This is a genomic window from Nonomuraea mesophila (genome assembly GCF_004352805.1).
GTDB lineage: Bacteria > Actinomycetota > Actinomycetes > Streptosporangiales > Streptosporangiaceae > Nonomuraea > Nonomuraea longispora.
In genome coordinates, this window is the sequence record NZ_SMLD01000056.1 from 1 (window position 1) to 51,275 (window position 51,275).

The following is a 51,275-nucleotide window of genomic DNA, read 5'->3' on the forward strand; positions in this document are numbered from 1 at the left end:
AGGAGATGCAGTCGTTGTGCCTCAACGTCGAGGTGCTTTCCAGCGACGGCATGTCCATCGAGATGCGTGACACCGACGAGGACGTCTTCCGCGCCGCGGAGGAGCTCGGTATCGACCTGTCCCGGCGTGAGCCGAGCAGCGTGGAAGAAGTCTGAGGGGGAGATCGCACAAAATGCTGGACGTCAACTTCTTCGACGAGCTCCGGATCGGGCTGGCGACGGCCGACGACATTCGTCAGTGGTCGCACGGCGAGGTCAAGAAGCCGGAGACCATCAACTACCGCACCCTCAAGCCGGAAAAGGACGGGCTCTTCTGCGAGAAGATCTTCGGTCCGACCCGCGACTGGGAGTGCTACTGCGGCAAGTACAAGCGCGTCCGGTTCAAGGGCATCATCTGTGAGCGCTGCGGCGTCGAGGTGACGCGCGCCAAGGTGCGTCGTGAGCGGATGGGCCACATCGAGCTGGCCGCGCCCGTCACGCACATCTGGTACTTCAAGGGTGTTCCCTCGCGCCTCGGCTACCTGCTCGACCTGGCCCCGAAGGACCTGGAGAAGGTCATCTACTTCGCGGCCTACATGATCACGCATGTCGACACCGAGATGCGTGAGCGTGACCTGCCCTCGCTGGAGGCGAAGATCTCCGTCGAGCGGCAGCACATCGAGCAGCGCCGTGACGCCGACGTCGAGACCAGGCAGAAGAAGCTCGAGAGCGACCTGGCCGAGCTTGAGGCCGCCGGCGCCAAGGGCGACCAGCGCCGCAAGGTCCGTGAGGGCGCCGAGCGCGAGATGCGTCAGCTGCGTGACCGCGCCCAGCGCGAGATCGACCGGCTCGACGAGGTCTGGAGCCGCTTCAAGAACCTCAAGGTCCAGGACCTCGAGGGCGACGAGCTGCTCTACCGCGAGATGCGCGACCGTTTCGGCCGCTACTTCAAGGGCGGCATGGGCGCGCAGGCGATCCAGGAGCGCCTGGTCAGCTTCGACCTCGACGCCGAGGCCGAGAACCTGCGCGAGACCATCCGCAGCGGCAAGGGCCAGAAGAAGGCCCGCGCGCTCAAGCGGCTCAAGGTCGTGTCGGCGTTCCTCAACACGACCAACTCGCCGCGCGGCATGGTGCTCGACTGCATCCCGGTCATCCCGCCGGACCTGCGCCCGATGGTGCAGCTCGACGGTGGCCGGTTCGCGACCTCCGACCTCAACGACCTCTACCGCCGGGTCATCAACCGCAACAACCGGCTCAAGCGTCTGCTCGACCTCGGCGCGCCCGAGATCATCGTGAACAACGAGAAGCGGATGCTGCAGGAGGCCGTCGACGCGCTGTTCGACAACGGCCGTCGCGGTCGCCCGGTCACCGGGCCCGGCAACCGTCCGCTGAAGTCCCTGAGCGACATGCTCAAGGGTAAGCAGGGCCGGTTCCGCCAGAACCTGCTGGGCAAGCGTGTCGACTACTCCGGCCGTTCGGTCATCGTCGTCGGCCCGCAGCTCAAGCTGCACCAGTGCGGCCTGCCCAAGCAGATGGCGCTGGAGCTGTTCAAGCCGTTCGTGATGAAGCGGCTGGTCGACCTCAACCACGCCCAGAACATCAAGTCGGCCAAGCGGATGGTCGAGCGCGCACGCCCCGTGGTGTGGGACGTCCTCGAAGAGGTCATCACGGAGCACCCGGTGCTGCTCAACCGTGCTCCGACGCTCCACCGCCTGGGCATCCAGGCGTTCGAGCCGCAGCTGGTCGAGGGCAAGGCCATCCAGATCCACCCGCTCGTCTGCACCGCGTTCAACGCGGACTTCGACGGCGACCAGATGGCCGTGCACCTGCCGCTGTCGGCTGAGGCCCAGGCCGAGGCACGCATCCTGATGCTCTCGACCAACAACATCCTCAAGCCGGCCGACGGCAAGCCCGTGACGATGCCCACCCAGGACATGGTCATCGGCCTCTACTGGCTGACCACTCAGAAGGACGGCGCGCTGGGCGAGGGCCGCGTGTTCGGCTCGATCGCCGAGGCGCAGATGGCCTTCGACCGCCGCGAGCTGGAGATCCAGGCGAAGATCCAGATCCGGCTGAAGGACTTCCTGCCGCCGCGTGACTGGGTCGCGCCGGAGGGCTGGGAGCAGGGCGACCCGATCCGGCTGGAGACGACGTTCGGGCGGTGCCTGTTCAACCAGACGCTGCCCGACAGCTACCCGTTCGTCGACTTCCAGGTCGGCAAGAAGCAGCTGTCCACGATCGTGAACGAGCTGGCGGAGACCTACCCCAAGATCGAGGTGGCCAACGCGCTCGACGCGCTCAAGGACGCCGGCTTCCGCTGGGCGACCCGCTCCGGCGTCACGATCTCGATCGAGGACGTCGTCGCACCGCCCAACAAGACCGACATCATGGAGAGCTACGAGCGCCGGGCCGACAAGGTTCAGCGCGAGTACGAACGCGGTCTGATCACCGACGAGGAGCGCCGTCAGGAGCTCATCGAGATCTGGACGCACGCGACGGCCGACGTCGAGACCGACATGGTCAGCGCCTTCCCGGCGACCAACCCGGTCTGGATGATGGTCAACTCCGGCGCCCGCGGTAACAAGATGCAGGTCCGGCAGATCGCCGGCATCCGCGGCCTGGTGTCCAACACCAAGGGTGAGACGATCCCGCGGCCGATCAAGGCCTCGTTCCGCGAGGGCCTGTCGGTGCTGGAATACTTCATCTCCACCCACGGCCAGCGGAAGGGTCTCGCCGACACCGCCCTGCGTACCGCCGACTCGGGCTACCTGACCCGTCGTCTGGTGGACGTCGCGCAGGACGTCATCGTGCGCGAGATCGACTGCGGCACCGACCGCGCCGTCCCGCTGCACGTCGGCGAGCGCGACGCGGCCGGCAACCTCGTCAAGGCCGAGAACGCCGAGTCCAACGTGCACGGCCGCATCCTGGCCGAGGACGTCGAGGTCGACGGCAAGGTCATCGTGCCCGCGGGTGTCGACATCAACGACAACCACGTCACGGCCCTGGTCGAGGCGGGCGTCGAGACGGTCCGCACCCGCAGCGCACTCGTCTGCGAGGCCAAGATCGGTGTCTGCGCGACGTGCTACGGCCGTTCGCTGGCCACCGGCAAGCTCGTGGACGTCGGCGAGGCGGTCGGCATCATCGCCGCCCAGTCGATCGGTGAGCCCGGCACGCAGCTGACGATGCGGACGTTCCACACCGGTGGTGTGGCCGGCGCCGACATCACCCACGGTCTGCCCCGTGTCACGGAGCTGTTCGAGGCGCGCATCCCCAAGGGTGTCGCCCCGATCTCCGAGGCCGAGGGCCGGGCTCGCATCGACGAGACCGACAAGACCAGGAAGGTCGTGATCACCCCCGACGACGGCTCGGAGGAGATCGCCTACCCGGTGTCGATGCGGTCGCGCCTGCTCGTGCAGGACGGCCAGCGCATCACGGTCGGCCAGCAGTTGGTCGCCGGTGCGGTCAACCCCAACGAGGTGCTGCGCATCCTCGGCCCGCGGGCCGTGCAGCTGCACCTGGTGGCGGAGGTCCAGCAGGTCTACCGCTCGCAGGGTGTGTCCATCCACGACAAGCACATCGAGATCATCGTGCGGCAGATGCTCAAGCGCGTGAACGTGCTGGAGTCCGGCGACACCGACCTGCTGCCCGGCGAGCTTGTCGAGCGTCCGCGCTTCGAGCAGATGAACCGCGAGACGGTGGCGGAGAGCGGCTCCCCGGCCGCCGGCCGTCCGGTGCTCATGGGCATCACGAAGGCGTCGCTCGCCACCGAGTCGTGGCTGTCGGCGGCCTCCTTCCAGGAGACCACCAGGGTCCTGACGGACGCGGCGATCCACGCCAAGTCCGACTCGCTCCTGGGCCTGAAGGAGAACGTCATCATCGGTAAGCTCATCCCGGCCGGAACGGGCATGCCGCAATACCGCAACATCCGGGTCGAGCCGACCGAAGAGGCCAAGGCGGCCATGTACACCGTCGGCGGCTACGACGGTTCGGCGGCCGACTACACGTTCGGCACCGGCAGCGGCGAGGCCGTCCCGCTGGAGGAGTACGACTTCGGCCAGTACAACCGGTGATCTCCTGACCATCGGCACGTGAACGCGCCCGGGTCTCCCGTTGAGGAGACCCGGGCGCTTCGCATTCCCACCCCGAACACCACCCCGTCCCCCGGTCGACTTGCGGCGGCGGTGCGGGGTGTCCGCCTCGTTCGCGTGCGCGCCGGGCGTTCCGGCGCGTTCACCGGCGCTCGGCGACCTTGGGGTCTCGGTCTCCAGGACCGGGCGCGGCTTGGGTGTGTGGTTGGCCGTCGGGGCGCGGTGATGGGTGGGGGAACGCGTGCGGGATGACGGTGCCCGTCCGGCCACGGAGAGGGTGCACAGGGCGCCGTTGCGGTGCTGTGCCATGTGCGGGGTCAGAGGCGTCTCCCTGGAGGTCCTCAGCGCTGTACGGCGGTTGGGGTGACGTGGGCGGAGCCGTACAAGATGGAGGTTGTGACCTGTGAGAGAGCATGTGCGGGGTCAGAGGCGTTTCCCTGGAGGTCCTCAGCGCTGTACGGCGGTTGGGGTGACGTGGGCGGAGCCGTACAAGATGGAGGTTGTGACCTGCGAGAGAGCATGTGCGGGGTCAGAGGCGTCTCCCTGGAGGTCCTCAGCGCTGTACGGCGGTTGGGGTGACGTGGGCGGAGCCGTACAAGATGGAGGTTCTGACCTGTGAGAGAGCCCGCACTGACGGAAGGAACACGGCCGTCCGGGGGACGAGAGGGTCTGAGGGCCTATATCATGGTGCAGGAGCTGTAGATGGGCTGGATGAAATAGGCCCCGGCGATCCGGAGTGGCAAGGCCTGTGCGTCTTGTCGCGCCGTTTTGACGTGTCGCGTGGGTCTGGGTAGTCTTGAACATCGTGCCCGTCTCTATGCGGGCTCTCGACCGTGCGCTCAATTGCGGGCGCGGGACGGCTTCCTGGCTCGCAATCCCCGCGGACGTGTCTGTGCGAATAGCGCGACACGCCCGAGCGCGGGGGCACCGGGACAGCGTAAGACAGCAGGTCATGACACCGGCAGTACCTGCACATGCACCACAACTGACGTAACACCGGCCAAGGCACGAAACGGAGTGGCAGTGCCCACTATTCAGCAGTTGGTCCGCAAGGGCCGGCAGGACAAGGTCTCCAAGACCAAGACTCCTGCCCTCAAGGGGAGCCCTCAGCGGCGCGGCGTGTGCCAGCGCGTCTACACCACGACCCCGAAGAAGCCCAACTCGGCACTGCGCAAGGTGGCCCGCGTTCGGCTCACGAACGGCATCGAGGTCACGGCCTACATCCCCGGTGTGGGTCACAACCTGCAGGAGCACTCCATCGTGCTCGTGCGTGGCGGTCGTGTGAAGGACCTGCCTGGTGTTCGCTACAAGATCATCCGCGGTTCGCTGGACACCCAGGGTGTCCGCAACCGCAAGCAGGCCCGTAGCCGCTACGGCGCGAAGAAGGAGAAGAGCTAATGCCTCGTAAGGGTTCTCCTGGCCGTCGTCAGCTCATGGCTGACCCGGTTTACAGCTCGCCGCTGGTGACCGCCCTGATCAACAAGGTGCTCCTCGACGGCAAGCGCTCCATCGCGCAGTCCATCGTCTACGGCGCCCTCGAGGGCTGCAGGGAGAAGACGGGCAACGACCCGGTCGTCACCCTGAAGCGCGCGCTCGACAACGTCAAGCCCACCCTCGAGGTTCGCAGCCGTCGCGTCGGTGGCGCGACCTACCAGGTGCCGGTCGAGGTGCGCGCGGCGCGCAGCACCACCCTGGCCCTGCGCTGGCTGGTGCAGTACTCACGCGCCCGCCGCGAGAAGACCATGACCGAGCGCCTCATGAACGAGCTCCTCGACGCCAGCAACGGCCTCGGGGCGAGCGTCAAGAAGCGCGAGGACACGCACAAGATGGCCGAGTCCAACAAGGCCTTCGCTCACTACCGCTGGTAGACAGCGCGGCGCGCTGGTTGCCGGCCTGGAGCCGTCACCACGGTGGCGACTCGCCGAAGGACAACCGTAGGCCCTTGCAACTGAGGGGCGGGGAAGCTCTCTTCCCCGCGGGAAAACGACCGTAGGCCCTTGCAGTTGTAGGGGGCGTGCGGGGGGCCCGTCCCCCCGCAGGAGAGGACGCGAGAGAAGTGGCCACCACGACCGCTCTTGACCTGGCCAAGGTCCGAAACATCGGGATCATGGCCCATATCGACGCGGGCAAGACCACCACGACTGAGCGCATCCTGTTCTACACCGGCATCAACTACAAGCTCGGTGAAGTCCACGAGGGCGCAGCCACGATGGACTGGATGGAGCAGGAGCAGGAGCGCGGCATCACGATCACGTCCGCCGCGACGACCTGTGAGTGGCTCAGTCACACCATCAACATCATTGACACCCCTGGGCACGTCGACTTCACCATCGAGGTGGAGCGTTCGCTGCGTGTCCTCGACGGCGCCGTCGCCGTGTTCGACGGTGTCGCCGGTGTCGAGCCGCAGTCGGAGACGGTGTGGCGACAGGCGGACCGCTACAACGTCCCGCGCATCTGTTTCGTGAACAAGATGGACCGTGTCGGCGCGGAGTTCCACCGCTGCGTCGAGATGATGGTCAGCCGTCTGGGCGCCACCCCGGCCGTCGTTCAGCTCCCCTGGGGCGTCGAGGCCGACTTCAGGGGTGTCATCGACCTCGTCATGATGAAGGGGCTGGTCTGGAGCGCCGAGGCCGCCAAGGGCGAGATGTACGAAACCGTCGACATCCCGGCCGACCACGCCGAGGCCGCTCGCGAGTGGCGTGACAAGCTCATCGAGACCGTCGCCGAGAACGACGACGAGCTGATGGAGCTCTTCCTCGAGGGCACCGAGCCCACCGAGGAGCAGCTGGTCGCGGCCCTGCGCCGCGCGACGCTGTCGAGCGCCATCAACCCGGTCCTGTGTGGCACCGCGTTCAAGAACAAGGGCGTGCAGCCCTTGCTCGACGCGATCGTGTCCTACCTGCCGGCGCCGACCGACATCCCGGCCTTCAAAGGCCACGCGGTCGGCAACGAGGACAAGGTCGTCGAGCGTCACGCCGACCCGTCCGAGCCCTTCTCGGCGCTGGCCTTCAAGATCGCCAGCGACCCGCACCTGGGCAAGATCACCTACCTCCGCATCTACTCGGGCACGCTCGAGGCCGGTTCACAGGTCGTCAACTCTGTGAAGGGCAAGAAGGAGCGGATCGGCAAGATCTACCAGATGCACGCCAACAAGCGCGAGGAGCGCCCGTCGGCGATCGCCGGCCAGATCGTCGCGGTCATGGGTCTGAAGGACACCACGACCGGCGACACCCTGTCCGACCCGGCGAACCAGGTCGTGCTCGAGTCGATGACGTTCCCGGCTCCGGTCATCAACGTCGCCATCGAGCCCAAGACCAAGGGCGACCAGGAGAAGCTGTCCACCGCCATCCAGCGGCTGGCCGAGGAGGACCCGTCCTTCCAGGTCCGCCGTGACGAGGAGACCGGTCAGACGGTCATCTGGGGCATGGGCGAGCTGCACCTGGAGGTCTTCGTCGACCGCATGCGGCGCGAGTTCAAGGTCGAGGCCAACGTGGGCCGCCCGCAGGTGGCCTACCGCGAGACCATCCGCCGCAAGATCGAGAAGGTCGACTACACCCACAAGAAGCAGACCGGTGGTTCCGGTCAGTTCGCGCGGGTGATCATCAACGTCGAGCCGCTGGGCGAAGGCAACGACGGCTACGAGTTCGAGAACAAGGTCACCGGTGGCCGCGTCCCGAGGGAATACATCCCGTCGGTCGACGCCGGCGCCCAGGAGGCCGCCGAGTTCGGCGTGCTGGCCGGTTACCCGATGGTCGGCGTGAAGGTTACGCTGACCGACGGCGCCGCCCACGACGTCGACTCCTCGGAAATGGCCTTCAAGATCGCCGGCTCGATGGCCTTCAAGGAGGCCGCGCGCAAGGCGGACGCCGTGCTTCTCGAGCCGATGATGGCCGTCGAGGTCACCACGCCCGAGGAGTACATGGGTGATGTCATCGGAGACCTCAACGGTCGCCGCGGGCAGATCCAGGCGATGGACGAGCGGGCCGGTGCCCGAGTCGTCGAGGCGCTCGTGCCGCTGTCTGAGATGTTCGGCTACGTGGGTGACCTGCGTAGCAAGACGCAGGGGCGCGCGAGCTACAGCATGCAGTTCGACTCCTACGCGGAGGTGCCCCCGGGCATCGCCAAGGAGATCGTCGCGAAGGCCCGGGGCGAATAACCCCAGGTCCCGAGGTGGCCGAGGCGGCGGAGATCGTCGCCCCGCCGCCGAGGGGCCCGGGGCGAACAGATCCTGGGCCGGTCCCTCCGGGGGCTGATCCAGGACCTGCGTCCAGGTCCCTGGCAGGGTGGTGAGAGCCACCCCGCCGCCAAGGGGTTCGGGAGATCCCGGGCCCAAGTGTGCAGACGAAAGTCAGTCAGATTCTCAAGGAGAGAACCAGTGGGCAAGGCCAAGTTCGAGCGGAACAAGCCGCACATGAACATCGGCACCATTGGGCATATCGACCACGGTAAGACCACACTGACCGCGGCGATCACCAAGGTGCTCCACGACCGTTTCCCCGAGCTGAACGCCGCGACGCCGTTCGACAAGATCGACAAGGCGCCGGAGGAGAAGGCTCGCGGCATCACGATCTCGATCGCGCACGTCGAGTACCAGACGGAGAAGCGTCACTACGCGCACGTCGACTGCCCGGGTCACGCCGACTACGTCAAGAACATGATCACCGGTGCCGCCCAGATGGACGGCGCCATCCTCGTGGTCGCCGCCACCGACGGCCCGATGCCGCAGACGAAGGAGCACGTCCTCCTGGCCCGCCAGGTCGGCGTCCCCTACATCGTCGTGGCGCTCAACAAGTCCGACATGGTCGACGACGAGGAGATCCTTGAGCTCGTCGAGCTCGAGGTCCGTGAGCTTCTCTCCGCTCAGGAGTTCCCTGGCGACGACCTGCCCGTGGTCCGCGTCTCCGCGCTCAAGGCTCTCGAGGGCGACGAGAAGTGGGCCGACAGCATCGTCGAGCTGATGACCGCCGTCGACGACAACGTCCCCGAGCCGCCGCGTGAGACGGACAAGCCGTTCCTCATGCCGGTCGAGGACGTCTTCTCGATCACCGGTCGCGGCACGGTCGTCACCGGCCGTATCGAGCGCGGTGTCGTCAAGGTCAACGAGCAGGTCGACATCGTCGGCATCAAGCAGGAGAAGACCACGACCACCGTCACCAGCATCGAGATGTTCAACAAGATGCTCGACGAGGGTCACGCAGGCGACAACGCCGCGCTGCTGCTCCGCGGCATCAAGCGCGACGAGGTCGAGCGCGGCCAGTGCATCATCAAGCCGGGCACGACCACCCCGCACACCGAGTTCACCGGCCAGGTCTACATCCTGTCCAAGGACGAGGGCGGCCGCCACACGCCGTTCTTCAACAACTACCGCCCGCAGTTCTACTTCCGTACGACTGACGTGACCGGCGTCGTGCACCTCCCCGAGGGCACCGAGATGGTCATGCCGGGCGACAACACCGAGATGCGCGTTGAGCTGATCCAGCCCATCGCCATGGAGGAAGGCCTCAAGTTCGCGATCCGTGAGGGTGGCCGCACCGTCGGCGCCGGTCGGGTCATCAAGGTCATCAAGTAGCTTGACCGCTGGGGCGGCGGTCGGCCCCGGACCCGGGACCGACCGCCGCGCCACGTCGCAGACTCCGCGTAAAAGCGCCGTGATCCAGCAGTAGCTTCGGCCCAATGACCGAAGTCACTGCCGGATCACGGAAGAAAAAGGCAGGCCGACTCGTCTGCCTCGTGGGGTCACGCAGGTCCTGACCTGCAGTGAAGGAAGCGGCACAAGGCCGCACGATACTTTTCCAGACGACAGCGAAGGACACCGAGGCCATTATGGCGGGACAGAAGATCCGCATCCGGCTTAAGGCCTATGACCACGAGGTCATCGACAGCTCGGCCAAGAAGATCGTCGAGACGGTGACGCGGACTGGCGCGAAGGTCGCGGGCCCGGTGCCGCTGCCGACCGAGAAGAACGTGTACTGCGTCATCCGCTCGCCGCACAAGTACAAGGACAGCCGCGAGCACTTCGAGATGCGCACGCACAAGCGGCTGATTGACATCATCGACCCGACCCCCAAGACGGTCGACTCGCTCATGCGACTCGACCTCCCCGCGGGTGTCGACATTTCGATCAAGCTCTGAGGGAACGCACTGACATGGCTAAGACGATCAAGGGCGTCCTGGGCAAGAAGCTCGGCATGACCCAGGTCTTCGACGCGGACAACCGGATGGTACCGGTGACCGTGGTCGAGGCCGGTCCGTGCGTGGTGACCCGCGTCCGTACTCCCGACAAGGACGGCTACTCCGCCATCCAGCTCGGTTTCGGGCAGGTCGACCCACGGAAGGTCAACAAGCCGCTCGGCGACTACCTGCGTAAGCACGACATCACCCCGCGCCGTTACTTCGCGGAGATCCGCACCGACGACGCGAACGACTACACCCTGGGCCAGGAGCTGCTGGCCGACACCTTCGAGGCCGGCCAGTTCGTCGACGTGACGGGCAAGAGCAAGGGCAAGGGCTTCGCCGGTGTCATGAAGCGGCACGGCTTCGGTGGTCTGGGCGCGTCGCACGGTACGCAGCGCAAGCACCGGTCGCCGGGTTCCATCGGTGGCTGCGCCACCCCGGGCCGCGTTTTCAAGGGCCTGCGCATGGCTGGCCGGATGGGTAACGTCCGCACCACTGTGCAGAGCCTGAAGGTTCACTCCGTGGACGCCGAGAAGGGCCTCATCCTGATCAAGGGTGCGATCCCCGGCGCCAACGGAAGCCTCGTCCTCGTCCGCACCGCTGCCAAGAAGGGGGCTGCGAAGTGACAAGCATTGACGTCCTCGACGCCAGCGGTGCCAAGACCGGCACGGTCGACCTGCCCGAAGACATCTTCGGCGCCAAGGTCAACGTTCCGCTGATCCACCAGGTGGTCGTGGCCCAGCTCGCCGCTCGCCGGCAGGGCACCCACAAGGTCAAGACCCGTGGTGAGGTCTCCGGCGGCGGCAAGAAGCCCTACCGTCAGAAGGGCACCGGCCGGGCCCGTCAGGGTTCGACCCGCGCACCGCAGTTCACCGGCGGCGGCATCGTCCACGGGCCGGTGCCGCGCGACTACTCGCAGCGCACGCCCAAGAAGATGAAGGCCGCCGCGCTGCGTGGCGCCCTGTCCGACAGGGCCGGCGGCGGCCGCGTGCACGTGGTCAGCTCGCTGGTCTCGGGTGAGACGCCCAAGACCAAGGCCGCCCTGGAGGCACTGCGCAAGATCACCCAGTCGCCTCGCATCCTCGTCGTGGTCGACGAGGCCGACGAGCTGACCTGGCTGAGCCTGCGCAACGCTCCCGAGGTCCACCTGCTGGACGCCGGGCAGCTCAACACCTACGACGTGCTCGTGCACGACGACGTGGTCTTCACCCAGGAGGCGTACGACCAGGTCGTGGCGCGGCTGAGTGGCGGGAAGGAAGACGCCTGATGGAGAAGATCGCCGACCCGCGCGACATCATCATCAAGCCAGTGGTCTCTGAGAAGAGCTACGGCCTGATCGACGAGAACAACAAGTACACGTTCCTGGTGAAGAAGACCGCGAACAAGACCCAGGTCAAGATCGCTGTCGAGCAGATCTTCGGGGTCAAGGTCACCAGCGTGAACACCATCAACCGGCAGGGCAAGCGCAAGCGCACCCGCACCGGTTACGGCAAGCGTCCGGACACCAAGCGCGCGATCGTGAGCCTGGTCGAAGGCGATCGGATCGACATCTTCGGTCAGATCGGCTAGCAGCCATAGAAATGAGCGCGGGCCGCAGTGCCATGCGCGGGGCTGAGACCGCCGCACCTCGGTGCGGCGGGCTCACCCATGTAACCGACGAAGGATGAACGAAAAAGATGGGCATCCGTAAGTACAAGCCGACGACTCCGGGTCGCCGCGGATCGAGTGTCTCGGACTTCTCCGAGATCACCCGCAGCACGCCCGAGAAGTCGTTGCTTGCACCCCTTCACAACAAGGGCGGCCGGAACGTACACGGCCGAGTCACCGCTCGCCACCAGGGCGGCGGTCACAAGCGCGCCTACCGGATCATCGACTTCCGTAGGCATGACAAGGACGGCATCCCGGCCAAGGTCGCTCACATCGAGTACGACCCCAACCGCACCGCCAATATCGCTCTGCTCCACTACGCCGACGGCGAGAAGCGCTACATCATCGCGCCGACCGGCCTCAAGCAGGGTGACCGTATCGAGAACGGCCCCTCTGCCGACATCAAGCCGGGCAACTGCCTGCCGCTGCGCAACATCCCGACCGGTACCTTCATCCACGCGGTGGAGCTCCGTCCGGGCGGTGGCGCCAAGCTGGGCCGTTCCGCGGGTGCGCAGATCCAGCTGCTCGCCAAGGAGGGCCAGTACGCCACGCTGCGTATGCCGTCCGGTGAGATGCGCATGGTCGACGTGCGCTGCCGGGCCTCGGTGGGCCAGGTGGGCAACGCTGAGCAGGCCAACATCAACTGGGGCAAGGCCGGCCGCATGAGGTGGAAGGGCAAGCGCCCGACCGTCCGCGGTGTCGCCATGAACCCGGTCGACCACCCGCACGGTGGTGGTGAGGGCAAGACCTCCGGTGGTCGCCACCCGGTGAACCCGAAGGGCAAGCCCGAAGGCCGCACCCGCCAGGCCAACAAGTCCAGCGACCGGCTGATCATCCGGCGTCGGAGCAAGAGGAAGAAGCGGTAGGAGCAGCCGAAATGCCACGTAGCCTTAAGAAGGGTCCCTTCGTGGACGACCACCTTCAGAAGAAGGTGGACGCCCAGAACGAGAAGGGCAGCAAGAACGTCATCAAGACGTGGTCGCGGCGCTCCATGATCGTTCCTGACATGCTCGGGCACACGATCGCCGTGCATGACGGCCGCAAGCACGTCCCGGTGTTCATCACCGAGTCGATGATCGGCCACAAGCTCGGAGAGTTCGCCCCCACGCGTACGTTCCGCAGCCACGTCAAGGAAGACCGCCGCAGCCGGCGGTAAGCGTCCCGGAAGTAGGAGAAAGCGATGGAAGCCAGGGCTCAGGCGCGGTTCGTCCGTGTCACGCCCCTCAAGGCCCGCCGCGTGGTGGACCTTATTCGCGGGCTGCCCGCTTCGGAGGCGCAGGCCGTGCTGCAGTTCGCTCCCCAGTCGGCGAGCGAGCCGATCTACAAGGTGCTCAGCAGCGCCATGGCCAACGCTGAGCACAACTTCGATCTCGACCCCAGCACGCTCGTCGTGAGCCGCGCGTGGGTCGACGAGGGCCCGACGCTGAAGCGGTTCCGTCCGCGTGCCCAGGGTCGTGCCTATCGGATCAACAAGCGGACGAGCCACATCACCGTGATCGTGGAGTCCCGCGAGCCGAAGGGAAGGACCCGATAGTGGGCCAGAAGGTTAACCCGCACGGGTTCCGCCTCGGCATCACGACCGACTTCAAGAGCCGGTGGTACGCCGACAAGCTGTACAAGTCGTACGTCGCCGAGGACGTCGCGATCCGCCGCATGCTGCAGAAGGGCATGGAGCGGGCCGGCATCTCCAAGGTGGAGATCGAGCGCACCACCGACCGCGTGCAGGTGGACATCCACACCGCGCGGCCCGGGATCGTGATCGGCCGGCGCGGAGCCGAGGCCGACCGCATCCGCGGCGACCTGGAGAAGCTGACCAAGAAGCAGGTCCAGCTCAACATCCTCGAGGTGAAGAACCCCGAGATCGACGCCCAGCTCGTCGCGCAGGGCGTGGCCGAGCAGCTGTCGAGCCGCGTCTCGTTCCGCCGTGCCATGCGCAAGGCGATGCAGTCGGCCATGAAGTCCGGCGCCAAGGGCATCCGTGTCCAGTGCTCCGGTCGTCTGGGCGGCGCCGAGATGTCGCGGTCGGAGTTCTACCGCGAGGGCCGGGTGCCGCTGCACACGCTGCGCGCCGACATCGACTACGGCTTCTACGAGGCCCGTACGACCTTCGGCCGCATCGGCGTGAAGGTCTGGATCTACAAGGGCGAGGCTCCGACGAGCCGCGCCGAGCGCGAGGCGGCCGCCGCCGGCGCTCGTGCCGGCCAGCGTCGTGACCGTGACGACCGCCGTGGTGGCGGTGACCGTCCGCGTCGTGGCGGCGGTGACCGTCCGCGTCGTGGCGGTGGTCGCGGCGACCGTGACCGCGCCCCCCGCACCGAGTCCCAGGCGGCACCCGCCCAGGGGACTCCCGAGACCGGCCCGGCTGCGCAGCCGGGTGCTGAAGGGAGCTGACCATGCTGATCCCGCGCAGGGTCAAGCACCGCAAGCAGCACCGGCCCGACCGTAGCGGAGCCGCCAAGGGCGGCACCAGGGTCGTGTTCGGCGAGTTCGGCATCCAGGCGGTTGAGCACTCCTACGTGACCAACCGTCAGATCGAGTCCGCCCGTATCGCCATGACCCGTCACATCCGCCGTGGCGGCAAGGTGTGGATCAACATCTACCCCGACCGTCCGCTCACGAAGAAGCCGGCCGAGACCCGCATGGGTTCCGGTAAGGGTTCGCCGGAGTGGTGGGTGGCCAACGTCAAGCCCGGACGCGTGATGTTCGAGCTGTCGGGCGTGGCGGAGTCGGTCGCTCGCGAGGCGCTTCAGCGTGCGATCCACAAGCTGCCGATGAAGTGCAAGATCGTTAAGCGTGAAGTGGGTGAGGCCTGATGTTCGCTTCGCGAACCACAAGCTGCCGATGCCGCGCTTACTCAACATGCAAGATCGTTAAGCGTGAAGTGGGTGAGGCGTGATGGCTAAGGGCCTGACCGCCGGGGAGCTGCGGCTCGAGGACGAGGAGACCCTTGTCCAGAAGTTGAAGGAGGCGAAGGAAGAGCTGTTCAACCTTCGGTTCCAGTCGGCTACCGGTCAGTTGGAGAGCCACGGGCGGCTGCGGGCCGTCCGCCGCGAGATCGCCCGTATCTACACCGTGATGCGTGAGCGTGAGCTCGGCATCGTCACGGTCGAGAAGGAGACGAGCGATGGCTGAGACCGAGACCACTGAGACCACCGAGACGGCGACCGAGGCGACGGACGCGCGGAACTTCCGCAAGGTCCGTGAGGGCCTCGTCGTCAGCGACAAGATGGACAAGACCGTCGTCGTCGCCGTCGAGGACCGCGTCAAGCACCGCCTGTACGGCAAGGTCATCCGCCGTACGACGAAGTACAAGGCACACGACGAGGCCAACGCCTGTGGCGTCGGCGACCGCGTGCTGCTCATGGAGACCCGCCCCCTCTCCGCCACCAAGCGGTGGAGGGTCGTGGAGATCCTCGAGAAGGCCAAGTAACACTCCTTCTCGGATATACCGCGCCTCGTGGGGGCTCTCAGAGCCCCCATGCGGCGTCCAAGGACGCGGGGCCGCCAAGGCCTCGCGTCGCCTGCGGTGCGGCCCTCCACGGAGGGCTGTGGCCGGGGGAACAAGACAACAGCAGGTTCCGCCAGGCTCACGCGGAAGCGCGTTTCGGCGCAGCGCCCGTGTGAGAACCGGCGCGACTAACAGGAGTGAAAGTGATCCAGCAGGAGTCGCGGCTCAAGGTCGCCGACAACACGGGTGCCAAGGAGATCCTCTGCATCCGCGTTCTCGGTGGCTCAGGCCGACGCTACGCCGGTATCGGCGACATCATCGTCGCCACTGTCAAGGACGCGTTGCCCGGCAGCACGGGCGTCAAGAAGGGCGACGTGGTCAGGGCCGTCATCGTCCGCACGGCCAAGGAGCGTCGCCGGCCCGACGGCTCCTACATCCGGTTCGACGAGAACGCCGCCGTCATCATCAGGGACAGCGGCGACCCTCGTGGCACCCGTATCTTCGGCCCGGTCGGCCGGGAGCTGCGCGACAAGAAGTTCATGCGCATCATCTCGCTCGCCCCGGAGGTGTTGTAATGCCGAAGCTGCATGTGAAGAAGGGTGACCTGGTCAAGGTCATCGCCGGTAAGGACAAGGGCGCCAAGGGTCATGTCATCGCCACCTACCCGCGGGAGGACCGCGTGGTGGTCGAGGGCGTCAACATGATCAAGAAGCACGCCAAGGAGACCCACCAGGGCCCGCGCGGCGCCAAGACCGGCGGTGTGCAGACCATGGAGGCTCCCATCCACGTGAGCAACGTGAAGAAGCTCAAGGACGACAAGCCCGCCGACAAGAAGCCCGCTGAGGAGAAGTCCGAGGCCAAGGCCGACGAGACGGGTGAGGACAGCTGATGACCGCCACGACCACCGAGACAGAGCGCCCGACGCCGCGGCTCAAGACGAAGTACCGCGAGGAGATCGCGGCCCAGCTTCGCGAGCAGTTCGGCATCGAGAACGTCATGCAGATCCCGGGCCTGACCAAGATCAAGGTCAACATGGGTGTCGGCGAGGCGGCTCGCGACTCCAAGCTCATCGAGGGCGCCGTGCGCGACCTCACCGTGATCACCGGCCAGAAGCCGGCCGTCGTACGGGCCCGCAGGTCGATCGCGCAGTTCAAGCTGCGTGAGGGCATGCCGATCGGCGCGCACGTCACGCTGCGCGGCGACCGCATGTGGGAGTTCCTCGACCGGCTGCTGTCCCTGGCGCTCCCGCGCATCAGGGACTTCCGCGGCCTGTCGCCGAAGCAGTTCGACGGCAACGGCAACTACACCTTCGGTCTGACCGAGCAGGTCATGTTCCACGAGGTCGACCAGGACAAGGTCGACCGGCCGCGGGGCATGGACATCACGATCGTGACCACCGCGAAGAACGACGACCAGGGCCGGGCGCTGCTGAAGCTCCTCGGGTTCCCCTTCAAGGAGGCCTGATCATGGCGAAGAAGTCGCTGATCGCCAAGGCAGGGCGCAAGCCGAAGTTCCAGGTCCGGGCGTACACTCGTTGCTCGCGCTGTGGCCGGCCGCGCGCCGTCTACCGCAAGTTCGGGCTGTGCCGCGTGTGCTTCCGCGAGATGGCGCACCGGGGCGAGCTGCCCGGCATCACCAAGTCGAGCTGGTAGTCCCGGCGAGAGGTTCTCTCGTCGGATAACCTGTGGGCGGCCTTCGTGCCGCCCGCGGGTGACCACCCGCTGTTCATATTTCCGAAGAAGACCAGGATGTCCCCTCGCGGGGGCGTCCATGACCGCGCCGAAGGTCCACCGGCAGAGAGCCCCGGTCACGGGTGCTGCTTGGCCGACTGGAAACCGCGGCGAGGAAGGCCACTGGCCATGACGATGACCGACCCGATCGCAGACATGCTGACACGTCTGCGCAACGCGAACTCGGCCTACCACGAGAGTGTGGCGATGCCGTACTCGAAGATCAAGGCGCACATCGCGGAGATCCTCCAGCAGGAGGGTTACATCCAGGCTTGGGCCGTCGAGGACGCCAAGGTTGGCAAGAACCTCGTGGTGGAGCTCAAGTTCGGGCCTACCCGTGAGCGGTCGCTCTCGGGCCTGCGCCGGGTTTCCAAGCCCGGTCTGCGGGTTTATGCGAAGAAGGACAACCTGCCTCGGGTCCTGGGCGGGCTGGGCGTCGCGATCATCTCGACGTCCGCCGGCCTCATGACCGACAAGCAGGCCGGCAAGCGTGGTGTGGGCGGGGAAGTCCTCGCCTACGTCTGGTAGAGGGGAGGAACACAGCATGTCGCGAATCGGACGGCTGCCCATCCCTGTGCCGAGTGGCGTAGACATCACGATCAACGGCCGGGATGTCCAGGTCAAGGGCCCGAAGGGCACGCTCTCTCACACGGTGGCCGAGCCCATCTCGGTCGCTCGTGACGATGACGGCAGCATCGCCGTCACCCGGCCCAGTGACGAGAACAAGGTCCGTGCGCTGCACGGCCTGTCGAGGACGCTGATCGCCAACATGGTGCAGGGCGTCACGCAGGGCTACTCCAAGAGCCTTGAGATCGTAGGTGTCGGTTACCGCGTCCAGGCCAAGGGCCCGACGCAGCTGGAGTTCTCGCTGGGCTTCAGCCACCCGGTCATCGTGGACGCCCCCGAGGGCGTCACCTTCCGCGTCGAGAAGCCGACCCTGTTCCACGTGGACGGCATCGACAAGCAGAGGGTGGGCGAGGTCGCGGCCAACATCCGCAAGCTGCGCAAGCCCGACCCGTACAAGGGCAAGGGCGTGCGTTACCAGGGCGAACAGATCCGCCGCAAGGTCGGAAAGGCTGGTAAGTAGGCATGGCTCCGAAGACTGCGTTCAGCAAGCACACGGCTGCCCGCACGGTCTCGCGGGCCCGCCGTCACCGCCGCGTCCGCAAGTACGTCGTCGGCACGACCGAGCGTCCCCGCCTGGTCGTCAACCGCTCGACCCGTCACATGTTCGTCCAGATCGTGGACGACACCGTCGGCCACACGCTGGTGAGCGCGTCCACCATGGACGCCTCGCTGCGCTCGCTGGAGGCGGACAAGACCGAGAAGGCCAAGAAGGTCGGCGAGCTCCTCGCTCAGCGGGCCAAGGACGCCGGGATCACCAAGGTCGTCTTCGACCGCGGTGGCAACCGGTATGCGGGTCGGATCGCGGCGCTGGCCGACAGCGCGCGCGAGAGCGGGCTCGAGTTCTGATGAGGGCCCGGGGAACGCAACTAATGGCAACTGAGATGAGGAACCACTGATGGCTGCAGCTCCGCGTCGCGGTGGCGGCACGGGTGGCGAGCGGCGGGACCGTCGTGACGATCGCCGCGGTGGCGCCGCCGACAAGGGCGTCTCGTACATCGAGCGCGTAGTGAAGATCAACCGAGTGGCCAAGGTCGTGAAGGGTGGTCGTCGCTTCAGCTTCACCGCCCTCGTCGTCGTCGGTGACGGCAACGGCATGGTCGGCGTCGGCTACGGCAAGGCCAAGGAAGTGCCCGCGGCCATCGCCAAGGGTGTCGAAGAGGCCAAGAAGCACTTCTTCAAGGTGCCTCGGATCCAGGGCACCATCCCGCACACCGTGCAGGGCGAGGAGGCGGCGGGCGTCGTCTTCCTCCGTCCGGCCTCGGCCGGTACCGGCGTCATCGCCGGCGGCCCGGTGCGCGCGGTCCTGGAGTGCGCCGGCATCCACGACGTGCTGTCCAAGTCGCTCGGCTCGGACAACCCGATCAACATCGTGCACGCCACCGTGGCGGCTCTGAAGGGCCTCTCGCGCCCCGAGGAGATCGCCGCCCGCCGTGGCCTGCCGATCGAGGACGTGGCCCCGGCCCGCATGCTCAAGGCGCAGCGTGAGGGTCTTGCCGAGGCCGCGGCCGCCAAGGCGGTGAGCTAGTCGTGGCACGCCTGAAGATCACTCAGGTTCGCTCGAAGATCGGTGGCAAGCAGAACCAGCGTGACTCGCTGCGTTCGCTTGGCCTGAAGCGAATCGGCGACGTCGTCGTCAAGGAGGACCGCCCCGAGATTCGCGGGATGGTCTCCGTGGTGACGCACCTCGTCGAGGTGGAAGAGGTCGACTAGTCATGACTGACAAGGCTCCGCTCAAGATTCACGACCTGCGTCCTGCCCCTGGTGCCAACAAGGCCAAGACCCGCAAGGGTCGCGGTGAGGCGTCCAAGGGCAAGACGGCCGGTCGCGGCACCAAGGGCAGCCACGCCCGCACGACGGTCCCCCTCGGCTTCGAGGGTGGCCAGGTGCCGCTGCAGAGGCGTCTGCCGAAGCTCAAGGGCTTCTCCAACGCCCTGTTCAAGACGACCTACCAGGTCGTCAACCTGGACAGGATCGGTGAGCTGTTCCCCGAGGGTGGCGAGGTCACCGTCGAGGCGCTGGTCGCCAAGGGCGCCGTTCGTAAGAACCAGCTCGTGAAGGTGCTCGGCACCGGTGAGATCTCGGTCGCGGTCAACGTGCAGGCCCACGCCTTCTCGTCGTCCGCGAAGGAGAAGATCGCCGCAGCCGGTGGTTCCGTTACCGAGCTGTAAGAGCTATTACGTGGCGTGGGGGCTTTGACAATGGGCCCCCACGCCCGTAGTGCGTTAGAGTTCGCCAGACGGCAGGATTCTGTCCGGCTCGTTTTGACCTGAGACTTTCAGATGGCAGATCCCCGCACCATCGCATACTCACACCGCCGTAAAGGCGCGCAGGAGGGACCGTGCTGACCGCGTTTACCCGGGCGTTCCGGACACCGGACCTGCGCAAGAAGTTGCTCTTCACCCTGGGCATCATCGCGCTGTTCCGTCTCGGCTCGGTTCTTCCGACTCCGGGAGTCCACGTCGAGAACCTCGCCGCCTGTTTCGACCAGGCGCGCAGTGGAGAAACCGGCAACATCTACGGGATGGTGCAGCTGTTCAGCGGCGGCGCGCTCCTGAAGTTGTCGGTGTTCGCGCTGGGCATCATGCCTTATATCACCGCGAGCATCATTCTGCAGTTGCTCGTCGTGGTGATCCCCCGCCTCGAGGCGCTGAAGAAGGAAGGCCAGGCGGGCCAGACCAAGATCACGCAGTACACGCGTTATCTGACCATCGGCCTCGCCGTCCTCCAGTCCACCGCCTTCATCGCGCTGGCGCGCACCGGCCAGCTGTTCCCGAACTGCCAGCAGGACGTCCTGCTCGACCCCGACAACATCTTCGGCATCGTCACGATGGTCGTCATCATGACGGCCGGCACCTCGGTGATCATGTGGCTCGGTGAGCTCATCACCGACCGCGGCGTCGGCAACGGCATGTCCATCCTGATCTTCACCCAGATCGTCGCGGTCTTCCCGTCCGAGCTCGCCAACATCTTCCAGGCCAACAAGTTCACCTTCGCGATCGTGATGGTGGTCGGCGTCTTCATGATCGCCGCGGTGGTCTTCGTTGAGCAGGGGCAGCGGCGCATTCCCGTCCAGTACGCCAAGCGGATGGTCGGGCGCAGGATGTACGGCGGCACGTCCACCTACATCCCGCTCAAGGTCAACCAGGCCGGCATCATCCCGGTCATTTTCGCGTCCTCGCTGCTCTACCTGCCGCAGCTGATCACGTCGCTGTTCCAGACCAGCGACAACGTGGTGATCCAGTGGATCTCGCAGAACCTCGCGACGGGCGACACGCCGATCTACATGGGCACGTTCTTCGTCTTGATCGTCTTCTTCACGTACTTCTACGTGTCCATCACGTTCAACCCCACTGAAGTCGCCGACAACATGAAGAAGTACGGTGGTTTCATTCCGGGCATCCGCCCCGGCCGTCCGACGGCTGAATACCTGAACTTCGTGCTCACCCGTCTGACCGCGCCTGGCGCGCTCTATCTGGGTCTCATCTCCATGGTCCCGATCGTCGCGCTGGCGGTGGCCGGTGCGAGCCAGAACTTCCCGTTCGGAGGGACGAGCATTCTGATCATGGTAGGTGTCGGCCTTGACACGGTGAAGCAGATCGAGAGCCAGCTGCAGCAGCGCAACTACGAAGGTTTCCTGAGGTAGTGCGTCTCGTTCTGGTCGGGCCCCCCGGAGCGGGTAAGGGGACACAGGCCCAGTACATCGCATCCAACCTGTCCATCCCGAAGATCTCGACAGGTGACATTTTCCGTGCCAACGTCTCGGGGGGCACGGAGCTTGGCAAGCTGGCCAAGACGTACATGGACCGCGGGGACCTGGTGCCTGACGAGGTCACCATCGCCATGGTGCGTGACCGCCTGTCCGAGGACGACGCGCAGGACGGCTTCCTGCTCGACGGGTTCCCGAGGAACGTCGCCCAGGCCGAGATCCTGCGTGACATGCTCAAAGACTGGGGCCAGGCGCTCGACGTGGTGCTCGAACTCGTCGTCGACGACGACGAGGTGGTCAGGCGGCTGGCCGGCCGGCGCACCTGCAGCCAGTGCGGCCGCATCTGGCACGTCGAGTTCGATGACAAGAAGGACGACAAGTGCGACGCGTGCGGCGGCGCGTTGTTCCAGCGTGACGATGACAAAGAGGAGACCGTCAGGCACCGTCTTGAGGTCTATCAGGAGCAGACCGCGCCTCTGGTGTCCTACTACGCGGACGAGGACATCCTGGTCGGCGTGGACGCCACGGGCCCGGTCGAAGAGGTCACGCAGCGAGCCATGGACGCTATCAGGCCATATATGGACTGAGTCCAGTACGCACCGATTTGGGCGAGGTGGCACGGGATTCCGTGCCACCTCGCAGCTATTGTGGGGGAATTGGGCTCCCAGGTGGCCCGTTGAGACCCAGGGGGGCAGGACATGTTCAAACGCAACCGGCACGGCATCCAGATCAAGACGGCGGAGCAGCTCGAGAAGATGCGGGCGGCGGGCCTGGTGGTGGGGCGCACGCTCGACCTGCTCAGACGCTCCGTCGAGCCCGGCATGACGCCGCTGGACCTCGACATGATCGCCGAGAAGGCGATCAGGGACGAGGGCGCGATCCCGTCGTTCAAGGGCTACCAGGGCTTCCCGGCCACGATCTGCGCGTCGGTCAACGATGAAGTGGTCCACGGCATACCGACGAACGCCCGCAAACTGCGCGAGGGCGACATCATCTCGATCGACTGCGGCGCGATCCTCGAGGGCTGGCACGGCGACTCGGCCGTGACGGTGCCGATCGGCGAGGTCGACCCCAAGCTGACGGAGCTGATGCGCATCACGGAGGAGGCGATGTGGCGCGGCATAGGCGCGCTGACCATCGGCCGCCACCTGTCGGACATCGGCCACGAGGTCGAGCGCTACGTCAAGTCGCAGGGCCGCTACGGCGTCCCGCAGGAGTACGGCGGCCACGGCATCGGCACCGAGATGCACATGGACCCGTGGATCGCCAACCACGGCAAGCCCGGCAGGGGCCCGGCGCTCGAAGAGGGCATGTGCCTGGCCATCGAGCCCATGGTCAACCTGGGCACCGACCGCACCCGGGTGCTGGCCGACGACTGGACCGTGGTGACCGTCGACGGTAAGCAGTCCGCACACTTCGAACACAGCGTCGCCGTGACACATAATGGTCCTTGGGTGCTGACCGCCCTGGATGGGGGCAAAGAGCGCTTGACCCAGCTGGGATTCTGACCGGGAGTGGTGGGATGGCCAACAGCCCCGAGATGCGAGCGTCCGACGCCGACCGCGACCGGGTGGCCGCCATCCTTCGTGAGCACACGGCCCAGGGCCGCATCACGATGGAGGAGTTCAACGAGCGCCTCGAGAACCTCTACACCTGCAAGACGTACGGCGAGCTGGCCAAGCTGACCTCCGACCTGCCCGACGTCGACCTGCGCCATCGCCCCGCCAGGACGAAGCCGGAGCCCGTGAAGAAGGGCCGCGTGCATCCCGGCCTGCAGGCGGCCTGGGGAGCCTGGGCCATGGCCAGCGGCATCAACTGGGTCATCTGGCTGATCGTGAGCATCACCTCGGGCGACCCGGTCTATCCGTGGCCGCTGTGGGTCATGGGCCCGTGGGGCGTGATTCTGCTGATGAGCACCATCTTCGGTTCGTCCAGGCCCAAGTCCGACTAGTGCCGTGGCGGCACGGTCAGGTGTGGCATGCCGGGGGAGCGGGAAGGACGATCCGGCTGATGACGCCCACCGCAAGGGATGCCCCACATGCCGCCCCACCTTCAGCTGACCTCCGTGACCGTCGGCACGTCACAACCGCGCGAACTGGCCCGCTTCTACGCCCGGCTCCTCGGCTGGCAGGTGGCCGTGGAGGAGGGCCCGGGGACCGACGAGCCCGAGCAGGCGGGCTGGCTGCTGTTGCGGCCGCCGGCGGGCGAGAGCGGCCTGTCCGTCGGCTTCGAGTACGAGCGCGAGTACGTCCGCCCGGTGTGGCCGAGCGAGCCCGGGGCCCAGAACGCCTCCCAGCACCTCGACATCAAGGTCGACGACCTGCCCGCCGCCGTCGAGTGGGCGGTGTCGTGCGGGGCGGTCGAGGCGGCGTACCAGCCGCAGGAGAACGTACGCGTGATGCTCGACCCCGACGGGCATCCCTTCTGTCTCTTTCTCTGAGCGAACCCAAGTCGTTATCAAATCTTTGACTGGGTAGAGGAAAGGCCTCCCGAGTTCCTGGAGGCGAGTGACATGGGATGGAGCTACCGCAAGTCGATGAAGTTCGGGCCGTTCCGGCTCAACCTGTCCCGGCGCGGGATGGGCCACAGCTGGGGCAACCGGCTGTTCCGGGTGACCCGCGGGGCCGACGGACGGCGTACGGTCTCGGTCAACCTGCCCGGCGGCTTCCACTGGCGCAAGACCCGCAGCACCCGCTGACCGGTGTGAACAGGTACGAGCGGCCGCCGCCCGGCACGCCGGTCACCGGCGTGCCGGGTCGGGGCACGGCAAACGTACGGTAGACTGGCAGATGGTTGTGTCAGGACACCTGGCACGCATTTCGCGTTCTGAGCCAAGGTGTCGTACACTCCTTAGTCGGCTCACTATGACCCACACGCGTCGGCGGTCTTTGCCGATCGCCGCTCTCTTCGAAGCGTGAGGTCGCGGCTGCTTAGTGAACCGGAGCCTCAGACGATCGATCAGTGAAACGTGAGGAATTTTGGCCAAGAAAGACGGCGCCATCGAGATCGAGGGCACTGTGGTCGAGTCGCTCCCGAACGCCATGTTCCGGGTGCAGCTCGACAACGGCCATAAGGTCCTGGCCCACATCAGCGGCCGGATGCGGATGCACTACATCCGGATTCTGCCGGACGACCGGGTTGTTGTTGAACTGAGCCCCTACGACCTGACTCGTGGGCGGATCGTCTACCGATACAAGTAAGACGTCTGAGGAACACAAAGGACAATGAAGGTAAAGCCGAGCGTCAAAAAGATCTGCGACAAGTGCAAGGTGATCCGTCGGCACGGTCGCGTCATGGTGATCTGCGACAACCTGCGCCACAAGCAGCGCCAGGGCTAAGTCGCCGCAAGGCTTCTCCGAGTCCGCCCCGTCAGGGAGCGGGCTCGACGCATGAGAAGCCTGAAACAGTAATCGCGTGTCACACCCGGGCAGGCGGGCCAGTCGAAGGTCCGAACCACTCGGGAGACCCCCGGTCGGAGGCCGGGGCCCTCACCCCGGGCATTGGGGAGGGGCAGTGAGGCGCAAGACCTCCGCCACAGAAGAAGGAGAATGCCCGCCATGGCTCGCCTGGTTGGCGTCGACCTCCCCCGCGACAAGCGGCTGGAGATCGCTCTCACCTACATCTACGGAATCGGCCGCACCCGCGCCCAGGAGATTCTCCAGGCCACCGGGGTCAGCGGCGACCTCCGCGTCCACCAGCTCTCCGACGCCGAGATCGTCCCGATGCGTGACTACATCGAGGCGAACTACAAGATCGAGGGCGACCTGCGCCGCGAGGTCCAGGCCGACATCCGTCGCAAGATCGAAATCGGTTGCTACCAGGGCATCCGGCACCGCAAGGGCCTCCCGGTCCACGGTCAGCGCACGCAGACCAACGCGCGCACCCGCAAGGGCAAGAAGAAGACCGTCGCCGGCAAGAAGAAGCCCGGTAAGAAGTAGTCCTCGCAGCCGCGGGACCGAAGACCTCAGGAGTTATGGCAAACAATGCCTCCTAAGAGCCGCCAGGGTGCGCCGAAGAAGGTGCGCCGCAAGGAAAAGAAGAACGTCGCTCACGGGCACGCCCACATCAAGAGCACGTTCAACAACACGATCGTCTCGATCACCGACCCGCTGGGCAATGTGATTTCCTGGGCCAGCGCCGGCCACGTGGGTTTCAAGGGCTCCCGTAAGTCCACCCCGTTCGCCGCGCAGATGGCCGCGGAAAACGCCGCTCGCCGCGCCATGGAGCACGGCATGCGCAAGGTCGACGTCTTCGTCAAGGGTCCCGGCTCCGGCCGTGAGACCGCGATCCGCTCGCTGCAGGCCACCGGCCTCGAAGTGGGTTCGATCCAGGACGTCACCCCGGTCCCGCACAACGGCTGCCGTCCGCCGAAGCGCCGCCGCGTCTGAGTTTCCAGGAGATAGAGAACATGGCTCGTTACACGGGCGCGGACTGCAAGCTCTGCCGTCGCGAGAAGACCAAGCTCTTCCTCAAGGGCAGCAAGTGCGAGTCCGCCAAGTGCCCCATCGAGATCCGTCCGTACCCGCCGGGTGAGCACGGCCGAGGCCGTCCGAAGGACACCGAGTACCAGCTTCAGCTTCGCGAGAAGCAGAAGACCCGCCGCATCTACGGCGTCCTCGAGAAGCAGTTCCACAACTACTACGAGGAAGCCGCCCGTAAGAGCGGTAAGTCGGGTGAGGTGCTGCTCCAGATCCTGGAGAGCCGCCTCGACAACGTCGTCTACCGCGCGGGCTTCGCCCAGTCGCGTGACGCCGCCCGCCAGCAGGTGCGCCACGGCCACATCATGGTGAACGGCAAGAAGGTCGACATCCCGTCCTACCGCGTTCGCGAGCACGACATCATCGAGGTCCGCGAGACCAAGCGCAACCTGCTGCCCTACGAGGTCGCCCGCGCCACCGCCGGTGAGCGCACGGTCCCCGCGTGGCTCGGCGTCGTGCCCGACAAGCTCCGCGTCCTGGTTCACCAGCTGCCGGTCCGCCAGCAGATCGACACCCAGGTCCAGGAGCAGCTCATCGTCGAGTACTACTCGAAGTAGGCACTCGCCTGCCCGGCTCGGGTACGCGTTCGTGGCGTCGCGACGTCCTCGTGGCGTCGCGTACCCGGGCTAGGCTGTTCATCGGAGTGGCGTCATATAGCGGGCGCCACACGAAAAAGGGGAGATCCCACTCATGCTGATCGCTCAGCGCCCGACTCTTCTCGAAGAGTCGATCGACGACACCCGGTCCCGATTCGTCATCGAGCCGCTGGAGCCGGGCTTCGGCTACACCATCGGCAACTCCGTGCGCCGCACGCTGCTGTCGTCCATTCCGGGCGCGGCCGTGACGAGCATTCGCATCGAGGGTGTGCTGCACGAGTTCTCGACCGTTCCCGGGGTCAAGGAAGACGTCACCGACATCATCCTCAACCTCAAGGAACTGGTCGTATCCTCCGAGCACGACGAGCCGGTCGTGATGTACCTGCGCAAGCAGGGCCCGGGCGAGGTCACCGCCGCCGACATCGCGCCGCCGGCCGGTGTCGAGGTGCACAACCCCGAGCTGCGCATCGCCACGCTCAACGGCAAGGCGAAGCTCGAGATGGAGCTGACCGTCGAGCGCGGTCGCGGCTACGTCTCGGCCGCCCAGAACAAGCAGCCGGGCCAGGAGATCGGTCGCATCCCGATCGACTCGATCTACTCCCCGGTGCTGAAGGTCACCTACAAGGTCGAGGCCACCCGAGTCGAGCAGCGTACCGACTTCGACCGCCTCATCCTCGACGTCGAGACCAAGCCCGCGATGAAGCCCCGCGACGCGGTGGCCTCCGCCGGCAAGACGCTCGTCGAGCTCTTCGGCCTGGCCCGCGAGCTCAACGTCGAGGCCGAGGGCATCGACATCGGCCCGTCGCCGACCGACGCCGCGCTGGCCGCCGACCTGGCGCTGCCGATCGAGGAGCTCAACCTCACGGTGCGCTCCTACAACTGCCTCAAGCGCGAGGGCATCCACACCGTGGGCGAGCTCGTCGCGCGCAGCGAGCAGGACCTTCTCGACATCCGGAACTTCGGCGCCAAGTCGATAGAAGAGGTCAAGCAGAAGCTGCACGAGATGTCGCTGGCGCTCAAGGACTCCCCGCCCGGGTTCGACCCGAGCGCGGTGGCCGGCGGCGGTTACGACGACGACGACAGCGCGTACGTCGAGACCGAGCAGTACTGACAACGTCCCGCGCTTTCGTCACCGTGCCTTCCCGCGAGGACGGCGGCCGGTTCGCGGACCGGCCGCCGTCCTCGCGAGGCGCGGGGCGGGCGGGTGAACGTAACGGCGACGCCCGAGCGCGGCGCCGGCCCGACTCCGGTACCTGATACGGCCGGGGCGGGTTAATCCACAAGGAGAGATGAAATGCCCAAGCCCACCAAAGGTGCACGTCTTGGCGGCAGCCCGGCGCACGAGCGGCTGATCCTGGCGAATCTCGCCACCGACCTGTTCCGCCACGGCCGGATCCGCACCACGGTGACCAAGGCCAAGCGCCTGCGTCCGGTGGCGGAGCGCCTGATCACCAAGGCGAAGAAGGGCGACATCCACAACCGCCGCCAGGTCCTGACCGTCATCAGGGACAAGGGCGTCGTGCATCACCTCTTCACCGAGATCGCGACGACGTTCGCCGAGCGGCCCGGTGGCTACACCCGCATCACGAAGATCGGCGCCCGCAAGGGCGACAACGCGCCGATGGCGGTCATCGAGCTGGTGACCGAGCCGATGAGCGGCGTCACCACCCGCCGCACCGAGGCCGCCGCCCCCGCGCCCGCCGCGCAGGAGCCGAAGGCCGAGGAGACCCCGGCTGAGGAGGCCAAGGCTGAGGAGACCAAGGCTGAGGCCCCCGAGGCCGCCGCCGAGGAGGCCCCGGCCGCCGACGCCGAGGCGAAGAAGGACGAGGCCTGATCGTTCAGGCCGGCTGAATCGGGCCCGGACCCCTTTGCGGGGGTTCGGGCCCTTTTCCGTACGAAGGAGATTCATCGTGGTACGGCTCCGCCTCGACCTCGCGTACGACGGGACCGACTTCTCCGGATGGGCGCGGCAGCCCGGCCGGCGTACGGTCCAGGGCGAGATCGAGCAGGCGCTCGGCCGGATCCTGCGCCTCGGCGGGCCCGCCCAGCTGACCGTGGCCGGCCGTACCGACGCCGGGGTGCACGCGCGCGGCCAGGTGTGCCACGTCGACGTGCCGGAGGAGTCCACGGCCGAACTGGACGGCAACCGCGGGCCGCTGAGCGTCGATGAGCGGCTCGCTGCGCTCGTCAGGCGGCTGGGCGGGGTTCTCCCTCCAGACGTACGCGTTCATCGGGTCTGCGTGGCTCCTGAGGGCTTCGACGCCCGGTTCTCGGCCCTCTTCCGGCGGTACGCGTACCGCGTGAGCGACGCGGCCGGCGGCGTCGACCCGCTGCGCCGGCGCGAGGTCGTCTGGCACAACCGGCCGCTCGACGACGGCGCGCTCAACGCGGCCGCCGCGCGGCTGATCGGCGAGCACGACTTCGCCGCGTTCTGCAAGAAGCGCGAAGGCGCCACCACGATCAGGGAACTGCAGCGCCTCGACTGGGTACGCGAGCCGGACGGCACCCTCGTGGCCACCGTCGTCGCCGACGCGTTCTGCCACTCCATGGTGCGGGCCCTGGTCGGCTCCCTGCTTGCCGCCGGTGATGGCCGGCGGCCGGTGGAATGGCCGGGCGAGGTGCTCACCAGGGCCGTACGCGACTCGGGCGTGCACGTGGCCCCCGCCCACGGCCTGTGCCTGGAGGAGGTGGGCTACCCGCCGGACGCGGAACTCGCCGCGCGCGCCGAGGCCACCCGGCGGGTACGTACGCCGGCGGGGTCAGCCGCCGGTGACGCGGCGCTCGAGAACGAGTGACGTCTCGTCGCGGAACGCCCCGCTCACCTTGGGCAGCGTCCGCTCCTTGGACGACGGGGTGTGGCCGTCGGCGTGGGTGGCGTAACTGAAGACGATGTAGCGCCCCCACACCAGGCCGGCCGCGTAGCCGCCCGCGATGTGCACCCGCTCGCCGCCCGAACCCTCACCGCCAGGGAGCGGGCGGAACCAGACGTTGCGCGACAGGCTCTTCGCCTGGTCGACCGCCTCGGCCGCGGCCTTGTCAGGCAGCACGGCGATGCCCGTGGTCACGGCGTACCGCTTCTTCCTGTCGACGTACGTGGCCCTCAGCACCCGGCTGCACTTCTGCTCCCGCAGGGCCTCAGCGAAGGCTCCCATGGCCGCCTTGTCGCAGGCCGTCTCCACGTCGGCCTTGACCCGGGTGAACGTCGCACCGGCCGCGCTCACCCTCTTCTCGGGGAACGCCTCCGACAACGACAACTCCTGCGGGTCGGTCCGCTCGGAGTTGAGCACGGACGTGCCCTCGGCGGACGGCGGCGAGGCGGCCGCCTCCGAGCTCGGCTGGACGGACGCGCTCGGCCGGGCGGCGGCGGTCGTCGGCGCCGGGTCGCTCACGGCCTGCCAGGCGAAGAACCCGCCGGTGGCCACGCCCGCCAGGGCCAGCGCGCCCAGCGTGACGAGCAGGGCGCGCTTGCTCCTGCCCGGCGACGCGGGGGGTGGTGGCGGAGCCTGGAACGGGGGTTGTTTGAACGCTCCAGAGGGGAAGGCGGGGGCGCCGGCCGGTGGCGTGGGCGCGTCGTCGTGCTTCTGTCCCCAGGTGTCGTGGGAGAAGGGCAGGTCGGGGAGCTTGCTCCCTTCCTGCTCAGGAGGGAGGGGCGGCCAGACGGGCACGTCGCCCGGCTCGGCCGGGCGGCGGGCCGCCGCGCCCGGCTCGTCGTCGCGGTGTGGCTGCTCCTGGCCGCCGCGTCGGTGCTGCTGCTGCCCGGCCTCATGCAACGGCTCAGCCCGCCCTCGCTGGAGGTGCCGGGCTCACGCTCCGCGCAGGCCGCCGCGGCGATCGCCCGCGGACTGCCGGAACTGGGCAGGGAACAGGTGCTGCTGGCCTTCTCCTCGGCGAGCCTGCACGCCGGCGAACCGCGCTTCCAGCAGGCGATGGCCGCCACAGTGGACGCGCTGGCCGCCCGCCCCGACATCGGCGCGCTGCTGCCGCTGCCGGACACCGACGGCGGCGATTCCCGCCACGCCTACGTGCTGGCCGGCGTGCACGGCGACGAGCTCACCCGCCAGCGCAACCTGCCCGGCCAGCTCGCGGACGCGCGCCGGGCCGTCCGGCAGGCGTCGGCGGGGACGGTCAGCGTGACCATCGTCGGTGTCAGCCGCGCCTTCGCGCAGCTCGCCCACACCGACCTGGCCGACCTGCGGTCCATGGAAGCCGTGACCATCCCGGTGGCGGCGCTGCTGCTGGTGTTCGGGCTCGGCGCGGTGGGCGCGGCGGCCGTGCCGCTGGTGGTGGGCGGCGCGGCGATCACGACCGCCACGGGAGCGCTCGCGGCGGCGGCCACCCTCGCGCCCGTCGACTCCACCATGCTCACCTACACCCTCACCATGTCGCTCGGCCTCGGGCTGGACTACACGCTGCTGATCCTGCTGCGCCACCGCCAGGCCCGGCGCGCGGGACTGCCGCCCGCCGCGGCGGCCGCACGCGCCACCGCGACCGCCGGCAGCACGGTCGCCTGGTGCGGGGCCGTCATCATCCTCACCTCGTGCGCGCTGCTGCTCGTCGGCGTGCCGTGGGCGCACTCCCTGGCGCTGGCGGGCATGCTGGCCGCGTTCGTCACCCTCGCGGCCGCGCTGACGCTCGCCCCCGCGCTGCTGACCCTGGCGGACCGCCGGCTCCAGTGGGGCCGGCTGCCCCGGCTGCGTCCCGCCGCGCACACCACCCGACCGCCCGCGTGGCTACGCGCCGCCGAACACCTGATGAAACGACCCGGCCGGTACGCGCTGGCAGCCGTCACCGTCCTGCTGCTGGCCGCCGCCCCCGCCCTGCACCTGCGGCTCGGCCTGCACTACGACCGGGACGCCATGGCCGGCACCGACATCGGCGCGGGCCTGGACCGGATGGAGCGTGACGGGGTCGCCGGGCTGACCGCCCTGGCACTGCCCCACCCCGGCCACACCGACCCGGTCGACACCTTCGCCCTGGGCCGCGCCCTGCACGCCGACCCGCGGGTGTCGGTCAGCACCGTACTGGACAACGGCAAGGACCTGACCGTCATGCTGATCGCCGCCAGGCCCGCCCCCGACAGCGACGCGGCGGCGGACTTCCAGCGCGACCTGCACGCCCTGGCCGGGCGCCTGCTGCCCGCCGGCCAGCAGGTCCTGGCCACCGGGCCGACGGCCCGGCTCACCGACCTGGCCCACGGCACGCTCGAGGGGCTGTGGCGGGTGCTGGCCGCGGTGCTGCTGGCCTCGTCCGCCCTGCTGCTCGTCGTCTTCCGCAGCCTGCTCATCCCGCTCAAGGCGCTGGCCATGAACCTGCTGTGCGTCTGCGCCACCTTCGGGCTGCTCACCGTCGTCTTCCAGGACCTGCCCGGGAACGGCGCCGACGTCAACGTCCTGCTGCCGCTGATCGTCTTCACCATCGTGTTCGGCCTGTCCCTGGACTACGAGGTCTTCCTCGTCCACCGCATCGCCGAGCACTACCGCCGCGACCGCGACAACACCGCCGCCGTCCTGCACGGGTTGCGGCACACCGCACGCCCCATCACGCTGGCCGCCGCCATCATGGCCGTCACCTTCGGCGGCCTGATGTTCACCCGGCGCCTGGACTTCCAGCAGGGCGGGTTCGCGGTGGCCGCCGCCATCGTCATCGACGCCACCGTCATCCGGATGGTGCTGGTCCCGTCCCTGATGCGGCTGCTCGGGCACCGCAACTGGTGGCTGCCCGGATCACGCCGCTGACCAGCTGGACGGCCATCCGCACCCACGCCACCCGACGCCGCCCGCACCGGTCAGCTCAGTCAGCACCGGTTCAGCACCAGCCAGCACCGGTTCAGGGTTGGTTCAGCACCGGTTCAGGGCCGGTTCAAGGTCGGTCAGCGCCGCAGGAACGCGTGTACGGCGGGCACCAGCCGCTCATGGGCGTCCTCCAGCACGTAGTGCCCGGCATCGCGGTAAACGTGGACCTCGGCACCGGGCAGACGCCGCCGCCACTCGCGCAACATGACCGGGTCGAACACGGGGTCACGCCACCCCCACCCGATCAGTACGGGCCGCTCGGCGAAGGCGGCCAGGCTCTCCCCAGCCCGCACCAGCAGCGGCCACGACCGGTCGCCCGGGCCGAACGGGATGTCGTGCACGAACCGCTGCACCGCCACCCGGTGCCCCTCACGGCCGCCGAGCTGGTCACTGTGCTGGTCACTGTGCTGGTCGCCGTGCCGGCCGCCAGGCTGATCGCCGGGCTTGCTGCCGGGCTGGTCGTCGGGTGCCAGGAACGCCGCCCGCACCTCGCGGGGCAGCCGCCTGCGCAGCCCGAACGGCGCCGACGTGGCCAGGCGGGCGAAAGCATGATGACGCAGGAACAACCGCTCACCCAGACGGGTCTCCCGCAACAACCACAGCGGCAACCGCAGCGCCGGCCGCACCCGCGGACCGTACGGATTGGGGAACGCCGCGGTGTTGAGCACCACCAGCCGGGCCACCCGGCCAGGATGACGGTCCGCCCAGGCCATGCCGATCGGGCCGCCCCAGTCGTGCATCACCAGCGTCCAGCCACGGTCGGGCACACCCCGCTCGGCGACGAGATGAGAGGTGAGCGCGTCGAGATCGTCCACCCGCGCGGCCAGCGTGTACGGGTAACGCCCCCGGCCGGGCTTGTCCGACAGGCCCATGCCGATGTGGTCGGGCGCGACACAGCGGTGCTCACCGCGCAGCGCCACGATCAGCCGCCGCCACAGGTAACTCCACGACGGGTTGCCGTGCAGCATGAGCACCGGCGCCCCGTCGCCCTCGTCCAGGTAGTGCTGGCGCAGCCCGTCACGGGCGAACCAGCGGGACACGAACGGGTATTCAGGAAAACGCGGGACAGAGCCAGGCATCAGGACCTCACAACAGGTTCGGCGGCACGAGCGGGCACTGCGAAGGTCAAACCCTTCCATCCAGTACGGCGGTGCCAACGGCACGCCACCCACCGCACCCCGCCGGGCCCCTCCAGGGAGACGCCCTCTGACCCGCACAGGGCCGGGCACCGTAACGGCGCCCCGTGGGCGGCTTCCGTGGTGGGTCGTGGGCCGTGCCGGCGACGCCCTTCACCGGCCGTCCCGGGCGTCCACGGCGTGCGGGACCGGGACCGGCGCGGACAGGTGGGCGGCCAGCCGGGCCAGGCCGTCGGCCGTGCTGACCCGCGGCACGTAACCGAGGTCACGCCGCGCGGCGGAGATGTCGAACCAGTGCGAGGTCGTGGCCTGGACGGCGGCGATCCGCGTGACCGGAGGCTGCGCGCGCACGCCGGCGAGCCGGTAACCGTACTCGACCATCGCCGCCCCCGCCCTGGCCACGCGGGCCGGGACATGCCGGGTCACCGGCGGCAGGCCCGCCGCCGCCAGCAGGCCGTTGACCCAGCCGGCGACCGTGACCGGCTCGTCCTGAGTGATGAAATACGCGCGGCCGGCGACCGGCGACCCCGCAGCCAGCGCGTCCAGCGCCAGCACATGCGCCTCGGCCGCGTTGTCGATGTAGACCGTGTCGATGCGCTTGCCCGGAGCGCGCGGCAGAACCAGCAGACCACGCCGCGCCTGCTCCACGAGCCTGGGCAGGAAGTGCGGATCCCCCGGCCCCCAGATGAGGTGCGGCCGCAGCGCCACAGTGGCCAGCCGGTCACCGCTGGCGGCCAGCACGATCCGTTCGGCGATCGCCTTGCTCGCCGGATAGTGGGCCAGGAAACGGCGGGCGTAGGGCGCCGACTCGTCCACGCCCTCCAGGTCCCGCCCCTCGTGCACCACGCTGGGCGAGGAAGCGTGCACCAGCCGGGCGACCCCCGCCCGCAGGCAGGCATCGACCACGTTGGCCGTACCCGCCACATTGACCGACCGGTAGGCGTGCGCAGGCCCCCACATCCCGGCCAGGGCTGCGCAGTGCACGACCGCCTCGCACCCCGCCACAGCGGACCGCACACCCTGCGGATCACGGACGTCACCGGCGTGCTGGACGACGCCCAGCGCGTCCAGCGCCGGGTAGCGGCGCCGGCTCAGCGTCGCCACGTCCTCCCCCCGTACGGTCAGCAGCCGGCACACCGCCTGCCCGAGGAACCCCCCGCCGCCCGTCACCAGCACCTTCACCGCTCACCACCGCCCAGCCTGCGCGCCGCCCAGCCGGCCAGCACCGGACGGCGGATCTTGCTCGCGTGCCGCACGTCCATCGGGAAACCCGGATGGGCCAGCACCTGACCGATCCCTGCGACCGCGGCGGCCCGTACCCGTTCGACCACCTCGCGCCGCTCACGCCGCGACGTGCCAGGCTCGCACTCCACGCACAACACCGGTCGCCGGCCTCCCGGCGGCCCGACCCCCACCAGCGCGCTGCGACGGACGCCCGGCACCGCGTTGACGACCGGCTCGACCTGGTCGGTGTACAGCTCACCGCCGGAGGTGCGCACACGTTCGCTCTTACGGCCGGCGAACCACAACCGCCCCCGCTCGTCCTGCCAGCCGAGGTCGCCCATGCGGTGCACCGGCTCGCCGCCGTCGTCGATGCGGGCCAGCGCGCTCTCGCACGGGCGATCCAGGTACGGGTCGCTGACGGCGGGACCGGCCACGGTGATCTCCCCCACCGTGCCGGGCGGCACCAGCAGATCGTCCGACCAGCGCGCGATCACCTCGTCGGTGATGCCGATGACCCGCACCCGGTTGCCCGGCAGCACAGAGCCCAGGCAGGTGCCGGCACCCCGTGCGGTGTCGCCCGCCGTCTCCGCCAGCTCCGCCGCGTCCGCCACGGCGACCAGCAGGCACTCGGTCGAGCCGTACACCGAACGCACCTCGGCCCCCTCCGGCAGGCACCGCTGGGCGCGACGCAGCACCGAGAAGGGCAGCGGCGCACCCGCCGTGAGCACGATCTCCACACTGTCCAGGACCTGCCCGCGGCGCTCGCAGTGGCGGGCGAGCCGGTCCAGCAGCGCGGGCGCGGCGAACAGGCCCCGCACGCCGTGAGCGGCGATGGAGCCCGCCATCGCGGCCGGATCGGTACGCTCCGGCCGGCGCAGATCGATCCGCGGAATGACCGAGGCACACCCGATCGCCGGCGCCGCCACCGCGAACGGCACGAAGGTCGAATACACCGTCGCCCCCGGCTCCAGCGCCCCCAGCTGCGCCAGCAGCCCGGTCTGCCCGGCCAGGTGCCGGTGACGGAACGGCACCCCCTTGGGCACCCCCGTGGACCCGGAGGTGAACGCGATCAACGCCAGGTCGTCGGCGCACGACCCCCGCGGGCCCGCCCCGGCGGCCGGCGGCCTGCCCGCGCGCAGACGGTCACGAACCCGGCCGAACCACAACGCGTACGAGGCGAACGTGACGGTGACGACCACGCTCTCACGCGCCCAGCCCAGCACCACCCGCGCCAGATGAGCGCGCGGCACCGCGATGAACGCCTCCACGGCCGCCTCCCGCAGGCAGGCGCCGATGGCGCGCGGCCCGAGCCCCGGATCTACCAGGACGGGCACCGCCCGCAACCGGAACAGGGCCAGCACCACCGCCACCAGGTCCCGCCCCGGCGGGATCATCACCGCGGTCCGCGTCCCCGCCCCCACCCCGGCGCGGGCCAGCCTGGACGCGGCCTGCGCGACCACCTCGTCGAGCCTGCCGTAGGTCAGCGTCTCGGCGCGGCGACGCCCATCGACACGGCACGCGACCGTGTCCGGCCGCGCGCGCATCCAGTGTTCGGTCATCGCCACGACGTCGAAGAGCGGGGTGGTCACACATCACCTCTCACAACTCGTTTTGGATCACTCACCGTACGGTAACTATCCGTAAGCAAGACGCCACTTACAGTGATTGGACCTGACATGCGCCGACTCCTTACCGTCCTCGCCTCCACAGCCGCCGGAACCGCCCTCATGGTCGCCACGGCAGGGCCCGCCTTCAGCATCTCGATCGTCGACTGCGTACTCGGCACCGGCGTCGTCCTGCCGAGCCCCACCAGCACCACCCGCCTGGCCTGCTACGGCGGCACCTTCCACGGCCAGCCCGTGGGCGGGATCGCCTGACAGCCCGGCTCAGCAGGGCACGGCCTCCAGGAAAGGCAGGTCCTTGGGCAACCCGCCACCGAAGGGCCGGGGCGCCGCCGCCCCGGGAGGCGGCGCCGAGGCGACGACGCCCGGCCCCGCACCGGCCGTGGCACCCGCCATCAGAGCAGGCGCGACAAGCCGCGCGAGGGCCAGGGCGACACGGTCGACGGGAACGTTGATACAGATCTTGCCCTGGCTCTCCACCGTGTCCTCCACGGCACCGCCCACGGCGTCCGCTGCGTCCTCCACCGTGTCCTCCACCGTGTCGTCCGCCGTGTCGTCCGCCGTGTCGTTCACGGGGCCGTCGGGCTGAGCGCCGGACGGCGGGGACACGCCCGTGAGGGGCGCGGCCGACGAAGGCGCGGCCGACGGCACGATCGCTGGCGGAGTGATCGCCGGCGGAGTGATCGCCGGCGGAGTGATCGCCGGCGGCGCGGTCGCTGACGGCGCCGCCGCTGGGGGCGCCGCCGCAACGCCGGCGACCGCCGGACCCGCCAGAGCACCGGCGAACATTGCACCGGCGCAAACACCGGTCAGAACAGAAACACCCACGGCGACTCCTCCGGTCAGCACGGCGAGAAAATCAAGGTGGCGTTGTGGCCGCCGAAACCGAACGAGTTCGACAGCACCGGCCCCGACGGCACCGACCGCACCCGCCCGGCGACGTCCACATCGCACCGCGGATCCACGTGGTCAAGGTTGGCCGTGGGCGGGACGACGCCTTCGCGCAGCGTCAGCACCGCCGCCACAGCCTCGATGGCTCCCGCCGCGGCGATCGCGTGCCCGGTGACCCCCTTGACCGAGGCGACCGGAACCCTCGCCCCGCCGAACACCCGGTCGATCGCCTGAGCCTCCGTCACGTCGTTGAGCGGCGTACCCGTACCGTGCGCGCTGACGTGCACGATCTCCTCAGGGGCCAGCCCCGCGTCCGCGAGCGCCGCGCGCATGCAACGAGCGGCGCCCTCACCTTCCGGCGACGGCGCGGTCATATGGTGCCCATCGGACGTGGAGCCGTAGCCGGTCAGCTCCGCGTACACATGAGCGCCCCGGCGCACGGCGTGCTCGAAACTCTCCAGTACGACGAAAGCCGCACCCTCTGCCAGCACGAACCCGTCCCGATCCCGATCGAACGGACGGCTGGCACGCTCAGGCGCGTCGTTACGCTGCGACAGAACCTGACTCCGGCGGAAACCCAGCAGCACCGTCGGAGTGATGCAGGCCTCGGCACCGCCGGCGACCACCACATCAGCGAACCCGCCGCGCACCAGCCGGCCCGCCTCCCCGATCGCATGAGAACCGGAAGCGCAGGCCGTCTCCACCGACAGGCTGGGCCCGCGCAGGCCGTGGAGGATGCTGATCGTCGCCGCAGCGGCATTGTGCATGGCCATCGGCACGGTCAGCGGTCCAGGCTCACCCCGTTCAGGATGCCGCCCCCCGAGCATGGCCGCCTCGTCCGTCGTCCTGCCGCCGAAACACGTACCGGTCACCACCCCCCGCCGCTCGGCCGGCGCCCGCAGGGCACCCGCGTCGCACAGCGCGTCCGTGGCGGCGCACAACGCCAGCTGACTCATCCGGTCGAGCCGCGAGGCCTGCTTGGCCGGCACGTACGCCTCGATGTCCGGACCCTCGACCTGGCAGGCGAAGCCGACACCCAGCCCCTCGGTGTCGAACGAGGTGATCGCACGGGCAGTGGACCGGCCGGCCAGCAGCGCGTCCCACAACTCCTTGGGATGCGCACCGGCCGACGTGCGCACACCCAGGCCGGTCACCGCCACCCGCACCTCGGCCTGCCTCACACCGACCCGCTCAGCAGCACGCGCGCCTTGGCGATCACATCGTCCACGGTCCGTACGTCGGCGAGGGTCTCACGCGGCAAAGACCCCCACCTCTCCTCCAGCGCCACGTGCAGTTCGGCCAGGTCAAGGCTGTCGGCCTCCAGGTCCTCACGCAGCAGCGCGTCCCCGGTCACCCGGGCCGGATCCACCTTCAAAATCTGCACACAGTGCTCGCGCACCACGGTCGCGATGTCGTCCTCGGTCACGGCGAACTCCCCTCCAGGACGCGGCGGGCGCCCATGTCACCCAGCGTCGCCGACACGGCGACAACTGATCACACGTGGCACGGCGTCCGCCGTTAAGAAGTCGATCAAGTTTTGCCGCCGGGCGCTGCGCTCACCGCCCCGCACCACACCCGCTCCTATCGTGGGCCCCACCTCGGAACGATCACCGAGCGTCACCGACCATCAGGGCAAAGGAGACGACATGCCCCTTCTCAAGCACGCCGCCGCGGCCACAACCGCGGCGGCGGCGATGCTGACCGCCGCCCCCGCCACCGCCGCGCCACAGGAGACCCTGCTCACCTGCCAGGTCGCCACCACCGCCGAACGACCCATCACCTTCAACCCGCCGGTCAAGTTCCTGCCCCACGCCGTGACCGCCCAGGCCGGCCTCGCCCTGACCGGATGCACCGCCTCCTCACCCTCGGCCACCGGCATACGCTCAGGCGTCATGACCGTCCGCAGCACCGGCCGCGCCTCCTGCGCCGGCGTGCAGGACATTCACGGCAAAGGCACGATCACCTGGTACGGCGCCGACGGCCGCAGGATCGGCACCTCCACCCTGCGGCCGTCGGTGCAGAAACTGACCGGCTACAACCCCGGCGACATGCTCCTCAGCGGACGGGTCAGCAAGGGCCGGCTGGCCGGAAGCAAGGTGACCGGCACCGCCACCCCGACCTCCAACGTCAGCACCTGCGCCACCAAGGGACTGACCACCATCCACGGCAAAGGCACGATCACCTTCCACGCCTGACCACCCATCCGGCCGCACGACGGCCCCGCCGTCGCCGGCGGCCGGACTCCCCCACCCCCTCCACCCGGCACTTTCGAAACTCCGACAGCAAAGTGTCACGAAACCCCCTACCTCCCTTACCGATCATCGCGCTAACGTCAGACCTCTGATCCATGCCATGGGCACCGCAGTGCCGAAAGACATTCCTTCCACCCCCCAGCAGAAACCCCCTAGGAGGAAGAGCCGTGAGCTCTGGCAAGAAGATCTGGTCGGCGGCCCTGCTCGCCACCGCCATACTGGCGGTCACCGCGGCCTGCGGAGGCGGCGAGAGCAGCACCGACGGCAAGGTCAAACTGCGCTTCGCCTACTGGGGCAGTGACTCCCGCCGCGAGATGACAGAAGCGGCGATCGCGAAGTTTGAGGCAAAAAACCCGAATATCGACGTCGAAGGCGAAATTTCCGACTTCCCCAGCTACTACGAACGACTCGCCACCCAAGTCGCCGGCCGCGACGCACCCGACGTCATCACCCTCGAAATCCGCGCCGTACGCGAATACGCCGAACGCGGCGCACTGGCCGACCTCGCCTCCAAGGTCAGTGCCGCCGACATCGACAGCAAGATTCTCGCCACCGGCGTCGTCGACGGCAAACAGTACGCCATCCCCAGCGGCGTCAACTCCTTCGCCATGGTCATCAACCCCGCCCTGGTCAAACGCGCCAAAGCCACACTCCCCGACGACAGCTCATGGACCTGGGAGGACTTCGTCGAGCTCTGCTCCGACGTCACAACCGGCACCAGCGGCAAAGTCACCGGAACACAACTGTCCTGGAACCCCGCCTACCTCCAGATCTACGCCGCGCAAAAGGGCGAACTCCTCTACAACGGCAACAAACTTGGCATCACTCCACAAACACTCAAAGACTGGTGGGCCATCACCCAGGACCTGATCAAAACCAAAGGCTCCCCCACCGCCGACAAAAGCTCCGAACTCTACGACGCCGGCATCGAACAGACCCTCATCGGCACCAACACCGGCGCCACCAGCATGATCTGGACCAACGTCCTCGGCGCAGCCACCAAGGCATCAGGCCAGGAACTCGAACTCGTACGCATGCCCAAAATCGAAGGCGCCCCGACCAGCGGCATGTTCCTGCAACCCGCCATGTTCTACACCGCCTCCTCCGGATCGGAACACGCCGCCGAAGCCGCGAAATTCATCGACTTCATGATCAATGAGCCCGAAGTCGGCGAAATCGTCCTCAGCGACCGCGGCCTGCCCGCCAACGCCAAGGTGCTGTCCGCCGTGAGCGACAAACTGCCCGAAGCCGACCAGAAGACCCTGGCGTTCGTGAACGAGGTCCGCGGCGAACTCGCCGACCCGCCCGCCGCCCCACCCAAGGGCTCCAGCGCCATGGAAGGCATCCTCAGGCGATACTCCGAAGAAGTCATCTTCAACCGGATGACCCCCGACGAGGCCGCCCAGAAACTCATCACCGAAGCCAACGCCCTGCTCGCCGGCTGACCACCGCCCCGCACCCCGTCGACCCGCCGAAAGACGGGGTGCGGGGCGACTCCTTCGTTGAGGGGTTCTGGATGTGGGTCTTTGGTTTTTGTCCCAACCCGACGCCTTTACAAAGTAAGTCCAATCTTCACAGGACGAATGAGGGTGACACGGTGTCGTGGTGAACCCGCGACCGCGTACGCGCGTACCTGGACATGGTCTCTCCACCGCCGGACCCAGAGAAAGGTGCGCGAGATGAAGCAGCTGCGGATCATTGCGGCAGCCGGCCTGACCATCCTGGGCGTGGGCCTCGCCGTGTTCACGATCTTCGCTCCCGCACCGAGCAGCACCGCGAACGCCCATCACCACCCGGCTCCACCCGCCGCGGACAAGCCTCTGCCCCAGGCCGGCCTGGACCGTATCCTCGCCGCCATCAAATGCGACCGCCCGTCGGTTCAGGTCGACGCCACCGAACTACGCCAGGTGTCCTGCACGACCGGCGCGGGCCGCTACGTCGTCATGACCTTCCCCACGCGGGAGAACCAGGAGGCATGGTACGAAGGCGCGCGGGCCTACGGCGGAACGTATCTCGTGGGCGACCGGTGGACCGTCGTCTCCGACCCGAAGCTCCTGGCCGAGCCCCACGCTCGACTCGGCGGCCGGATCGAGACCCACCAGCACTGAACCCGGGACGGCTGACGGTGCGCGGCCGGGTCAGCGGGTGGCGTCGAGCTGGTCGAGCAGCAGCGTCAGGCGGGCCTCGCGGCCTGAGGCGGGAAGCCGGCCGCCGCGGGACAGGACGATCAGCCCGTGCAGGGCGCTCCAGACGACTTCCGTCAGGACCTCCGGGTCTCGGCCGCCGGCGAACCGCGCCACCCCGGACAGCAGCGCCTGGAAGCCGTCGCGGAGCGGCTGCGGGGTGTCGTCCTGGCCGAACGGAAGGTCCACGGCCATCGTGAACATGGCGTCGTACAGTGCGGGGTTCTCCTCGGCGAACGCCATGTAGGTGCGGGCCAGCCCCTCCAGCACGGCCCGCGGCTCGCCCGTCCGGGTCACGGCGCGCAGGCGTACGGCCAGTTCCGTGAAGCCCTCCAGCGCCACCGCCCCGACGATGGCATCCTTGCCGGCGAAGTGGCTGTAGAGGACCGGCTGGCTGTACTCGATCTCGTCGGCCAGCCGGCGGGTGGTCACGGCGTCCCAGCCCTCGGACTCGGCCAGCTTGCGGGCCGTATTGATGATCAGGTCGTGGCGCTGGGCGCGTTCGCGTTCTTTGCGCTGCTGTGTGGACACCCTCTGGATAATAGCACCGCTAGACACACGAGCATCGTTAAGCTAGCGTCGCTATCACTTCTAGTAACAATCGAAGGAGACGGCATGGCCACCATCGCCACCTGGCTCGCCGGGCTGATCGCCCTCGGGATCATCCTCATCGGCATCCGCTTCCTGCTGCAGCCGGTCGCGTCGGCGGCGGGGTTCGGGACTCCCGTGCCCATGAACGCCTTCCTTTCCGTCAAAGGCGTACGGGACATCACGGCCGGACTCGTCGTGCTCCCGGCCCTCGTCACCGGAAACCAGCACATGCTCGGCTGGCTGGTGCTCGCCAGCGTGTTCGCCCCGGTGGGCGACATGGTCGTCGTGCTCAGGAACGGCGGTCCGCGGGCGGTGGCGTTCGGCGTCCACGGCGCCACCGGCGCGGTGATGGTGGCGGTCGCGGCCGTGCTCATCCTGGCCTGAAGGATTTACTCAAGATCCAGCTCCTTTACAAGGTAGATCAGATCCCTGGCCGAGGGCACGCGGCCTCGCTCAGGAAGTCGCGAGCAGCAAGGCCATGGTCGTTCCGGTGACCACGGCCAGCACCAGGGGCGCCACGGCGTGGGAGCGGTAGCGCCGGTGCGCGAAGTCGCGGGCGCGGAGGTGGAATCCCACCGCGCCGATCAACAGCAGCGTGAGACCGGCCGCGGCGGTGACGGCGAGCGGCTTGAACCAGAGGCCGGCCGCGAGCCCGAGCGCACCGGCGATCTCCAGGGTGCCGATCGAGCGGGTCATGGCGGAGCCGACGCCGAGCCTGCGCAGGTTGGCCGTCACGGGTTCCCGTAACAGGACCTTCTGGGCGCCGGCGAGGAGGAAGACGAGAGCGGCCAGAGCACTCAGGGTGCTGGCGGCGAATGACATGATGCGACCCTTCACGGCAAAAAAGAACGAACATTCTTTTTCTAAGAGAGGCGCGGTACGGTTGTCAAGTACGAATGTTCGTTCTACGTTGTGGTGCCATGGCACGCATGCCCAAGGAGCACCTCGAAGCCCGCCGCCGCCAGATCCTGGACGCCGCCCGGCGCTGCTTCATCCGCAACGGCTTTCATGCGACGTCCATGCAGGACGTACTGACCGAGGCCGAACTGTCGGCCGGGGCCGTCTACCGCTACTTCAAGAGCAAGGACGACATCATCGCGGCGACCGCCGCCGAGGCTCTGGCGGAGCTCGCGTCGGCGTTCGAGGCGGAGGACGACGCGCGGCCACCAGATCTGGACAACATCGTCGATCTCGTGCTGGGGGTCGAGCGCCCGCCGCTGTCCGGATCGCAGGAGTCGGCCCAACTGCTGGTCCAGGTCTGGTCGGAGGCTCTGCGATCGCCCTCGCTGGGCACGAAACTGAAGGAGGTCATGGCGGAGGCCCGCCGCGTCATAGGCGGCCTTGTGGTGCGACACCAACAGCGCGGGCTGCTTGCCGCGGACGTCCCGGCCGAGGATGTGGCCGATGTCCTGATGGCTCTGGTCGACGGGTTCCTGGTGCGCCGCGCGGTATACGGCCACGCGGATCCGGCGGCCTTCAGGAGCGGCGTGCGGGCCCTGATGTCGGCGCCCGCGCAAGCCGCACGATAGGGACGGACTCCCCTCTTGACGACGATCGGAGGGTCATGCTCTTCTAAAAAGAACGATCATTCGTTCTAAGAAGGTGAATGTGTGACCACGACAACGGACGTTCTCATCGTCGGCGCGGGGCCGACCGGCCTGGTGCTGGCCATCGACCTGGCACGGCGGGGAGTGATCCCACGGATCATCGACGCCGGGCGCGCGGACCACCGGGAGAGCCGGGCGGTGTCGATCGTGGCGCGATCGCTGGAGATGCTGGACGATCTCGGGCTGGCCCAGGCCGCCATCGAACGAGGCATCCCGCTGCACACGCTGAACTTCTACCAGGGCACGACGGTCCTGGCCGAGATGGACGTCACGGCCGTGGACTCCCCGTTCCCGCTGGACCTGTGCATCCCGCAGTGGGAGACCGTCGGACTGCTGCGCGAGCGCGCCGAGGAACTCGGAGTGACCGTCGAATGGGGCACCCGCCTGGTCGGGCAGCAGGCTGGCGAGCACAGCGTGAGCGTGCAACTCGGCCACGGGGACGGCCGCGTCGAACGGTGCGAGACCCGCTGGCTGATCGGCGCCGACGGCGCCCACAGCACCGTGCGCGAGAGCGCGGGCATCACCCGGACGAGAGCCGACCTGAAGAGGGGGTTCATCCTGGGCGACGTCGCCGTGGACTGGCCGCTCACGCGCGACCGCTTCCACGTCTACTTCGGCAGGACCGGCCTCGTGGCCGTCTTCCCCATGACCGGGGGCTACTGGCGCATCCTGGCCAGCACGCCGGACGACCAGCCGCCGCAGGCCCCGGGGCTGGACGACTTCGCCGCCTGCGTCGCCGAACGCACACCCCTGGACTCCCACGTACACGATCTGCAGTGGAGCTCGTCGTTCGTGGCCCGCGAGAGCCTGGCAGAACGGCTCCGCCAGGGCCGGATCCTCCTGGCCGGCGACGCCGCGCACAACCACAGCCCGGTGGGCGGCCAGGGCATGAACACGGGCATGCAGGACGCCTACAACCTGGGCTGGAAACTCGCGCTCGTCGTCACCGGGCGCGCCGGGGAGTCCCTCCTGGACAGCTACGAGGCCGAGCGCCGGCCCGTGGTCAAGGCCGTGGTCGACGCGACCTCGGCCACCACGAGAGCCGTCACCGGCAGCACACTGGTCGCCCGCAGAGCCCGGCGGCACGCGCTGCGCCTGTTCGGCCGGCTCAATCCCGTACAGCAGCGGTTGTCGAACGCCTTCGGCGAACACCTCGTCCACTATCGCGACAGCGACCTCGTCCTCGAACGCTGGCACGCATCACAGGCCAGGGCGTGGAGCGACGTCACCAGTACCGGACCGGAGGCCGGCGAGCTGGTACGGGACGTCTACGTCGAGAACCGTGAGAGGCCGGTGGCGCTCCGTCACCTCCTCCGGACGCCGGGCCACCACCTCGTCCTGTTCGCCGCGGACACGACGGACTCCCCCACCCTGACCGCCTGGCATACCTCCGCGCACAAGGCGATGGCCGGGCACGGCGAGGTCCATGTCATCACCCGCGGCCACCTGCCGCACGACCCCATGGACGACGTCTTCGCCGACCTGCGCAGCGAGGCGCACAACCGCTACGGCGTGCGCCGCCCCAGCCTGTACCTGATCCGCCCGGACAAGTACGTCGGCTTCCGCGGCGACAGCGTCGACTTCGCACCTGTGAACGACTACTTCCGCGCCCTGGGCGCCCGCCCGTGAAGACAGAGGAACCGGACACGTGACACCAGAACCGACCGTCCCCACCAGCCTGGCCGGAATCGGCGCGACCGCCTTGGGCGTGGCTGTCCTGCGCGCCCAGGAGAGCAGCCGACCGGACCGGTTGTTCGACGACCCCTACGCCCGGCACTTCCTCCAGGCCGTCGATCCTGCGTCCAGCCCTTGGTCCGCCGGGGCCTCTCCGGCGACCGCGGGTTTCCTGCGGCTCATGGCCGAGCAGGTCGCCGTCCGCACCCGGTTCCTCGATCGCGCGCTCCTGGAAGCCGCCGGACGGGGGTGCGACCAGGTCGTCCTGCTGGCGTCCGGCATGGACGCCCGCGCGTTCAGACTCGCCTGGCCGCCGGGCACCAAGGTCTTCGAGCTGGACTTCGCCGACGTGCTCGCCTTCAAGACGGCCGTACTCGACGGCCGCGGCGCGACCGCCGCGTGCCACCGCGTCGAGGTCGCCACCGACCTGCGCCAGGACTGGCCGCGCGCGCTGACGGAGTCCGGCTTCGACCCCGCGCGGCCGGCCGCCTGGCTGGCCGAGGGCATCCTGTACGCGCTCCCGCCCGAAGCCGCCGACCTGCTCCTCGACCGGATCACCGGCCTCTCGGCCCCGGCGAGCATGCTCGCCCTGGATCACATGGAGGACTCCGAGCTGCTCCGCAGCGCCCGCGCGGACATCTCCGCCGAGCTCGTCGGCCTGTGGCGCGGCGGCCCCACCGAGAACCTCGACGCCTGGCTCACCCGCCGCGGCTGGCAGCCCGCCGTGACGGTCATCGCCGACGCCGCGGCCGCCTGCGAACGTCCGGTTCCGCCCGCGTTCGATCCCGCCCACGCCGCCGCCGGCCGCGGCTGGCTGGCCACGGCACGCCTTCCGAAACCTCTGTGACGGGCCCCAGCGAGAATTTCGATCGCAGGAGTGTCGATTCGGCCCGAGCCCGTTCGTGGTCAGAGTGAGAGACCGGAAAACAGCCGGTCGCCACGTACGGGAGGCCCGTCATGTCCGTCACCACCACCGGCCAGGAGAGCGTGAGCGCCACCCTGACCTTCGCCGCCCCCGCCGCGAAGGTGTTCGCGGTGCTGGCCGACCCGACGACCCATGCCGCCATCGACGGCACGGGCTGGGTTCAGGAGGCCGCAGACCCGGCGCCGCTGACCGCGGCGGGGCAGATCTTCCGGATGGCCATGCATCACGCCGGCCATCCGGACGGAGACTACGAGACGGTCAACCAGGTCGAGGTGCTCGACCCGCCGCGCGCCATCGGCTGGCTGACGGGATACGAGAAGGACGACGGCCAGTTGGAGTTCGGCGGCTGGATCTGGCGTTACGACCTGGCGCCGCACGGCCCGTCCGAGACCGCGGTCACGCTCACCTACGACTGGTCGGCGGTGCCGCAGCGCATCCGGGACTATCTGCAGTTTCCGCCCTTCGGCCCTGACCATCTGGCCGACTCGCTGCACCACCTCGCCGAGCTCGTCCCCGCCAGAGCCGGTCGGTGACGAACTCCCCCACTTTTTCCGCGGCCGATGTCGAATGGCGCCGAGCCGGTTCGTAGCCCTAGCAGAGGCCGGCAGCGAGCCGGCCCCGTACCGGAGGTCAGCAATGTCCGTCACCACCACCGCCACGGTCACCGCTTCCACGAAGAACCTGATCGCCGGCGGGCTGGCCGCCACGGCCGCCGCCGCCGTCGCGACCGCGGGCGTCGCCGCGGCGGGTGAGCTCGCCGGGATCGGGCTCGCTGTCGGCGGGGCGCCGATCCCCCCGTCGGGGTTCGCCACGCTGACCGTCATCCTCTCCGTACTGGGCCTGGTGCTGGCCCTGGTCCTGGCCCGCACGACCCGGCGTCCGCGCGTGGCGTTCGTCCGCACGACAATGGTGCTCACCGCGCTGTCCCTGCTGCCCGATGTGCTCGTGGACGCGCCCACGGCCACGAAGGCGCTGCTGATGTTGACGCACGTGGTCGCCGCCGCGATCGTTGTCCCGGTCATCGCCCGCCGCATGCCCGCCTGACCTCTCCGGGGAGAGCCCATGAAGAAATATCTGCTGGCCGTCCAGTTCGACGAGAGCGTGCCGTGGCCGCCGGAGGAGATGCAGGCGCAGATGGACCGGACCGAGCAGGTCACCGCCGAGATGCGGCAGGCCGGGTCGTGGGTGTTCGTCGGCGGGTTGCTGGGCTCGCACGCCACCACGGTGGTGCGACCCGGCAGCGGCACGACCACGATGACCGACGGCCCGTTCGCCGAGACCAAGGAGCAGCTCGGCGGGTTCTGGGTGATCCAGTGCGACGACCTGGACCAGGCGCTGGCCTGGGCCGGGAAGTGCGCGCTGGCGTGCGGGTCCCCGATCGAGGTGCGTCCCTTCGTGGACGCGCAGTGGGACTGAGCGCGCGGATGGACCTGGACGGCATCTACCGGGCGGAGTACGGCCGGTGCGTGGCCACGCTGACACGCCTGCTCGGCGACATCGGGCTCGCCGAGGAGGCCGTGCAGGACGCCTTCGCGGTGGCCGTACAGAAGTGGGACGAGCCGCCGCCCAACCCGGGCGGCTGGATCGTGACCACCGCCCGCAACCGGGCGATCGACCGCCTGCGCCGCGAGTCCACCCGCGAGGCCCGCCACGCCCAGGCGATGCTGCTGCAGCAAGCCGACGAGCCACAGGAGGTGGGACCGGTGCGCGACGACCAGCTCCGCATGATCTTCACCTGCTGCCATCCGGCGCTGTCACCGCTCGCGCGGACCGCGCTCACGTTGCGCCTGCTCGGCGGGCTGGAGGTGGCCGAGATCGCGCGGGCCTACCTGGTGCCGGAGGCGACCGTCTTCCAGCGGATCGTCCGCGCGAAGAAGAAGATCCGCGACGCCGGCATCCCCTACCGGGTGCCGGACGCCGCCGACCTGCCCGACCGGCTGGCGTCGGTCCTCACCGTGCTCTACCTGGTCTTCAACGAGGGATACACCTCCACCTCCGGGCAGCTGGTGCGTACGGACCTCTGCCTGGAGGCGGTACGCCTGGCCAGGGAACTGGCCGCGCTGATGCCCGACGAGCCGGAGGCGATCGGCCTGCTGGCGCTGCTGCTGCTGACCGAGGCCCGCCGGCCCGCGCGGGTGGGGCCCTCGGGCGAGCTGGTGGTGCTCGCCGAGCAGGACCGCTCGTTGTGGAACCGGGAGCTGATCGCCGAAGGCCACGAGCTCGTACGCCGTTGCCTGCGCCGTGACCAGCCGGGGCCGTACCAGGTGCAGGCCGCGATCAACGCCGTGCACACCGACGGCCCGGCGACCGACTGGCCGCAGGTGCTGGCGCTCTACGACCAGCTGCTGCACCTCACCCCGACCCCGGTCGTGGCGCTGAACCGCGCCGTCGCCGTCGCCGAGGTGCACGGACCGGCAAGCGCACTGGCCGCCGTGGACGAGCTGGACCTGCCGGGCTACCACCTGCTGCCGGCCACCCGCGCCGACCTGCTCACCCGCCTGGGCCGCACGGCGGAGGCCGTCGCCGCGTACGACGAGGCCATCGCCCTGGCCACCAACGACACCGAACGAACCTTCCTCCAGGCACGACGTACGCGCCTGACCGCTGACGGCTGAGCTTTCGCGGCCACGACCCGCTGTCCCCGAAGAGCTCACCCCAGGACGAACCACCGCCTGGGTCGACGGACGCGTCGCCGGCGCATGGGAGCGGCGTTCTGCGCGCACTTCGAGGACCGCCGCCGCGCGTCACGGGGGCTCTTGCGTGCCGGCGGTGAGGCGTCGTCCCCAGGCGCGCATGTAGGCGATGGCTTCCGGTGGGCCGTGGACCACAACGGGGGCGTCGAGCGCTCCGATGCAGAAGGTGGCCCAGTCCAGGGAGTCGGTGACGATCTCCACCCGGCACGAGGTGTCGTCGACGGGTTCCACCGTCCCGTAGTGCGCGATCTGCTTCCGTACCCGTTCGGCGGGGGCCCCGACCGTGGCGCGGACGGGGTACCTGGCGGGCATGGCGCTGATGCGGGCGCGCACGTACGCGACGGGATCGTCGGCGGGGAGGGTGCGGGGCGCGAACGTCGTGCCGGTGCGCTTCGCATCACCGATGCGGTCGACGCGGAAGGTGCGCCAGTCGGCCCGGTCGAGGTCCCAGGCGATGAGGTAGAGGCGGTTCTCGACGCGGGCGATGCGGTGCGGGTGCACTGTCCTGGCCGCGGTATCGCCGGTGCGGGTGCGGTAGACGAACTCCACCGTCTCGGTGTCGCGGCAGGCCAGGGCGAGGGTCGTCAACGAGGCGACATCCGTGATGTCCCCCCGCGCCCCGGGGTTTCGTGCCGGGACGGCGACGGCGCGGAGGCTGTCGATGCGGCGTCGGATCCGTACGGGAAGCACTTGGACGATCTTGGCCATGGCGCTCAGCGCGGCGTCGGCCGACGTCGGGGAGGGGCCGGAGGTGATCTCCTGGAGCCCCATGACGATGGCGGCGGCCTCGTCCTCGCTGAGGACCAGGGGCGGGAGCGAGGCGCCGGGGCTGAGCTGGTAGCCGCCGCCGGTGCCCCGTGTGGCGGTGATCGGATAGCCGAGCTCCTGGAGGCTGTCGATGTCGCGGCGGAGCGTGCGCGGGCTGACGCCGAGGCGGCGCGCGAGGTCGTGGCTGGGCCAGTGGCGCCGGCTCTGCAGCAGTCCGAGGAGTTCGAGGACGCGGGTGCCGGTCGACATGAGCCCACCCTAGGCCGGCTTGTGGCCGTATAGCGGCCACAAGCCCGGTGAGGATGGGACCCGCCACCGAAGCGGAATGGAGCGTACGTCGCCGCCCTCGGCTTCGCGCCGGCACCGCCTGACAAGACCCCTGCGAAAGGACCCACGAACATGCGCATCCTCGTCACCGGAGCGACCGGCCAGGTCGGGCGGCACCTCGTCGCGCAACTCCACGACGCCGGACACGACGTCCGCGCGCTCTCCCGCACCCCCGCCAAAGCCGATCTCCCGGCCGGCGTCGAGGTGGTGACGGGCGATCTCACCGATGCCGGCACGCTCGGAGCAGCCTTCCAAGGGATCGACGCGATCCACCTGATCACCTTCGGCGGCGACCAGGACCTGACCAACGGCGAGGAGATCATCGACCTCGCCGCACGCCACGGCATCACCCGGGCCACGGTCCTCGGCGGCTGGTCGCCCACCAGCGTCGAAAGCGCCCTGGAGTCCAGTGCGATCGGCTGGACCCTGCTGCGGCCGGCGGAGTTCATGGGCAACGCACTCGAATGGGCCGATGAGATCCGCTCGCAGGGCACCGCGTCCATGCTCGCCACCTTCCCCAGCGCGATGGTGCACGAGGCCGACATCGCCGCCGTGGCCGCCACCGCGCTCACCCGCGAGGGCCACGAGGGCCTGAGCTACCCGATCACCGGGCCCGAAGCCCTCACCCCGGCGGATCGCGTCCGGATCATCGCCGAGGCCACCGGGCAGGACATCGTCTTCGTGCACCTGAGCGAGGACGAAGAGCGCGCCCGGCTGCGCGGCTACGGTTACGACGAGGACTATGTGGAGTTCGGGATCCAGCTGGCCACCAGCCCGCCCGAGGCCGGCGGAGTGGTCGTGCCGACCGTCGAGGACGTCACGGGCACGCCCGCGCGAACCTTCGCCCAGTGGGCGCGGGAACACGCTGATCGGTTCCGCACCGCGCCCTGACCTCGTACGGGCCGAACCCGCGATGGCCCGCGCCGGAGGGCGACCTTCCGGCGCGGGCCGCGCGCAGGGCCGTCAGACTTCCTCGACGCTGCTCGGCTCGCGCCGGGACAGGTCGATACCGAGCTCCTCCGCGGCGCGGAAGACGTCCTCGTCGGTGTCACGCATCTCGATGGACATGCCGTCGCTGGAAAGCACCTCGACGTTGAGGCACAACGACTGCATCTCCT

General features: G+C 68.7%; 64 protein-coding genes. 54 read left to right on the plus strand and 10 right to left on the minus strand.

Annotated elements, in window-relative coordinates:
* The first annotated feature begins 172 nt into the window (after positions 1-172).
* The 40 genes from E1295_RS21580 (at position 173) to truA (ending at position 29,267) form a co-directional block, all read left to right on the plus strand.
* Positions 173-4,048 carry a DNA-directed RNA polymerase subunit beta' gene (locus tag E1295_RS21580; protein ID WP_132632142.1) on the plus strand — a complete coding sequence of 1,292 codons (3,876 nt, stop codon included), beginning with the start codon at positions 173-175 and terminating at the stop codon, positions 4,046-4,048.
* Positions 4,049-5,089: 1,041 nt separating this feature from the next.
* On the plus strand, positions 5,090-5,464 hold the full coding sequence (rpsL, locus tag E1295_RS21585) for a 30S ribosomal protein S12 (protein ID WP_020542315.1): 375 nt from the start codon (positions 5,090-5,092) through the stop codon (positions 5,462-5,464).
* Complete coding sequence (gene rpsG / locus E1295_RS21590) at positions 5,464-5,934, plus strand: 30S ribosomal protein S7 (RefSeq protein ID WP_020542314.1); 471 nt, start codon at positions 5,464-5,466, stop codon at positions 5,932-5,934. The genes rpsL and rpsG overlap by 1 nt, the downstream gene beginning before the upstream one ends.
* Before the next feature lie 239 nt (positions 5,935-6,173).
* Positions 6,174-8,222 carry an elongation factor G gene (gene fusA / locus E1295_RS21595; RefSeq protein ID WP_246080190.1) on the plus strand — a complete coding sequence of 683 codons (2,049 nt, stop codon included), beginning with the start codon at positions 6,174-6,176 and terminating at the stop codon, positions 8,220-8,222.
* Positions 8,223-8,441: 219 nt separating this feature from the next.
* Positions 8,442-9,635, plus strand: a complete 1,194-nt coding sequence (gene tuf / locus E1295_RS21600; RefSeq protein ID WP_132632144.1) for an elongation factor Tu — start codon at positions 8,442-8,444, stop codon at positions 9,633-9,635.
* Between the two features lie 254 nt (positions 9,636-9,889).
* Positions 9,890-10,198 (plus strand): 30S ribosomal protein S10, encoded by a 309-nt coding sequence (gene rpsJ / locus E1295_RS21605; protein WP_012887830.1) that lies wholly within the window; start codon positions 9,890-9,892, stop codon positions 10,196-10,198.
* A 14-nt stretch (positions 10,199-10,212) separates the two neighbouring features.
* Complete coding sequence (rplC, locus tag E1295_RS21610) at positions 10,213-10,866, plus strand: 50S ribosomal protein L3 (RefSeq protein ID WP_132632145.1); 654 nt, start codon at positions 10,213-10,215, stop codon at positions 10,864-10,866.
* The gene (gene rplD, locus E1295_RS21615) at positions 10,863-11,507 is read left to right on the plus strand and encodes a 50S ribosomal protein L4 (protein ID WP_132632146.1); all 645 of its coding nucleotides are present in this window, start codon (positions 10,863-10,865) and stop codon (positions 11,505-11,507) included. Before rplC ends, rplD begins: the two co-directional genes overlap by 4 nt.
* Positions 11,507-11,809, plus strand: coding sequence for a 50S ribosomal protein L23 (rplW, locus tag E1295_RS21620; RefSeq protein ID WP_080043238.1), 303 nt, complete (start codon positions 11,507-11,509; stop codon positions 11,807-11,809). The genes rplD and rplW overlap by 1 nt, the downstream gene beginning before the upstream one ends.
* Before the next feature lie 107 nt (positions 11,810-11,916).
* Positions 11,917-12,753: a 50S ribosomal protein L2 gene (rplB, locus tag E1295_RS21625; protein ID WP_132632147.1), complete on the plus strand. Its 837-nt coding sequence runs from the start codon at positions 11,917-11,919 to the stop codon at positions 12,751-12,753.
* Between the two features lie 11 nt (positions 12,754-12,764).
* Positions 12,765-13,043 carry a 30S ribosomal protein S19 gene (gene rpsS / locus E1295_RS21630; RefSeq protein WP_090930455.1) on the plus strand — a complete coding sequence of 93 codons (279 nt, stop codon included), beginning with the start codon at positions 12,765-12,767 and terminating at the stop codon, positions 13,041-13,043.
* Between the two features lie 24 nt (positions 13,044-13,067).
* On the plus strand, positions 13,068-13,421 hold the full coding sequence (rplV, locus tag E1295_RS21635) for a 50S ribosomal protein L22 (protein ID WP_103960883.1): 354 nt from the start codon (positions 13,068-13,070) through the stop codon (positions 13,419-13,421).
* A complete protein-coding gene (rpsC, locus tag E1295_RS21640; protein WP_132337009.1) occupies positions 13,421-14,278 on the plus strand; it encodes a 30S ribosomal protein S3 in 858 nt (285 codons plus the stop codon). Before rplV ends, rpsC begins: the two co-directional genes overlap by 1 nt.
* Positions 14,279-14,280: 2 nt before the next feature.
* Complete coding sequence (rplP, locus tag E1295_RS21645) at positions 14,281-14,700, plus strand: 50S ribosomal protein L16 (protein WP_132632148.1); 420 nt, start codon at positions 14,281-14,283, stop codon at positions 14,698-14,700.
* Positions 14,701-14,782: 82 nt separating this feature from the next.
* Complete coding sequence (gene rpmC, locus E1295_RS21650) at positions 14,783-15,019, plus strand: 50S ribosomal protein L29 (RefSeq protein WP_132337013.1); 237 nt, start codon at positions 14,783-14,785, stop codon at positions 15,017-15,019.
* Positions 15,012-15,317, plus strand: a complete 306-nt coding sequence (gene rpsQ, locus E1295_RS21655; protein WP_132632149.1) for a 30S ribosomal protein S17 — start codon at positions 15,012-15,014, stop codon at positions 15,315-15,317. The genes rpmC and rpsQ overlap by 8 nt, the downstream gene beginning before the upstream one ends.
* 221 nt (positions 15,318-15,538) lie before the next feature.
* Entirely contained in the window at positions 15,539-15,910 is a 372-nt protein-coding gene (gene rplN, locus E1295_RS21660; RefSeq protein WP_132337017.1) for a 50S ribosomal protein L14, read from the plus strand.
* An 8-nt stretch (positions 15,911-15,918) separates the two neighbouring features.
* The gene (gene rplX / locus E1295_RS21665; RefSeq protein WP_220448835.1) at positions 15,919-16,224 is read left to right on the plus strand and encodes a 50S ribosomal protein L24; all 306 of its coding nucleotides are present in this window, start codon (positions 15,919-15,921) and stop codon (positions 16,222-16,224) included.
* The gene (rplE, locus tag E1295_RS21670; protein WP_132632151.1) at positions 16,224-16,799 is read left to right on the plus strand and encodes a 50S ribosomal protein L5; all 576 of its coding nucleotides are present in this window, start codon (positions 16,224-16,226) and stop codon (positions 16,797-16,799) included. The genes rplX and rplE overlap by 1 nt, the downstream gene beginning before the upstream one ends.
* Before the next feature lie 2 nt (positions 16,800-16,801).
* Positions 16,802-16,987: a type Z 30S ribosomal protein S14 gene (locus E1295_RS21675; protein WP_132337023.1), complete on the plus strand. Its 186-nt coding sequence runs from the start codon at positions 16,802-16,804 to the stop codon at positions 16,985-16,987.
* Between the two features lie 207 nt (positions 16,988-17,194).
* Positions 17,195-17,593: a 30S ribosomal protein S8 gene (gene rpsH / locus E1295_RS21680; RefSeq protein ID WP_132632152.1), complete on the plus strand. Its 399-nt coding sequence runs from the start codon at positions 17,195-17,197 to the stop codon at positions 17,591-17,593.
* A gap of 16 nt (positions 17,594-17,609) precedes the next feature.
* Positions 17,610-18,152 (plus strand): 50S ribosomal protein L6, encoded by a 543-nt coding sequence (gene rplF, locus E1295_RS21685; RefSeq protein ID WP_132632153.1) that lies wholly within the window; start codon positions 17,610-17,612, stop codon positions 18,150-18,152.
* Positions 18,153-18,154: 2 nt separating this feature from the next.
* Positions 18,155-18,538 carry a 50S ribosomal protein L18 gene (gene rplR / locus E1295_RS21690; protein ID WP_132632154.1) on the plus strand — a complete coding sequence of 128 codons (384 nt, stop codon included), beginning with the start codon at positions 18,155-18,157 and terminating at the stop codon, positions 18,536-18,538.
* Between the two features lie 49 nt (positions 18,539-18,587).
* Entirely contained in the window at positions 18,588-19,217 is a 630-nt protein-coding gene (gene rpsE, locus E1295_RS21695; RefSeq protein ID WP_132632155.1) for a 30S ribosomal protein S5, read from the plus strand.
* Positions 19,218-19,219: 2 nt separating this feature from the next.
* Positions 19,220-19,402, plus strand: coding sequence for a 50S ribosomal protein L30 (rpmD, locus tag E1295_RS21700; RefSeq protein WP_080043226.1), 183 nt, complete (start codon positions 19,220-19,222; stop codon positions 19,400-19,402).
* Between the two features lie 2 nt (positions 19,403-19,404).
* On the plus strand, positions 19,405-19,860 hold the full coding sequence (gene rplO / locus E1295_RS21705; protein ID WP_132632156.1) for a 50S ribosomal protein L15: 456 nt from the start codon (positions 19,405-19,407) through the stop codon (positions 19,858-19,860).
* Positions 19,861-20,030: 170 nt separating this feature from the next.
* Positions 20,031-21,335, plus strand: a complete 1,305-nt coding sequence (gene secY, locus E1295_RS21710; RefSeq protein WP_132632157.1) for a preprotein translocase subunit SecY — start codon at positions 20,031-20,033, stop codon at positions 21,333-21,335.
* On the plus strand, positions 21,335-21,985 hold the full coding sequence (locus E1295_RS21715) for an adenylate kinase (RefSeq protein WP_132632158.1): 651 nt from the start codon (positions 21,335-21,337) through the stop codon (positions 21,983-21,985). The genes secY and E1295_RS21715 overlap by 1 nt, the downstream gene beginning before the upstream one ends.
* A gap of 111 nt (positions 21,986-22,096) precedes the next feature.
* Complete coding sequence (gene map / locus E1295_RS21720; RefSeq protein ID WP_132632159.1) at positions 22,097-22,906, plus strand: type I methionyl aminopeptidase; 810 nt, start codon at positions 22,097-22,099, stop codon at positions 22,904-22,906.
* A 14-nt stretch (positions 22,907-22,920) separates the two neighbouring features.
* A complete protein-coding gene (locus E1295_RS21725) occupies positions 22,921-23,349 on the plus strand; it encodes a DUF1707 SHOCT-like domain-containing protein (RefSeq protein WP_132632160.1) in 429 nt (142 codons plus the stop codon).
* Between the two features lie 87 nt (positions 23,350-23,436).
* The gene (locus E1295_RS21730) at positions 23,437-23,838 is read left to right on the plus strand and encodes a VOC family protein (protein ID WP_132632161.1); all 402 of its coding nucleotides are present in this window, start codon (positions 23,437-23,439) and stop codon (positions 23,836-23,838) included.
* 72 nt (positions 23,839-23,910) lie between these two features.
* Positions 23,911-24,096: a DUF4236 domain-containing protein gene (locus E1295_RS21735; RefSeq protein WP_132337045.1), complete on the plus strand. Its 186-nt coding sequence runs from the start codon at positions 23,911-23,913 to the stop codon at positions 24,094-24,096.
* A gap of 280 nt (positions 24,097-24,376) precedes the next feature.
* Positions 24,377-24,598, plus strand: a complete 222-nt coding sequence (infA, locus tag E1295_RS21740) for a translation initiation factor IF-1 (RefSeq protein ID WP_030451477.1) — start codon at positions 24,377-24,379, stop codon at positions 24,596-24,598.
* A gap of 24 nt (positions 24,599-24,622) precedes the next feature.
* Positions 24,623-24,736 (plus strand): 50S ribosomal protein L36, encoded by a 114-nt coding sequence (rpmJ, locus tag E1295_RS21745; RefSeq protein ID WP_003956441.1) that lies wholly within the window; start codon positions 24,623-24,625, stop codon positions 24,734-24,736.
* Positions 24,737-24,955: 219 nt separating this feature from the next.
* The gene (rpsM, locus tag E1295_RS21750; RefSeq protein WP_132599507.1) at positions 24,956-25,336 is read left to right on the plus strand and encodes a 30S ribosomal protein S13; all 381 of its coding nucleotides are present in this window, start codon (positions 24,956-24,958) and stop codon (positions 25,334-25,336) included.
* Positions 25,337-25,381: 45 nt separating this feature from the next.
* On the plus strand, positions 25,382-25,786 hold the full coding sequence (gene rpsK / locus E1295_RS21755; RefSeq protein WP_132337049.1) for a 30S ribosomal protein S11: 405 nt from the start codon (positions 25,382-25,384) through the stop codon (positions 25,784-25,786).
* Positions 25,787-25,806: 20 nt separating this feature from the next.
* Positions 25,807-26,433: a 30S ribosomal protein S4 gene (gene rpsD / locus E1295_RS21760; protein ID WP_132337051.1), complete on the plus strand. Its 627-nt coding sequence runs from the start codon at positions 25,807-25,809 to the stop codon at positions 26,431-26,433.
* 133 nt (positions 26,434-26,566) lie between these two features.
* A complete protein-coding gene (locus E1295_RS21765; protein WP_132337053.1) occupies positions 26,567-27,583 on the plus strand; it encodes a DNA-directed RNA polymerase subunit alpha in 1,017 nt (338 codons plus the stop codon).
* Positions 27,584-27,766: 183 nt separating this feature from the next.
* Complete coding sequence (gene rplQ, locus E1295_RS21770) at positions 27,767-28,306, plus strand: 50S ribosomal protein L17 (RefSeq protein ID WP_132632162.1); 540 nt, start codon at positions 27,767-27,769, stop codon at positions 28,304-28,306.
* Between the two features lie 76 nt (positions 28,307-28,382).
* The gene (gene truA / locus E1295_RS21775) at positions 28,383-29,267 is read left to right on the plus strand and encodes a tRNA pseudouridine(38-40) synthase TruA (RefSeq protein ID WP_132632163.1); all 885 of its coding nucleotides are present in this window, start codon (positions 28,383-28,385) and stop codon (positions 29,265-29,267) included.
* On the opposite strand, the gene E1295_RS21780 is transcribed toward truA, so the two are convergent.
* Positions 29,232-30,242, minus strand: a complete 1,011-nt coding sequence (locus tag E1295_RS21780) for a hypothetical protein (RefSeq protein WP_132632164.1) — start codon at positions 30,240-30,242, stop codon at positions 29,232-29,234. The two genes, truA and E1295_RS21780, sit on opposite strands and share 36 nt — an antisense overlap.
* Between E1295_RS21780 and E1295_RS21785 the strand changes: the two genes are divergently transcribed.
* Positions 30,189-32,207, plus strand: a complete 2,019-nt coding sequence (locus E1295_RS21785; protein WP_132632165.1) for an MMPL family transporter — start codon at positions 30,189-30,191, stop codon at positions 32,205-32,207. The two genes, E1295_RS21780 and E1295_RS21785, sit on opposite strands and share 54 nt — an antisense overlap.
* A 134-nt stretch (positions 32,208-32,341) precedes the next feature.
* On the opposite strand, the gene E1295_RS21790 is transcribed toward E1295_RS21785, so the two are convergent.
* The 3 genes from E1295_RS21790 to E1295_RS21800 form a co-directional block, all read right to left on the minus strand.
* Positions 32,342-33,343: an alpha/beta fold hydrolase gene (locus E1295_RS21790; protein ID WP_132632166.1), complete on the minus strand. Its 1,002-nt coding sequence runs from the start codon at positions 33,341-33,343 to the stop codon at positions 32,342-32,344.
* 210 nt (positions 33,344-33,553) lie between these two features.
* Entirely contained in the window at positions 33,554-34,582 is a 1,029-nt protein-coding gene (locus tag E1295_RS21795) for an NAD-dependent epimerase/dehydratase family protein (RefSeq protein ID WP_132632167.1), read from the minus strand.
* Complete coding sequence (locus tag E1295_RS21800) at positions 34,579-36,213, minus strand: fatty acid CoA ligase family protein (protein ID WP_220448831.1); 1,635 nt, start codon at positions 36,211-36,213, stop codon at positions 34,579-34,581. Before E1295_RS21800 ends, E1295_RS21795 begins: the two co-directional genes overlap by 4 nt.
* A gap of 87 nt (positions 36,214-36,300) precedes the next feature.
* Between E1295_RS21800 and E1295_RS21805 the strand changes: the two genes are divergently transcribed.
* Complete coding sequence (locus E1295_RS21805) at positions 36,301-36,501, plus strand: hypothetical protein (RefSeq protein ID WP_132632168.1); 201 nt, start codon at positions 36,301-36,303, stop codon at positions 36,499-36,501.
* 9 nt (positions 36,502-36,510) lie between these two features.
* On the opposite strand, the gene E1295_RS21810 is transcribed toward E1295_RS21805, so the two are convergent.
* Genes E1295_RS21810 through E1295_RS21820 form a run of 3 tightly spaced genes read right to left on the minus strand, consistent with a single transcriptional unit; the run spans position 36,511 to position 38,563 of the window.
* On the minus strand, positions 36,511-37,074 hold the full coding sequence (locus tag E1295_RS21810; RefSeq protein ID WP_132632169.1) for a hypothetical protein: 564 nt from the start codon (positions 37,072-37,074) through the stop codon (positions 36,511-36,513).
* A 14-nt stretch (positions 37,075-37,088) separates the two neighbouring features.
* Entirely contained in the window at positions 37,089-38,318 is a 1,230-nt protein-coding gene (locus tag E1295_RS21815) for a beta-ketoacyl-[acyl-carrier-protein] synthase family protein (RefSeq protein ID WP_132632170.1), read from the minus strand.
* On the minus strand, positions 38,315-38,563 hold the full coding sequence (locus E1295_RS21820; RefSeq protein WP_220448832.1) for an acyl carrier protein: 249 nt from the start codon (positions 38,561-38,563) through the stop codon (positions 38,315-38,317). Before E1295_RS21820 ends, E1295_RS21815 begins: the two co-directional genes overlap by 4 nt.
* A gap of 220 nt (positions 38,564-38,783) precedes the next feature.
* On the opposite strand from E1295_RS21820, the gene E1295_RS21825 reads away from it, so the two are divergent.
* The 3 genes from E1295_RS21825 (at position 38,784) to E1295_RS21835 (ending at position 41,497) form a co-directional block, all read left to right on the plus strand.
* A complete protein-coding gene (locus E1295_RS21825; protein ID WP_132632171.1) occupies positions 38,784-39,332 on the plus strand; it encodes a hypothetical protein in 549 nt (182 codons plus the stop codon).
* Positions 39,333-39,556: 224 nt separating this feature from the next.
* Entirely contained in the window at positions 39,557-40,834 is a 1,278-nt protein-coding gene (locus E1295_RS21830) for an ABC transporter substrate-binding protein (RefSeq protein WP_166427351.1), read from the plus strand.
* Positions 40,835-41,068: 234 nt separating this feature from the next.
* Positions 41,069-41,497, plus strand: a complete 429-nt coding sequence (locus E1295_RS21835) for a hypothetical protein (protein ID WP_132632173.1) — start codon at positions 41,069-41,071, stop codon at positions 41,495-41,497.
* 30 nt (positions 41,498-41,527) lie between these two features.
* Here E1295_RS21835 and E1295_RS21840 read toward each other — a convergent pair whose 3' ends face one another.
* The gene (locus tag E1295_RS21840) at positions 41,528-42,103 is read right to left on the minus strand and encodes a TetR/AcrR family transcriptional regulator (RefSeq protein ID WP_132632174.1); all 576 of its coding nucleotides are present in this window, start codon (positions 42,101-42,103) and stop codon (positions 41,528-41,530) included.
* A gap of 84 nt (positions 42,104-42,187) precedes the next feature.
* Between E1295_RS21840 and E1295_RS21845 the strand changes: the two genes are divergently transcribed.
* Entirely contained in the window at positions 42,188-42,547 is a 360-nt protein-coding gene (locus E1295_RS21845) for a DUF4267 domain-containing protein (protein WP_132632175.1), read from the plus strand.
* A gap of 69 nt (positions 42,548-42,616) precedes the next feature.
* On the opposite strand, the gene E1295_RS21850 is transcribed toward E1295_RS21845, so the two are convergent.
* Positions 42,617-42,985: a DoxX family protein gene (locus tag E1295_RS21850; protein ID WP_132632176.1), complete on the minus strand. Its 369-nt coding sequence runs from the start codon at positions 42,983-42,985 to the stop codon at positions 42,617-42,619.
* Between the two features lie 107 nt (positions 42,986-43,092).
* Here E1295_RS21850 and E1295_RS21855 point away from each other — a divergent pair, with 107 nt between their 5' ends.
* The 7 genes from E1295_RS21855 to E1295_RS21885 all read left to right on the plus strand — a co-directional run bounded on the left by E1295_RS21855 (position 43,093) and on the right by E1295_RS21885 (position 48,984).
* Positions 43,093-43,692 (plus strand): TetR/AcrR family transcriptional regulator, encoded by a 600-nt coding sequence (locus tag E1295_RS21855; protein ID WP_220448833.1) that lies wholly within the window; start codon positions 43,093-43,095, stop codon positions 43,690-43,692.
* A gap of 81 nt (positions 43,693-43,773) precedes the next feature.
* On the plus strand, positions 43,774-45,399 hold the full coding sequence (locus tag E1295_RS21860; protein WP_132632178.1) for an FAD-dependent monooxygenase: 1,626 nt from the start codon (positions 43,774-43,776) through the stop codon (positions 45,397-45,399).
* Positions 45,400-45,418: 19 nt separating this feature from the next.
* Positions 45,419-46,291, plus strand: a complete 873-nt coding sequence (locus tag E1295_RS21865) for an SAM-dependent methyltransferase (protein ID WP_220448834.1) — start codon at positions 45,419-45,421, stop codon at positions 46,289-46,291.
* Positions 46,292-46,401: 110 nt separating this feature from the next.
* The gene (locus E1295_RS21870; protein ID WP_132632179.1) at positions 46,402-46,902 is read left to right on the plus strand and encodes an SRPBCC family protein; all 501 of its coding nucleotides are present in this window, start codon (positions 46,402-46,404) and stop codon (positions 46,900-46,902) included.
* A gap of 103 nt (positions 46,903-47,005) precedes the next feature.
* Positions 47,006-47,413 (plus strand): DUF6069 family protein, encoded by a 408-nt coding sequence (locus tag E1295_RS21875; protein WP_132632180.1) that lies wholly within the window; start codon positions 47,006-47,008, stop codon positions 47,411-47,413.
* An 18-nt stretch (positions 47,414-47,431) separates the two neighbouring features.
* Complete coding sequence (locus E1295_RS21880; protein WP_132632181.1) at positions 47,432-47,785, plus strand: YciI family protein; 354 nt, start codon at positions 47,432-47,434, stop codon at positions 47,783-47,785.
* A complete protein-coding gene (locus E1295_RS21885) occupies positions 47,776-48,984 on the plus strand; it encodes an RNA polymerase sigma factor (RefSeq protein ID WP_246080191.1) in 1,209 nt (402 codons plus the stop codon). Before E1295_RS21880 ends, E1295_RS21885 begins: the two co-directional genes overlap by 10 nt.
* A 129-nt stretch (positions 48,985-49,113) precedes the next feature.
* Here the strand turns inward: E1295_RS21885 and E1295_RS21890 are convergent, their stop codons facing one another.
* Positions 49,114-50,079 (minus strand): helix-turn-helix transcriptional regulator, encoded by a 966-nt coding sequence (locus E1295_RS21890; protein ID WP_132632182.1) that lies wholly within the window; start codon positions 50,077-50,079, stop codon positions 49,114-49,116.
* A gap of 150 nt (positions 50,080-50,229) precedes the next feature.
* On the opposite strand from E1295_RS21890, the gene E1295_RS21895 reads away from it, so the two are divergent.
* Positions 50,230-51,048: an NAD(P)H-binding protein gene (locus tag E1295_RS21895; RefSeq protein ID WP_132632183.1), complete on the plus strand. Its 819-nt coding sequence runs from the start codon at positions 50,230-50,232 to the stop codon at positions 51,046-51,048.
* Positions 51,049-51,275 lie beyond the last annotated feature (227 nt).

Coding starts and splice junctions, on each gene's coding strand:
- E1295_RS21845 (WP_132632175.1), top strand. CDS start 42,188: ATGGCCACCATCGCCACCTGGCTCGCCGGGCTGATCGCCCTCGGGATC.
- rpsK (WP_132337049.1), top strand. CDS start 25,382: ATGCCTCCTAAGAGCCGCCAGGGTGCGCCGAAGAAGGTGCGCCGCAAG.
- E1295_RS21880 (WP_132632181.1), top strand. CDS start 47,432: ATGAAGAAATATCTGCTGGCCGTCCAGTTCGACGAGAGCGTGCCGTGG.
- E1295_RS21895 (WP_132632183.1), top strand. CDS start 50,230: ATGCGCATCCTCGTCACCGGAGCGACCGGCCAGGTCGGGCGGCACCTC.
- E1295_RS21765 (WP_132337053.1), top strand. CDS start 26,567: ATGCTGATCGCTCAGCGCCCGACTCTTCTCGAAGAGTCGATCGACGAC.
- rplO (WP_132632156.1), top strand. CDS start 19,405: ATGACTGACAAGGCTCCGCTCAAGATTCACGACCTGCGTCCTGCCCCT.
- E1295_RS21890 (WP_132632182.1), bottom strand. CDS start 50,079: ATGTCGACCGGCACCCGCGTCCTCGAACTCCTCGGACTGCTGCAGAGC.
- rpsM (WP_132599507.1), top strand. CDS start 24,956: ATGGCTCGCCTGGTTGGCGTCGACCTCCCCCGCGACAAGCGGCTGGAG.
- E1295_RS21835 (WP_132632173.1), top strand. CDS start 41,069: ATGAAGCAGCTGCGGATCATTGCGGCAGCCGGCCTGACCATCCTGGGC.
- rplE (WP_132632151.1), top strand. CDS start 16,224: ATGACCGCCACGACCACCGAGACAGAGCGCCCGACGCCGCGGCTCAAG.
- rplB (WP_132632147.1), top strand. CDS start 11,917: ATGGGCATCCGTAAGTACAAGCCGACGACTCCGGGTCGCCGCGGATCG.
- E1295_RS21850 (WP_132632176.1), bottom strand. CDS start 42,985: ATGTCATTCGCCGCCAGCACCCTGAGTGCTCTGGCCGCTCTCGTCTTC.
- rpsG (WP_020542314.1), top strand. CDS start 5,464: ATGCCTCGTAAGGGTTCTCCTGGCCGTCGTCAGCTCATGGCTGACCCG.
- rplP (WP_132632148.1), top strand. CDS start 14,281: ATGCTGATCCCGCGCAGGGTCAAGCACCGCAAGCAGCACCGGCCCGAC.
- map (WP_132632159.1), top strand. CDS start 22,097: ATGTTCAAACGCAACCGGCACGGCATCCAGATCAAGACGGCGGAGCAG.
- E1295_RS21580 (WP_132632142.1), top strand. CDS start 173: ATGCTGGACGTCAACTTCTTCGACGAGCTCCGGATCGGGCTGGCGACG.
- rpsQ (WP_132632149.1), top strand. CDS start 15,012: ATGGCTGAGACCGAGACCACTGAGACCACCGAGACGGCGACCGAGGCG.
- E1295_RS21790 (WP_132632166.1), bottom strand. CDS start 33,343: ATGCCTGGCTCTGTCCCGCGTTTTCCTGAATACCCGTTCGTGTCCCGC.
- E1295_RS21735 (WP_132337045.1), top strand. CDS start 23,911: ATGGGATGGAGCTACCGCAAGTCGATGAAGTTCGGGCCGTTCCGGCTC.
- E1295_RS21855 (WP_220448833.1), top strand. CDS start 43,093: ATGCCCAAGGAGCACCTCGAAGCCCGCCGCCGCCAGATCCTGGACGCC.
- rplQ (WP_132632162.1), top strand. CDS start 27,767: ATGCCCAAGCCCACCAAAGGTGCACGTCTTGGCGGCAGCCCGGCGCAC.
- E1295_RS21725 (WP_132632160.1), top strand. CDS start 22,921: ATGGCCAACAGCCCCGAGATGCGAGCGTCCGACGCCGACCGCGACCGG.
- rpsD (WP_132337051.1), top strand. CDS start 25,807: ATGGCTCGTTACACGGGCGCGGACTGCAAGCTCTGCCGTCGCGAGAAG.
- fusA (WP_246080190.1), top strand. CDS start 6,174: ATGGCCCATATCGACGCGGGCAAGACCACCACGACTGAGCGCATCCTG.
- rpsJ (WP_012887830.1), top strand. CDS start 9,890: ATGGCGGGACAGAAGATCCGCATCCGGCTTAAGGCCTATGACCACGAG.
- E1295_RS21805 (WP_132632168.1), top strand. CDS start 36,301: ATGCGCCGACTCCTTACCGTCCTCGCCTCCACAGCCGCCGGAACCGCC.
- rpmC (WP_132337013.1), top strand. CDS start 14,783: ATGGCTAAGGGCCTGACCGCCGGGGAGCTGCGGCTCGAGGACGAGGAG.
- rpsE (WP_132632155.1), top strand. CDS start 18,588: ATGGCTGCAGCTCCGCGTCGCGGTGGCGGCACGGGTGGCGAGCGGCGG.
- rplC (WP_132632145.1), top strand. CDS start 10,213: ATGGCTAAGACGATCAAGGGCGTCCTGGGCAAGAAGCTCGGCATGACC.
- rplV (WP_103960883.1), top strand. CDS start 13,068: ATGGAAGCCAGGGCTCAGGCGCGGTTCGTCCGTGTCACGCCCCTCAAG.
- E1295_RS21730 (WP_132632161.1), top strand. CDS start 23,437: ATGCCGCCCCACCTTCAGCTGACCTCCGTGACCGTCGGCACGTCACAA.
- rplF (WP_132632153.1), top strand. CDS start 17,610: ATGTCGCGAATCGGACGGCTGCCCATCCCTGTGCCGAGTGGCGTAGAC.
- rpmJ (WP_003956441.1), top strand. CDS start 24,623: ATGAAGGTAAAGCCGAGCGTCAAAAAGATCTGCGACAAGTGCAAGGTG.
- E1295_RS21875 (WP_132632180.1), top strand. CDS start 47,006: ATGTCCGTCACCACCACCGCCACGGTCACCGCTTCCACGAAGAACCTG.
- E1295_RS21870 (WP_132632179.1), top strand. CDS start 46,402: ATGTCCGTCACCACCACCGGCCAGGAGAGCGTGAGCGCCACCCTGACC.
- E1295_RS21825 (WP_132632171.1), top strand. CDS start 38,784: ATGCCCCTTCTCAAGCACGCCGCCGCGGCCACAACCGCGGCGGCGGCG.
- rpsS (WP_090930455.1), top strand. CDS start 12,765: ATGCCACGTAGCCTTAAGAAGGGTCCCTTCGTGGACGACCACCTTCAG.
- E1295_RS21675 (WP_132337023.1), top strand. CDS start 16,802: ATGGCGAAGAAGTCGCTGATCGCCAAGGCAGGGCGCAAGCCGAAGTTC.
- rplW (WP_080043238.1), top strand. CDS start 11,507: ATGGAGAAGATCGCCGACCCGCGCGACATCATCATCAAGCCAGTGGTC.
- rplR (WP_132632154.1), top strand. CDS start 18,155: ATGGCTCCGAAGACTGCGTTCAGCAAGCACACGGCTGCCCGCACGGTC.
- rpsH (WP_132632152.1), top strand. CDS start 17,195: ATGACGATGACCGACCCGATCGCAGACATGCTGACACGTCTGCGCAAC.